Consider the following 56,503-nt stretch of genomic DNA (forward strand, 5'->3'; position numbering starts at 1 on the left):
TGGGCGCGAAAGCCTCGCTCGCCATCCTCGGCACGCTGGGGGCGGAAGGCGTCAGCCGTGCCATTGCGCTTGGCGATGCCAATGCGATCAAGGCGGCCAAGGGCATCGGCCCCAAGACCGCGCAGCGCGTGGTGATCGAGTTGAAGGACAAGGCGCCCTCGGTCATGGCGCTTGCCGGGCGTGGTGCTGCCGCCGCACCCGCGATGCCGGATGCGGACGACATGGTGATCGAACCCGCCGAACCCGCGACGGCGAAGCCCGCGCGCAAACCTGCCGCGCCCTCGGCGGCGCAGGCCTCTGCCGCGGCGCAGTCCGAGGCCCTGTCGGCGCTCTCCAATCTGGGCTATGCCCCGTCCGAGGCGGCCGCCGCCGTGGCGCAGGCCGCGCAGGAAAACGAGGGCGCCGACACCTCGGCCCTGATCCGCGCCGCACTGCGCCTGCTGGCGCCGAAGCAATGAGCGCAGGCCGCATAAGCGCCCGCAGGAGAGCAAGATGACCGAGTCCGACCCGACGCTGCGCCCCGAGAGGCTGCCCGAGGACGACGGACGCGCCCTGCGCCCGCAGGGTCTGGACGAGTTCATCGGTCAGGCCGAGGCGCGCGCCAACCTCAAGGTCTTCATCCAGTCCGCCAAGCAGCGCGGCGAGGCGATGGATCACACGCTCTTCCACGGGCCGCCGGGCCTCGGCAAGACGACGCTGGCGCAGATCATGGCGCGCGAACTGGGGGTGAACTTCCGCATGACCTCCGGCCCGGTGCTGGCCCGCGCGGGCGACCTGGCGGCGATCCTCACCAACCTCGAGGCGCGCGACGTCCTCTTCATCGACGAGATCCACCGGCTGAACCCGGCGGTGGAAGAGGTGCTCTACCCCGCGATGGAGGATTTCGAGCTCGACCTCGTCATTGGCGAGGGCCCCGCCGCGCGCACCGTCCGGATCGAGTTGCAGCCCTTCACGCTGGTGGGGGCGACCACGCGGCTTGGCCTGCTGACCACGCCGCTGCGCGACCGTTTCGGCATTCCGACGCGGCTTCAGTTCTACACGGTGGACGAGTTGCACGAGATCGTCACCCGCAACGCCCGCCTGCTGGGGGCGCCCGCGGATGAGCAGGGCGCCCATGAAATCGCCCGCCGCGCCCGGGGCACGCCCCGGATCGCGGGCCGCCTGCTGCGCCGGGTGGTGGATTTCGCCGTGGTCGAGGGCGACGGGCGGATCACCCGGGCCCTGGCCGACAATGCGCTGACCCGTCTGGGGGTTGATCAGCTGGGCCTCGACGGGGCCGACAGACGTTATCTGCGGATGATTGGCGAAGGCTATCAGGGCGGGCCGGTGGGGATCGAGACGCTGGCCGCCGCGCTGTCGGAGAGCCGCGACGCCCTGGAAGAGGTGATCGAGCCCTACCTGCTGCAACAGACGCTGATCCAGCGTACGCCCCGGGGCCGGATGCTGGCACAGCGCGGCTGGCAGCACCTTGGCCTCACGCCGCCGCGCCCGCCGGGGCAGGCGGATTTCTTCGACGGGTAGCCCATGGATATCGCTACGCTCTCCGCCCGCGCCGTCGCGGTAAACCGCCTCTATGTCGAGGCCTTCGGGGTGGAGCGTGACGGGCTCTTCCTCCTCGGCAAGCTCTCGGAAGAGGCGGGCGAGGTGGCGGGCGCCTATCTCAAGCTGCATGGCCGCGCCCGGGGCAGCGATGCGGCGCCCGACGCGCTGCGTGCCGATCTCGCCGCCGAGATGGCGGATTTGCTGGGTTTCCTGCTCTGCCTCGCGGCGGAGGAGGGGGTGGACCTCGCCACGGCTTTCGAGGAGAAGTGGGGCCGCTATCTGGAGGCCCCATGATCGACCCACGCCCGACCCCCGAAGAGGTCACCGCGCTTTTCACCGCCGCTGACGGCAGCTTCCGCTTTGCCCGCTGGGAGCGGCCCATCGTGCCCGTGATCATGGGCGTGGATGACGACAGCCTCCCGGTGCTCAAGGGCGCGATCGAGGCGGTGGTGGCCAGTGCCGGGCACAAGATGTCCGACATGGACCCGGAACTGGGCGTGAACCTGATGGTCTTCTTCCTGCGCGATTGGCAGGAACTGGCCGCGCTGCCCGACCTGCACCACCTGATCCCCGGCCTCGACGATCTGCTGGGGCGGCTGGAGGCGGCGGATGCCAAGCAGTACCGGCTCTTCCGCTTCGAGAAGAACGGCGCGATCCGGGCGGCCTTCGTCTTTGTCCGCCTGACCGGCGAGATGGCCGAGCAACCGGCCGAGACGCTGGCCCTCGACCAGGCGCTGCGCGCGCTGCTGCTCTGGTCCGAGACCGCCTTTGCCGAGCAGAGCCCGCTGGTTGCCGATCCGCAGGGCAACGCGCTGCTGCGGCCCGAGATCGCGGCGGTGCTGGCCTCGGCCTATGATCCGCTGCTGCCCTCCGCCTCCGAGGACCCGAGCCACGCCATGCGGCTGTCGGCGCGGGCGACGCTGAAGCTGGCCTCGGCGGAGTGGAGCGACGACTGAGGACGGCTGAGCGGCGTCGCGCGGGATCGGGCGGGGGGGCGTCTGACCGATATTCGCAGTGCCCTCTGAAGCCGGACGCTACGGCCAGGTGAGACATCGCCCCCTTTGATCGGGGAAACTCTAAACGATGGAAGTGGGAGGGGCGCTGCCCCCGTCGCGTGCCGCGACACCCCCGGAGTATTTTGGGAAAGATGAAGGCTGGGCTTATGGGGGCGGGTTGTTGCAAATCGCCCACCGGACGCGGGCGTCCTGCGCGGGGTGCTTGCGGTGGGCCGCGAGGGATGGTTCCTTGGCCGCAGAGCCGAGCTGAACCAGACGAGGACCCCGCCCATGGCCCATCTCTTCCCGCTGCGCGTCTACTACGAGGACACCGACCTCGCGGGGATCGTCTATTACGCCAACTACCTGAAATTCATCGAAAGAGCCCGGACCGAATGGGTTCGCACCCTTGGCGTGGACCAGACCGCGCTGAAGCGCGAGGAGGGCATCGTCTTTGCGGTCCGCCGGGTCGAGGCGGACTACCTCAGCCCTGCGCATTTCGACGATGAACTGGTGGTCGAGACGACGGCCGAACAGGTCTCGGGCGCGCGGATCGTCCTGCTGCAGGAGGTTAAGCGCGGGGGCGACGTGCTCTTTACCTCGCACGTCACGCTGGTTGCTCTGACAGAGACCGGTCACCCGACCCGTCTGCCGGCAAATATCCGCCTGTTACTGCACTAAACAGCCTGCTCCGGCCCCGGCGCGGGGCCGCCGTCACACGGCAATGTGTTGGCCTTTTGACCGGATATGCGCTAGTTTCGCCGCAAACAGAGCCATAAACGGCCAACGCATAACAGGCCGAAGCAAAGAGCAGGCGGATGGAAGCAGAAACTCTCGCGGCAGCGCAGAGCATGGATTTCTCCATGTGGGCGCTTTTCGCACGTGCGACCCTGACAGTGAAACTGGTGATGATCATGCTGATCGTTGCCTCGTTCTGGTCCTGGTCGATCATTATCCAGAAAATCATCTCCTACCGCGCGGCCCGGCGCGAGGCGGCGCGCTTCGATCGCGCCTTCTGGTCCGGGGAGCCGCTGGACGATCTCTATGACACGATCGGGGCCGATCCTTCGGGCCGGGCGCAGCGTATCTTCGCCGCCGGCATGACGGAGTGGCGCCGGTCCCATCGCGACGATGGCGGGCTGATCGCCGGGGCGCAGGCCCGGATCGACCGCGCCATGGACGTGGCCATCGCCCGCGAGGCCGAAGGGCTTCAGGCCGGTCTGCCGGTGCTGGCCACCGTCGGCTCCGTCACGCCCTTCGTGGGTCTCTTCGGCACGGTCTGGGGGATCATGCATGCCTTCATCGGCATCGCCGAGCAGCAGAATACCAACCTCGCCGTCGTGGCGCCGGGGATCGCCGAGGCGCTTCTCGCCACCGGTCTGGGCCTGCTGGCCGCCATCCCGGCGGTGATCTTCTACAACAAGATCAGCACCGACGCGGACCGGATCATCGGCGGCTACGAGGCCTTTGCCGACGAATTCTCGACCATCCTCTCGCGCCAGCTGGACGCCTGATCCATGGGCGCGGGTGTCATGGCAAAGGGCGGCGGCGGTGGCCGCCGGGGGCGGCGTCACGGGGGCCGTGCGCGCCCGATGGCCGAAATCAACGTCACGCCATTCGTGGACGTGATGCTGGTGCTCTTGATCATCTTCATGGTGGCCGCGCCCCTGATGGTGGTCGGCGTGCCGGTGGAACTGCCCAAGACCGCCGCCGAGGCGCTGCCCGGCGAGCAGGAAGAGCCGCTTTCCGTCACCGTGACCGCGCAGGGCACCGTGATGATCCAGACCACGGAAGTGCCGCGGGACGAGTTGATCGACCGGCTGCGTGCCATTGCGGCTGAACGCGCCTCGGATCGGGTCTACCTGCGGGCGGACGGGTCGGTGCCCTATGCCGAGATCATGCAGGTCATGGGCGCGATGAACCGTGGCGGTTTCAGCAACATCGGCCTCGTGACCGACAGCAACGGCCCGACGCTGGACAGCCCCACCGGGGCCACGGGTTCGAACTGACCTTTCCATGAACACGGGACAGATCATATCCGGCGTGGGCCACGTAGGGCTCATCGGCTGGCTGCTTTTTGGTGGCATCTCGCCCGCGCGTCCGCCCGAGGTGGTGACCGAGGTGTCGGTCGTTACATCGGAGGAATTCGCGCGGCTGTCCGGCGAGACGGCCCCCGAGACCGAGACCGAGGCCCCCACGCCCGAGGGCCCGGCGGAGCCTGCCGTCACGCCTGATCCCGAACCGACCCCGGAACCGGCGGCAGAGCCGGAGCCCGCGCCTGCGCCCGAACCGGAACCCGCGCCAGAACCGGAGCCGGAGCCTACACCGGAACCGGAACCGACCCCCGCGCCCGAGCCGGAGCCCGCCCCGCAGCCGGAACCGCCCCAGCCGGAACCGATGCAGGAGGCCGCGACGCCCGAACCGGCGCCGGAACCCGTCCCCGATCCCACGCCCCCGGCCGCGCCGCGGGTTGCCTCGCGTCCGCAGCCGCGTCCGCAGGTCGATGCCGCGCCCGCCGAGATCGTCCAGCGGGAAACCACGCCCGAGCCCGCCCCCGAGGCGGAGCCCGAACCCGTGCCCGAGCTGGAGGAAACCGCGCCGCCCGAGGCGACGACCGAGATCGTGACCGAGGCCGAGACACCGCAGAACGCCGCGCCGACTACTTCGCTGCGCCCCCAGACCCGTCCGCAGCGCCCTGCCGCGGCGCCGAAGCCCGAGCCGACCCAGACCGCCGAGGCGAAGCCTGAACCGAAGGCCGAGCCCAAGCCGGAGCCGAAACCGGCGCCCAAGCCAGAACCCAAGACCGAGACCAAGCCGCAGAGCAATTCCAACAGCTCCGCCGTGGATGACGCTCTCGCCAAGGCGCTTGCCGGCGGGTCCACGCCCGCCGAAACCCCCGCCGCCCCCCAGCGTCCCGCGGGCCCGCCCATGACGGCGAGCGAACGCGAGGCCCTGCGTGTGGCGGTTTCGTCGTGCTGGAACGTGGGCTCGCTCTCCTCCGAGGCGCTGGGCACCACCGTCGTCGTGTCGATGTCGATGAACGAGAACGGCACGCCGCAGGGCGAGACGATCCGCATGGTGTCGCACAGCGGGGGCGGCGATGCGGCCGCTCGGCAGGCATTCGAGGCCGCGAGGCGGGCAATCATCCGCTGCGGCGCCCAAGGATTTGACCTGCCGCGTGACAAGTACAGTTCGTGGCGTGACATTGAAATGACATTCAACCCGGAGAAGATGCGGTACAAATGAGCAAGATCACCGGACCCCTCACCGGCCTTCTGGCCGCCGCCAGCCTCGCGCTGATGACCCCCGCCGTGGCCACTGCGCAGTCGGGCCCCCTCAGGATCGAGATCACCGACGGCGTGATCGAGCCGATGCCCTACGCGGTGCCCGACTTCGTACCCGAAAGCGGCGCGGCGACCGAGATGGCGCAGCAGCTGGCCCGCGTCGTGGCGGAGGACCTCAGCGGCACGGGGCTGTTCCGGGAAATCCCGGCAAGCGCCCATATCTCGCGGATCACCAGCTTCTCCTCTCCGGTGCAATATGCCGACTGGAAGGCGATCAACGCGCAGGCGCTGATCACCGGCGCCGTGTCCGTGCAGGGCGACCGGGTGACCGTGAAGTTCCGCGTCTATGATGTCTTCTCGGGCAAGGAACTTGGATCGGGCCTGCAATTCGCGGGCACGACCGCCGGCTGGCGCCGCATGGCGCACAAGGTGGCCGATGCGGTCTATTCCCGGATCACGGGCGAGGGCGGCTATTTCGACAGCCGCGTCGTCTACGTGGCCGAGACCGGGCCCAAGGACGACCGCCGCAAGCGTCTGGCGATCATGGATTACGACGGCGCCAACGTGAAATACCTGACCGAGAGCGGCTCCATCGTGCTGGCGCCCCGGTTCTCGCCCACCGGCGACCGGGTGCTCTACACCAGCTACGAGACCGGCTTCCCGCGGATCTACGTGCTCGATGTGGCCAACGTGGGCCGGCGCGAGTTGCAGACCCAGGGCGGCAACATGGCCTTCTCGCCGCGCTTCGCGCCCGATGGGCGGACGGTGCTCTACTCGCTGGAAAGCGGCGGCAACACCGATATCTACGCCCTCGACAGCGCAACGGGGCAGAGCCGCCGCCTGACCGATGCGCCCTCGATCGAGACCGCGCCCAGCTTCTCGCCGGACGGCACGCGGGTGGTCTTCGAAAGCGACCGCTCCGGCAGCCAGCAGCTGTACGTCATGCCGGTCTCAGGCGGCGAGGCCACGCGCATCAGCTTCGGGCAGGGGCGCTATGGCACGCCGGTCTGGTCGCCGCGCGGGGACATGATCGCCTTCACCAAGCAGAGCAAGGGCCGGTTCCACATCGGCGTCATGCGCACCGACGGCTCCGAGGAACGGCTGCTCACGGCCTCGTTCCTTGACGAAAGCCCGACCTGGGCCCCGAATGGACGGGTGATCATGTTCACCCGGGAAACCCAGGGCGCGCAGGGCCAGTCCTCGCTCTATTCCGTCGATATCTCGGGCCGCAATCTCAAGCGCGTGCGGACCGAGGGCGGCGCCTCCGACCCGTCCTGGGGCCCGCTGCAACCGTAACGCCGCTTGCATTCCTTCGGGGCGACTGCTGTGCTAGAATCACCCCGAAAAGCATAAGAACGAGGCACGAGACGACATGAATTTCTCTACAAAAGCGGCACTTCTGCTGGCTGGCCTCTCGCTGGCCGCCTGTACCAACCCTGACCGGTTCGACAGTGCAGACGGCTATGGCAACGGCGCGGGCTACGGCGCCGGGGCAGGGGCCTATGGCGATGGTTCGGCCAGCGATCCCAGCTCGCCCGCCTACTTCCAGCAGACCGTGGGCGACCGCGTGCTCTTCGCTGTCGACCAGTCGACCATCTCTGCCGAGGCGCAGTATACCCTCGACGGTCAGGCCGACTGGCTGATGCGCAACACCGACTACGTGTCGGTGATCGAAGGCCACGCAGACGAACAGGGCACGCGGGAATACAACCTCGCGCTCGGTGCGCGCCGTGCCAATGCGGTGCGTGAATACCTGATCTCGAAAGGCGTCTCTGCCGCCCGGCTCAAGACTGTGAGCTACGGCAAGGAACGCCCGATCGAGATCTGTTCCGAGGAAGCCTGCTATGCCAAGAACCGTCGCGCGGTGACCACCATCGCCGCCGGGGCCATGGGCACCAGCTAAATCATCCAGTCAAGGAGATGTCGATGCGGCCTTTCGCCGGTCTGATCCTCGGGTTTGCCATCGTCCTGTCGCCGGCGCTGCCGGCGGCGGCACAGGACAGGAGCGAGACCCTCGCCGATATCCGTCAGGAAATGTCTGTCCTCTACGTGGAGGTGCAGAAGCTGAAGCGTGAGTTGTCCACCACCGGGGCGAGCGGTGCGCTCAACACCGGGGGCTCGGCGCTCAACCGCATCGACGCGATCGAGAGCGAGCTGCAGCGCCTGACCGGCAAGACCGAGGAGCTGGAGCACCGCATCGACCGCGTGGTGACCGATGGCACCAACCGCATCGGCGACCTCGAATTCCGTCTCGTGGAACTCGAAGGCGGCGATATCTCCAAGCTGGGGCAGACCTCGACGCTCGGCGGCGGTGCCATGCCGGACAGCGGGGGCGGGGCTGCGCCCGCGGTGCCGTCGAACGGCGTGCCCGTGTCGCAGGGGACCGAACTGGCGATTGGCGAAGAGGCGGATTTCCAGCGAGCGTCGGAGGCGCTCGCCAATGGTGACTTTCGCGGCGCCGCGGACCTCCTTGAGACCTTTGGCACGACCTACCCGGGCTCGCCCCTAGAGCCCGAAGCGCGGGTCAAGCGCGGCGAGGCGCTGGAGAAGCTGGGCCAGCCGACCGAGGCCGCGCGCTCCTTCCTCGCGGCCTATACGCTGGCGCCCGACGGGCCGCTGGCGCCCGGCGCGCTCTTCAACGTCGGCCGCCTGCTGGGCCAGCTGGGCAAGGCGCAGGACGCCTGTGTCACGCTGGGGCAGGTCAGCGTCCGCTATCCCGAGGCCGCGGCAGCAACCCGCGCGAACGCGGAGATGCAGTCGCTGGGCTGTTCGTGACGCAGCGCGAAGAGCTGCTGAAAGAAGTCGTCGGCGGGGCTTTCCTGCCGAAGACCCCGGACCGGATCGGCATCGCCGTTTCCGGGGGCGGGGATTCCATGGCGCTCATGGTGATGCTGGCAGAGCTTCAGGCCTGCCTCAGGGCCGAGCTCTTCGCCGTCACCGTGAACCATGGGCTGCGCCCCGAGGCGCGGCAGGAGGCGCTGCTGGTGGCCGAGACCGCCGCGGACCTTGGCATCAAGCATGACATCCTCACGTGGTCGGGCTGGGACGGGCAGGGCAACCTGCAGGACCGGGCCCGGCGTGCGCGCTATGACCTGCTGGCCGACTGGGCGCGGCGCAAGGGCATCCCCGTCATCGCATTGGCCCATACCGCCGACGATCAGGCCGAAACGGTGCTGATGCGGCTGGCAAGGGCCTCGGGCGCGGACGGGCTCTCGGCGATGGCGTCGCGGCGGCGTCTGGACGGCGTCACGCTGGTCCGCCCGATGCTGACGTTGCGTCGCTCCGACCTGCGGGATTTCCTGCGGGCACGCGGGCGGACCTGGGTCGAGGACCCGTCCAATTCCGACAGCCGCTATGAACGGGTCCGCATCCGCGAGGCGATGGCCCTGCTGGAACCGCTGGGGCTGACCGTGCCTGCGCTCTGCAACGTGGCCGACAACCTCTCGTCCATCCGCGAGACGCTGAACTGGTACACGTTCACCGAGGCCCGCGGGCTCGTCGGCTTCGAGGCGGGCGACCTGCTGATCGCGCGGGCCGGGTTCCGCCTGCTGCGCCCCGAGATCGCGCGCCGCCTGCTGCAACGGGCGCTCATGTGGGTGGGCGGTGCCGAATATCCGCCCCGCCGCACCGCCATGCAACTGCTGCAGGAGGCGATTTCGGCGGGCACCGGGATGACCTTGATGGGCTGCCGGATCACCGTGGGGACACGGGCGATCCGCATCTTTCGGGAGCACAATGCCGTCGCACACCTCACCGCGCCTGTGCGCGAGGTCTGGGATGGACGCTGGAAACTGGACGGACCGTGGCCAGATGCTGCCGAGATCGCAGTTTTGGGGGAGGCAGGGCTTGCCGATTGCCCCGCATGGCGCGACACTGGGCTGCCGCGCGCGTCGCTGCTCGCCTCTCCGGCCGTCTGGCGCCGGGGTGTGCTGATCGCAGCGCCGCTGGCGGGACGCGCCGAGGGCTGGACCGCCACCCTCGTGAGGGACACGGAGAGTTACTTTGCCGCGCTGCTCACGGATTGAACCTGACGGCGTGAAGCTTATTTAAACCGGATAGCCCCTGTGATACGAGCCGGGGGCAACCGGAATTTGGGGAGACCTTCCTTGGGCACTGCGAAAAACTTCGCCTTCTGGATCGTGCTGCTGATGCTGATCGTGGCGCTGTTCAATCTCTTCAGCGGGTCGGGCAGCACGATGCAGAGCCGCGAGATCAGCTACTCTGACTTCGTTTCGGCTGTGAACGACGATCGCGTCAGTTCGGCCACGATCGATGGCGAGCAGGTGCGTTACCGGGGGACGGACGGTCAAGACTACGTGACCATCAAGCCGCAGGACAGCGAAGTGACCCAGCTGCTCCTCGACAACAATGTCCCCGTGACCGCCAAGGCGCAGGAAGAAAGCGGCTTCCAGGCGTTCATCATCTCGCTGCTGCCGATCCTTCTGCTGATCGGCGTGTGGATCTATTTCATGAACCGGATGCAGGGCGGCGGCAAAGGCGGGGCCATGGGCTTCGGCAAGTCGCGCGCCAAGCTGCTGACCGAGAAGCACGGCCGCGTCACCTTCGACGATGTCGCCGGCATCGACGAGGCCAAGGAAGAGCTGGAGGAGATCGTCGAATTCCTCCGCAATCCGCAGAAATTCTCGCGTCTCGGCGGCAAGATCCCCAAAGGCGCGCTGCTGGTGGGCCCTCCGGGCACCGGTAAGACGCTGCTGGCGCGTGCGATTGCAGGCGAGGCGGGCGTGCCCTTCTTCACCATCTCGGGCTCCGACTTCGTCGAGATGTTCGTGGGTGTCGGTGCCTCCCGTGTCCGCGACATGTTCGAACAGGCCAAGAAGAACGCCCCCTGCATCGTCTTCATCGACGAGATCGACGCCGTGGGCCGTCACCGTGGCGCAGGCTATGGCGGGGGCAACGACGAGCGTGAGCAGACCCTCAACCAGCTGCTGGTGGAGATGGACGGCTTCGAGGCCAACGAGGGTGTGATCATCCTCGCGGCGACCAACCGTCGTGACGTTCTCGACCCCGCGCTGCTGCGCCCGGGCCGCTTCGACCGTCAAGTCACCGTGCCGAACCCCGACATCAAGGGCCGCGAGAAGATCCTCGGCGTCCATGCCCGCAAGACCCCGCTGGGCCCCGACGTCGATCTGCGCATCATCGCGCGCGGCACCCCGGGCTTCTCCGGTGCGGACCTGTCGAACCTCGTGAACGAGGCCGCGCTGATGGCCGCCCGTGTCGGCCGCCGCTTCGTGACCATGGTTGATTTCGAGAACGCCAAGGACAAGGTCATGATGGGGGCCGAGCGTCGCTCGATGGTCCTCACGCAGGACCAGAAGGAAAAGACCGCCTACCACGAGAGCGGCCACGCCGTCGTCGGCCTGACCCTGCCCAAGTGCGATCCGGTCTACAAGGCGACGATCATCCCCCGTGGCGGTGCCCTCGGCATGGTGGTCTCGCTGCCCGAGATCGACCGCCTGAACTGGCACAAATCCGAGTGCGAGCAAAAGCTGGCCATGACCATGGCGGGCAAGGCCGCCGAGATCATGAAGTACGGCCCTGACGAAGTGTCGAACGGCCCCGCCGGCGACATTCAGCAGGCCTCCAGCCTCGCCCGTGCGATGGTGCTGCGCTGGGGCATGTCGGACAAGGTCGGAAACGTGGACTACGAACAGGCCCACGAAGGCTACATGGGCAACGGTGCCGGCGGCTTCTCCGTCTCGGCCCATACCAAGGAGCTGATCGAGGAAGAGGTGAAGCGCCTCATCGACGAGGCCTACGAGTGGGCCTACAAGATCCTCGAAGAGCAGAAGGACGAGTGGGAGCGCCTCGCGCAGGGCCTGCTGGAATACGAAACCCTGACCGGCGACGAGATCAAGCGCGTCATGAAGGGTGAGCCTCCGCAGAGCCCGGACGAGGATGACAGCTCCGACACCGGCAGCACCTCGGTCACGGCCATCCCCAAGACCAAGCCGCGCGGCAAGCCCGGCGGGATGGAGCCGGAACCCAGCGTCTGATGACCGACACTGCGAAAGATTGGAGTCCCGGGGCCTATGACAGGTTCCGGGACGTTCGTTTGAGGCCCGCGCTGGACCTGATCGCCCGGCTGGAGGCCCCCCGGGGCCCGGTGGTGGACCTCGGCTGCGGCTCCGGCGCCGCCGGTCCTGCCTTGCGGTCGCTTGCAGGAACAGCCCGCCTGATTGGCCTCGACAGTTCGCCCGCGATGCTGTCCAAGGCCGCCGCGACAGAGGCCTACGACCTGTTGGAAGAAGCCGACATCGCCCGCTGGCGGCCGGATGCCGCGCCCGCGCTGATCTTCTCCAATGCCGCGCTGCACTGGCTGGGGGATCATGCCACGCTGCTGCCGCGCCTTGCGGGGCTGCTGGCCCCGGGCGGCACGCTGGCGGTGCAGGTGCCGCATCAGAACAACGCGCCCTCGCACCGGATCTGGCATTCGCTGGTGGAAGAGCATTTCCCCGGTCGCTTCGATCCCGCCACGGCGCCGGGCATCGAACGCCCTGCGACCTATCACGCGATGCTCTCGCCGCTGGGGCAACTCGACCTCTGGGAAGTGGATTACTACCAGGTGCTGCCCAAGGCAGAGGAGGGCCACCCGGTGCGGCTCTTCACCCAGTCGACCTTTGCGCGGCCCGTGCTGGACAGCCTGCCAGAGGACGAGCAGGCCCAACTGATCGCGCTCTACGACGAGGTGATCGAGGCCGCCTATCCGCGCTCGGCCGATGGCTCTGTCCTGTTCCCCTTCCGGCGGCTCTTCTTCACCCTGCGACCTGCTGGCTGACGCTGGCAGGCTGGCCGTGATCCCTTGATGGGCGCAGGCCGGTCCGGGCGCGGCCGGGGGCTGCTGCACGACAGGCCCTAGACCCATCCGGAGCCGGACGGCCGCTCGTCCTAAGGCGGGGCAGGGGTTGACACTCCGCCCCCCGTGCCGGTTCATCGGGCCTCATTCCACGGACCGAGGACAGGATATGCCCGCGCTCAAACCCACCGATTTCACCGCCCGTATCGTCTGGCTCGGCCGTGTGCCCTCGCGCGAGGCGGCGCTCGACTCGCAGCCCGTGCAATCGCTGGCGCTGAGCTTCGCGGGGCCCGAGGGTGAGGATCACGGCGGGCTGACCCGCCCGTCCTGCAGCCGCGTCCTGTCGCAATATCCCCGCGATACGGAGATCAGGAACGTCCGGCAACTGTCGGTGATCTCTCAGGAAGAACTGGATGCCATCGCCACGGACATGGGCCTCGAAAGCCTCGATCCGGCGTGGCTGGGGGCGACGCTGGTGATCGCGGGCATCCCGGATTTCTCCCTCGTGCCGCCGTCCTCGCGGCTACAGGGCGCAAACGGGGCGACGATCACCCTTGATATGGAAAACCGTCCCTGTCAGCTTCCGGCCAAGGTCATCGCCGAACATCACCCCGAACAGGCCCGTCTCTTCAAACGGGCGGCAACGGGGCGGCGGGGCGTGACAGCATGGGTGGAGCGGGAAGGGACGTTTACTCTCGGAGAAGAGCTGCGCCTGCATGTGCCGGACCAGCCGGTCTGGCCACATATGCAGGCGGCGCGGGGGGCTCTCGTCTGACCTCAGCCGAGCAGAAGCGCGGCGCCGAGAAGGGTCAGGGCGAAAGATGCGTGGATAACGAGCGTTGCGGCTTTCATCTTGTGTCTCCCTTTGTCATCTGTCCCCCCCAACGCGCCAAAGCGACCACGGGTTCCATGAGTCTCCGATCCGGGAGGCCCCCATGGCCCGATTGCCCCCCTCGCGAGGCGTCAGAAGGACAGGAACATGACTGCGAAGACCGACATTGAAATCGCCCGCGCCGCCTCGAAGCAGCGCATTCAGGCCATCGGCGCCAAGCTCGACATTCCCGAGGAGGCGCTGCTGCCCTATGGCCACGACAAGGCCAAGATCGCGCAGGACTTCATCGCCGGGCTCGCCGATCGGCCCGATGGCAAGCTGATCCTCGTGACCGCCATCAACCCCACGCCCGCGGGTGAGGGCAAGACGACGACGACGGTCGGTCTGGGCGACGGGCTCAACGCCATTGGCAAGCGCGCGGCGATCTGCATCCGCGAGGCCAGCCTCGGCCCCTGCTTCGGCATGAAGGGCGGGGCGGCGGGCGGCGGCTATGCGCAAGTCGTGCCGATGGAGGAGATGAACCTCCACTTCACCGGCGATTTCCACGCCATCACCTCGGCCCACAACCTGCTGGCGGCCATGGTGGACAACCACGTCTACTGGGGCAACGAGCTGGAGATCGACACCCGTCGCATCACCTGGCGCCGGGTCATGGACATGAACGACCGCGCGCTGCGCGACGTGGTGACCTCGCTGGGCGGTGTCGCCAACGGCTATCCGCGCCAGAGCGGCTTTGACATCACCGTGGCCTCCGAGGTCATGGCGATCCTCTGCCTTGCGACCTCGCTGGACGATCTTCAGGCACGGCTGGGGCGGATCATCGTGGGCTACCGCCGCGACCGGACCCCGGTGACGGCGGCGGACGTGAAGGCGGACGGCGCGATGACGGTGCTGCTGAAGGACGCGATGCAGCCGAACCTCGTCCAGACGCTGGAGAACAACCCGGCCTTCGTCCACGGCGGGCCCTTCGCCAATATCGCCCATGGCTGCAACTCGGTCATCGCGACCCGCGCGGCGCTGAAGCTGGCCGATTACGTGGTGACCGAGGCAGGCTTCGGCGCCGACCTCGGGGCAGAGAAGTTCTTTGACATCAAGTGCCGCAAGGCGGGGCTGGAACCGGCGGCGGTGGTGCTGGTGGCCACGGTCCGGGCGCTGAAGATGAACGGCGGCGTGGCCCGCGCGGACCTCGGCGCCGAGGACGTGGCGGCGGTGCGTGCCGGATGTGCCAATCTGGGCCGGCATATCGAGAATCTGCAAGGCTACGGCGTGCCTGTCGTTGTAGGGATCAACCATTTCACCGGCGACACCGATGCGGAAGTTGAAGAAGTGAAAGCCTTCTGCGCCGAGCACGGCGTCGAGGCGCTGCTCTGCACCCATTGGGCCGAGGGCTCCAAGGGGATCAAGGCGCTGGCGGAGAAGGTGGCGGCGCTGGCTGATGGCGGCACCGCGCAGTTCGAGACGCTCTATCCCGATGCCATGCCGTTGGCCGAGAAGATCGAGACCGTGGCCAAGCGGATTTACCGCGCGGGCACCGTCCAGATGGGCGATGCGATCCGCAAGCAACTGGCGGAATGGGAAGAGGCCGGGCACGGCGACCTGCCGGTCTGCATGGCGAAGACGCAGTACAGCTTCTCGGCCGATCCGACCTTGCGCGGCGCGCCCGAGGGGCATGACCTGCCGGTGCGCGAGGTGCGCCTTTCGGCCGGGGCGGGCTTCGTGGTGGCGATCTGCGGAGAGATCATGACCATGCCCGGCCTGCCGTCGAAACCGGCCGCCGAAGCCATCCGCCTGAACGACATGGGCCAGATCGAGGGGCTCTTCTGATGCGCATGACCCGCAAGGCGCCGAGCGAGGTGCAGACGATGCCCGAACTGCGGGCGCAGATCGACGCATTGGACCGTGACCTGATCGCCCTGCTGGCCGAACGGCAGCGCCACATCGACCGGGCGGCGCAGCTCAAGCCCGCGCTCGGCTGGCCCGCACGGATCGACGAGCGGGTCGAGGATGTCGTGTCCAAGGTCGAGGCGACGGCGGCGGAACTGGGGTTCGACCCGGCGCTGGCCGGGGCGCTCTGGCGGCAGATGATCGACGAGGCCATCGCCCGCGAAGAGCGGCTGATGGCCGGGCGGGGCTGAAGACGGCCGCCGCCGGGGCCGTCAGCCCGCAGGGACCGGCGTGCAGGTGCCCTGCAGCAGGGCGATCAGCTTCTCCTGACCGCCGGTCACGGCCATGACCTCGGCTGAGACCACCACGAGGCGACGCCCGGCATGGACCACGCGGCCCCGGGCCACCAGCCTGTCGCCGATGCCGGGGCGCATGAGGTTGATCTTCATCTCGGAGGTCACGACCTCCATCGTGTCGTCCATGGTGGAGAGCGCGGCATAGCCCGCCGCGCTGTCGCCGATGGCGAAGGCGAGCGCAGCATGGGCAAAGCCGTGCTGCTGCTGCGATCCGGGCAGGATCGGGGCGGAGATCGCCACAGCACCCGGCGCGACGCTCGCCAGCTCCGCCCCCAGCGTTTTCATCATGTTCTGCCGGTCGAAACTGGCGCGGATACGGGCGGTGAGGGCGTCGTCGGTCATGGTCTCTTTCAGCGTCTTTCTCAGCGGGGCATGGGGATGGGGCGCGGCGTTTCGCCGGTGAGGATGGCGAGCGCCTCGGGGCGCATGAGGCCGGTGAGGGCCGCGTCCGAGCTGTGCAGCCCGCCGGTATAGGTGCCGTAGGCAGGCAGGATCAGCCGGTCGCTGTCGAGCAGGAAGGCCCGGCGCGTGACGGTCCGGCCCCCGGCGCTGATCCGGGCCTTGGGGTGGTAATGCCCCGACACCTCGCCCGAGGCCCCGGTCCGCGCGATGTGGCGGAAGGTCAGCGGCGGGGCGGGCAGGGCGTTCAGATGGCTGCCGCCCATGTCCACGGGGCCCGGATCGTGGTTGCCCTCGATCCAGACCCAGCGGCGCCCGGCCTGCAGGCGGGCGATCCAGGCGCGGGTCTTGTCGTCGAGGGCATGAGCGGCCTCGGTATCATCGAAGCTGTCGCCGAGGCAGACCACGGTTGTGGCCTGGGTGAGCGCCAGGTCCCGGTCGAGGCGGGCCAGCGTGTCGATTGTCTCGTAGGGGGGCAGGGTGCCGCCACCGCGCCGCGCCGTGCGTTCGGACTTGCCGAGGTGCAGGTCGGAGACGCAGAGCAGCCGCCGGTCCGGCCAGTGCAGGGCGCCGGAGCCAAGCGCCACGAGGCGCGCGCCGGCGAGGGTGAAAGCGTAGTGGCTCATGCGCCCTTGTTGGCGGGCGCCGGGGGATTTGGCAAGCGGGTCGGGGCGGTGCGGAGAGGGGGGCGCGTGACACGGGCGGGGTGGGGGGGCGTCTGCCCCCCTTGGCCCTGACGGGCCAATTCCCCCCGAGGATATTTGGGAAACGGAAAGGGGGCGGGTCAGCTGGGAGGGGAGAGGCCTGCTTTTTCCATCAGGCGGCGGGTTTCCTCCTCTTCGAGGCGGTCGCGGCCGGCGCCGTCGATGGGGATGCGGCCCATTTCGAGGAAGAGGGGGGCCGCGAAGGGGGAGACCCGGGAGAGGGCGACATGGTCGATCCGGCCCGCGGTGCGGGCGGCGAGGTCTTCGAGCCGGGCGAAGTCGATCAGACCGCGCATGGCCTCGGTCCTGGTGATCCGCAGGAGCAGGTGGTCGGGGTCGTATTTTGCCAGCGTGTCGTAGAGGATGTCGGAGGAGAAGGTCGCCTGTCGGCCGGTCTTGCGGGCCTGCGGCGTGTTGCGCTGGATCAGCCCCGCGATCTGGGCGCTGTCGCGGAAGGTGCGTTTCATCACCGCGTTGGTGGTGAGCCACTGGTCGAGCCCTTCGCGCAGCCGGGCGAGATCGAAGAGCGGCGCGGGATCGGGCGTGGCCTCCAGCCCCCAGATCAGCGTGGCGTAGTCCGTGGCGACGAAGCCGAGGGGGGCGAGGCCCATCTCCTCCATCCGCTTGGTGAGCAGGAGGCCGAGGGTCTGCTGCGCGTTGCGGCCCGCGAAGCCATAGGCCACGAGATGCTCGCGCCCGTCATGGTGGAAGGTCTCGATCAGGAGGCGGCCCGGTTCCGGCAGGCGCGACACCGCGCGCTGGAGGGTGAGCCATTCGGCGGTATGGGCGGGCAGGTTGGGCCAGCTCTCCTGCTGGAGGAGACGCAGGATGCGTTGCGAAAGCTGGGTCGAGGTGGCGAACTTGGTGCCCGCGAAGGTTGCGACCTTGGGCTTGCGGGCGGCGTTGCGGGTGACCTCGACGGTGGTTTCGCGCAGGCCCTCGTAGCGCACGATCCGCCCGCCGATCAGGAAGGTATCGCCGGGCGAGAGGGAGGCGGCGAAGCCTTCCTCGATCTCACCCAGCGGGCGGCCATGGGTGGACTTGAGCCGGACCTTCAGCAGGTCATGGTCGATGATCGTGCCGATGTTCATGCGGATCAGTTGGGCCGCGCGGGGATCGCGCAGTTGCCAATCGCCGTCGGGGCGTTGTTGCAGGCGCTGCCACTGGTCATAGACGCGCAGGGCGTAGCCGCCGGTGGCGCAGAACGCGAGGCATGCGTCGAAGCTGTCGCGGGACAGGGCGGCATAGGGCCCGGCGGTGATGACCTCGTGGTAGAGCGTCCCGGCGTCGAAGGGCCCGGCGCAGGCACGGATCAGGATATGCTGGCAGAGCACGTCGAGGGGCCCGGGGCCGCGCGGTTCGCCATCGAGGTCGTGGTCCTGCACCGCCTCGAGCGCCGCCTCGCATTCCACCACCTCGAAGCGGTTGGCGGGCACCAGCAGCGCCTTGGAGGGGGCGTTGTAGCGGTGGTTCGCCCGCCCGATCCGCTGGACGAGGCGCTTGACGTTCTTGGGCGCGCCGATCTGGATCACGAGGTCCACGTCGCCCCAGTCGATCCCGAGGTCGAGCGAGCCGGTGCAGACCACCGCGCGCAGCCGCCCGTGGGCCATGGCGCGTTCCACCCTTTCGCGCTGTGTGCGGTCGAGGGAGCCGTGGTGGATGCCGATCGGCAGGCCCTCCTCGTTGGCGAGCCAGAGGTTGTGGAAGAAGATCTCGGCCTGGGCGCGGGTGTTGTGGAAGACCAGCGTGGTGCGGTGCTGGCGGATCTGGGCCAGTACCTCGGGGATCGCATAGGCCGCGCCGCCGCCGGACCAGGGCGGGGGGGCCTCGACCTGCAGCATGCGGATGTCGGGATCGGGGCCGGGATCGGCAGTGAGGATCTCGCAGGGGTCCGGATGGCGGGCGAGGAGACGCGCCACAGAGGCCGGGTCTTCCACCGTGGCAGAGAGGCCGACGCGCCGCAGGTCGGGGCAGAGCGCCTGAAGCCGCGAGAGCGCGAGGAAGAGCTGATCGCCGCGCTTGCTTTCGGCGAGGGCGTGGATCTCGTCGATGACGACCCGTTGCAGGCCCGCGAAGATGCGCGGCGCATCCTCGTAGGAGGTGAGCAGCGCGAGGCTCTCGGGCGTGGTCAGCAGGATATGCGGCGGATCGGCCCGCTGGCGTTTCTTGCGGCTGGAGGGCGTGTCGCCGGTGCGGTCCTCCACGCGGATCGGCAGGCCGGCCTCCTCGATCGGGGTCGAGAGGTTGCGGCGGATGTCGGCGGCAAGCGCCTTGAGCGGCGAGATATAGAGCGTGTGGAGGCCCTTGTGGCGGCCGTCGGAAAGCTCGGCCAGCGTGGGCAGGAAGCCGGCCAGCGTCTTGCCGCCGCCGGTGGGGGCGATGAGCAAGAGGGCGGGGTCCGCCGCGCGGGCCAGCATGTCGCGCTGGTGCGGGTGCATCTGCCAGCCCCGTTGGGCGAACCAGCCGGAGAGCGCCTGCGGCAGCAGGGGATCGGAAGAGGCGTCAGGCAGCGGCGCGTCGGACATGGGAGAAGATTTAGGGACGATACCGCAGAGGTCCAGTGCGCTCTCCGCCCTCTCCGGCAGCCATGACCGGCGCGCGCCATGGGCCCCCGCCGGAGGTCCGGTGGGGGTGCCGCTTTTCGGTGCAGTCGTGGGGGCAGGTTACTTCAGCTTGCGGGCCAGATCGCGGGCGAGGGCCTCGATCTCGGGGTGCAGACGTTCGGCCGAGGCGTCGCCCGAATCGTCCACCCAGGCAAAGAACCGGTCCATCAGGGGCAGGAAGGTGTCGATCTCCTCCTGCGACCAGCCGGTGAGGAACTGGCCCATGATCAGGAACTTGATCGTGCGCACCGCATCCACGATGGCGCGGCCCTTGGGCGTCAGGGCGACGATGGTGCGCCGGGCGTCCTGCTGGCTGACCCCGCGTTCGGCATAGCCCAGCGAGATCACCTCGCTCACCAGACGGGAGGCGCGGGACGGGTCGATGTTGAGCCGGGTCGCCACGGTGGAGACCATGGTTTCCTGCCCCGCCTCGTGGCCGAATTCGTTGCGTGGCCCGGCGATGGCAAAGAGCACGTCCATCTTCGGCAGGTCCAGTTCCAGCCCCAGTTCGCGCAGCGCCATGCGGCCCAGTTCGCGTTTCTGTACCTGACGGCGCCACCGCTGCACGATGGCGTCGATGGCCAGGGCGCGGTCCGTCACCTCGGGGGAAATGCCCGCCTCGGCGAGGAAGCGCTTCATCTGGGTTTCTGCCGTCTCTATCGTCCCATCCTCCGGTGACCGGGTGTTGTTGCGGAACGCGCCAGGGCGGCCCCGATGGCGGCATTGAAGCCGCGTTATGTCCCTGTTGCAATTACGGGGCGTGCCACGCAACACAATTTTCCGAAAGCGTGTAATTGACATGCATTTGTGTTTGTCACATATATACCCCAATTACATCTACCTGAGATCGACGCTGCCGCGGGACCCGAGGGGTCTGCGACCGGCGCCGTCGGCGTCCGAAGGAAGCAATATGTCGGAAAGCCTCCCCAATACGGAGCCCGGCTGGGACGAGATCCCGCGGCTGAAGATCATCATCGCCGCCGTGGCCTGTTGTCTTTTCCTCGCCTCGATGGGCAATACGATCGTCACCACCGCCATGCCGCTGATCGTCAGCGATCTGGGCGGGCTGGAGCATATCAGCTGGGTCGTGACGGCCTATCTGCTGGCCACAACCATGGCCGCCCCCGTCGCGGGCAAACTGGGCGACATGTTCGGACGCAAGATCGTCCTGCAGATCGCCATCGGTGTCTTCATCATCGGCGGCATGATCTGCGGCCTGTCTCAGAGCATGTCGATGCTGGTTGGCGGGCGGCTGGTGCAGGGCCTCGGGGGCGGTGCGCTGCTCGTGGTCTCCATGGCCGTGGTGGCCGACATCCTGCCGCCGCGCAAACGCTCTTCGGTGCAGGGCGCCTTCGGCGCGGTCTTCGGCATCTCCACCGTGATCGGCCCGCTGGTGGGCGGCTTCGTGGTCGAGGTGCTGAACTGGCACTGGATCTTCTTCCTGCCGGTGCCGGTGGCCATGCTGGCGGCCACCGTCCTGACCATCGCGCTGGAAAGCCCCGAGCAGAAGCCGCACACCATCGACTTCGCGGGCGCGGGCCTGCTGGCCGTGCTGCTGAGCTCGATCATCGTGGTGGCCAATATCGGCGGCACGATGGTGCCCTGGGCCTCGACGCCGGTTTACCTGCTGATGGGGACGATCCCCGTGGCGCTGGTGTTCTTCATTCTGGTCGAGCGCCGCGCGGCAGAGCCGGTGCTGCCGATGATGCTGTTCCGGATCAACAACTTCGTCGTCTCCAACGTGGTGGGCTTCTGCGTGGGCGTCTGCATGTTCGGCACCATCGCCTTCCTGCCGATGCTGCTGCAGGTCGTGAAGGGCCTCGACCCGGTGGAATCCGGTCTCTACCAGATCCCGATGATGCTGGCGCTCTTCGGGACCGGTTTCACCACGGGGCGGTTCATCACGGCGACCGGGCGCTACAAGATCCTGCCGACGATTTCGACCGGGGTGCTGTGCGTGGGCACGCTGCTGATGACCACCGTCACGCGCGAGACCCCGAACTGGCTGATCGTGATCTACGTGATGCTGATCGGCGTGGGCATCGGGCCTGTGATGACCGTCAACATCACGGCGATCCAGAACTCGATCCCGCGGTCCTTCATGGGCGTGGGCACGGCGAGCGCGAACATGTTCCGCCAGATCGGCGGCTCGCTGGGGACCTCAGTCTACGGCGCGATCTTCGCGGCGGGCCTCGTGACGCACCTGCACGGGATGCTGCCCGCAGGCTTCAGCGGCGCGGTGACGACCCAGACCATTGCGGCGCTGCCCGTGGAGATGCAGGGCGCGGCCCTCGATGCCTTCGCGGCAGCGTTACGTCCGACCTATCTCGTCTCGGCAATCGCGGCGGGGATCGCCTTCCTCGTGTCGCTGCGGATGATCGAGAACCCGCTGGCCGATACGCTGGCCCCGGTGGAGCCTGTGCGCCGGCAGACCCCGGCGGAATAAGGCTTCGCGTGACGTGAAGAGCGGCCCCGGCAGTGTCCGGGGCTGTTTTCGTTTTGGGGAGATGGCGAGACGTCCGCCTATGCGCGTCTCCCCACCAGTGGCGTCTTCTAACGCTCCCGCATATCTTCACCGGTGGTGTTTGCCGCCTGCGCGGGACAAGGCCGCAGGCCGCCGCGCATCGCCGGCGCGCCCCCACGCGGCGGCGATTTGGTGAGGCTGGGCGGTGCCTGGATGGGACACGATATGCTTGGCTGAAATAAACTGCTCGCCAGAGAGGTTCGGATCGCCTCCGCGCGCGCCGTCGATGCGCGGCTCGGCGTTCATGGGTGAGCGGGTAGGCGAGGCAGAGACGTTGGAGGCATTCAGAGGCGCGGCTCGAAACCCGGGAGGCATCGCCTTCGCGATGGAAGGCGCCCCCTTAGACCGCCAAGGGTTTCGGGACGGGTGGCCCGGCTGCGAGCAGCAGGAACCGGGCCACCCTGACCGGGACTGGCAGGTCCCGGCGCCCTGTCCGCAGCGCGCGATACACGCGGCTTTCTGCGGCGTGCGGCCCTCGGGCCGCACGGGTCCTCATTTGACGATCTTCTCGTCCTTGACGAACATGTTGGCCCAGGCCCGGTCGATCAGTTCCGGCGACATCTGGTAGGGGATGCCTTCGAATTTGCAGATCGAGATCATCTGGTCGATCAGGAAGACCGGCTGGTAATTGGCGAAGGTGTTGTTGATCGTCGGGTACTTGTTCTTCAGCAGGTGGACAAGCGCCGGCTCCGACAGGGGCATCTTCTTCTTCCGCGCCACGAGGGCGAAGATCTTGAGGAAGTTCTCCTGGTTCGGGCCGTCGATCTTGATCTTGAAGAAGATCCGCCGCAGCGCGGCCTGGTCGAAGATCTCGTTCGGGTGGAAGTTGGTCGAGAAGACCACCAGCGTGTCGAAGGGCACCTCGAACTTCTCGCCCGACTGCAGGGCGAGGATGTCGCGGTTTTCCTCCAGCGGCACGATCCAGCGGTTCACCAGTTTCTGCGGCGGCTCTGCCTGACGGCCAAGGTCGTCGACGATGAAGACGCCGCCGGTGGCCTTGAGCTGCAGCGGCGCCTGATAGGTGCGCGCGGTGGGGTTGTAGACGAGGTCCAGCATGTCCAGCGACAGCTCGCCCCCGGTGATCACCGTGGGACGCTCGCAACGGACATAGCGGCTGTCGAACCGGTTGGCAGACCGGCGCAGCTGGGTCGGATCGTCTTCCTGCTCCTCGGCGGCGGTGTGCACGATGGGGTCGTAGACAGTGATGACCTGACCGGAATATTCGATCGCGCGGGGCACGTAGATCCGATCCCCGATGGCATCGCGTATCCCGTTCGAGATCGAGCTTTTCCCGTTGCCGGGCGGGCCGTACATCAGGATCGACCGGCCCGCGCTGACGGCCGGGCCGAGCGAGGAAATCAGATCGGGCGGCAGCACGAGGTCGCCCATGGCGGCGGTCAGACGGTCCCGGGTGATCTGGATGTTGCGGATCGACTGCCGTTTGACCTGTTCGGCATAGATCTCCAGCGGTACGGGCATCGGCCCGTAATATTCCGACTGGGCAAGCGCATCGAGCGCCCGGGCGCGACCGTTGTCGGTCAGCTGATAGCCCATTTCGCCCGAGAGTTCGGCACCGCGCTGGCCCGTCGCCTCGATCAGCGCCTGTTCGCGGGCGAGGTCGATCAGTTCCTGCGTCACGCCCGCGGGCAGGCACAGGGCCCGCGCCACGCGGGGCACGGTCTCCACGTTCTTCCGGAACATGGTCTTCAGAAGCACGTCGCGCATCATCACGATGGGCAGGTGCATCTCTTCAAGGGTCCGCGGGGGAGGCGGAGCAAGGACGCCCGATGAGGGAGCTTGCATATTCATCGTCTTCTGCCTGTACCTAGCGTTCTACCACTATCCGCCTTGGGCGGTGCTTTGTTACCCTGTGACCGTCCGACGTTGCGGTCCAGTCCACCCTTTACACACTGGCGCCGCGCTGCAGCTTTCTCGTGCATTGTCCACATAGCGCCGTTAGGTTCGCTTAAAACTTACGAGGGCAGTATGAACAGGGCAGCGCCACGTTTTTTTTGGGGCATTTTACTCGCATATATCCTGCTGCAATCGGTTCTTCTGTGGCTGCGCGGCGGTTTCTACATGTCGTTGCACGAAGGCGACATGCTGCACCTCGCGGACATTGTTCTGCGCATGCATATGGGGCAGGTGCCGCATCTCGACTTCACCACGCCGCTTGGGGGATGGGGCTTCCAGCCCATGGTTTTCCTTGCGGATATGGGGTTTCCGCTCGGCAAGGCGATGGTCTGGTCCCAGATTCTGGTCGCGCTGATCCTGCTGCCCGCGATCGGTTGGGTGGCGCTCAGCCGCTTTGGTCCCGCGCTCGCACTGGCCTTCGGGCTGGGCGAGGTGATGCTGATCACCGGGCTGATCCATGGCGAAACCGCGGCAGCGGTCAGCCTCTCCATGCACTACAATCGCTGGGCCTGGGCCATCGGGTTCCTCGTGGCGGTCATGGTGCTGCTGCCGCCGCGGGCCGGGGAGGATGCGCGTTCGGTCCGGATCGACGGTGTGCTGATCGGCCTGGCGATGGCGGCGCTTGCCATGATCAAGGTGACCTATTGCTTGGCGCTTGCCGTGCCTGCGCTGATCATGCTGCCGGTGCTGGGGCGGGTGCGGGTCCTTCTCTGGGCGCTCGGCGTCTCCTTCGCCGTGCTGGCCGTCGTCGCCGTGGTGGAGGGCCCCGCCTACTGGATCGGCTATGCCAACGACCTGCTGGGCACGACCCAATCGGCGCGCAAGTATCCCGGGCCGCCCTTCGCGGGCGTGGTCTTCTCGCCTGCCTATACGGCGGGGACGGCGGCGGCAGTGGCGGCAGTGATCCTGCTCGCGCGGCAGGCTCAGACGCGGAACATGGCGCGCGGGGCCTTTCTCTTCGTGGCGGGGTTCATCGTCATCACCTGGCAGAACTTCGGCACCGATCCCTATTGGCTTGCCTTCCTGGCCCTGTTCCTCGCGGCGCTGATCGAACGTGAGGCCGTGCCGGGGAAGGGGGCCTTGGCCGGGGTTGCGCTTGTCGCGCTCACGCTCTTCACGCCGGTGCTTCTGAACCTCGCCTGGTCGCCCCTGCGCCACGTGCTGGCCGATGCCGGGGACTACCGCCCGCTGAGCGAAACCCATGGGGAGGTCGCCGGGATCTACCTGCTGCGCGAGCGGAGCGAGGCCGCCAAGGCAGAGCGGGTGCTGATCGAGACCGGCGAGCCGGAGGTGACGGAGTTCGAGGGACGGAGCCTTCCGGCCTGCGCCTACAAGGGCTCCATCGTGACGCTGACCGAAACCGAGCTGAAGCAGCTGGCAGACATGGGGCTGACAGGGGGCCCGCAGCCTCTGGTGGCGGACCTCGTGTCGCCGCACTGGATCGTCTCGGACTTCACGCCGCTGCCCGGAGGGGCGCCCTGGACCTATGTCGGCGCGCCGGGGCTAGCGGCGGCCGGGCACCTGATGGTGCCGCTCTGCGCGATCGACGGCCGGGTGCAAGCCCGCGTGCTGGAGGCGGTGGAGGAGAGCGGCCGCACGCTGTCGCTGGTGGGCGAAACGCAGCTGTTCCTGCTCTACCGGATCGAGTGATGCCGCCGGGCCCTCAGGTGCCGTAGAGGGCGCCGAGGGCAAGGTAGATCACCAGCGCGGGCCCGAGGGACAGGCCCATCGGGTAGTCCCGCGCCCGGGTCCAGCTTTCCCAGTTCGGGGCGAGGCGGCGCAGCGCGGTCCGCTTGGCGATCCGATGGGTGACAAAGCCGGTGGCCAGCGTCACCGCAAGGATCATCAGCGCCAGACGGATGTCGCCGGGGGCGATGAAGGGGGCGGCGGCGGCGATGAACTTGGCATCGCCCGCCCCGAAGAGCCCAAGGGCATTGGCCAGCATGCCCGCCAGCAGCACCACCACCAGCGCCAGCAGACGCCAGCCATAGGTGCCGAAGGGCAGCACGAAGGGGCCGATCACCACGAAGACCGCGGCCAACAGAAGCACGGTGCGGTTCGAGATCCGCATCGCGGCAAGGTCGGTCCAGACCACATGCGCGCAAAGCGGAAGGACGAAGGGCAGAAAGACGGCGGCAGCGACGCTGGAGATCTCCATGACGTCGGTCAGCCTGCGCCGGTGCCTTCCAGCGCGCGCAGCGAACGCACGGCGGCTTCGAAATACTGCGGGTGGGTCTCGATCGCCTCGCGCAGCAGCGCCTTGCCGGTCTCGACATCGCCCTGCTTGATCGCGGTCAGCCCCATGGTGTGCAGCAGCTCGGCCCGTTCCACCTGCGTCATCTGCAGCACGGGCAGGCTGTAATCGCGCTGTGCCCCGCGCGCCATGACAAGGTTGTTCTTGGCGGTGAAGAGGGTGGGGTCCTGCTTGACCGCTTCGCCGAAGAGCTGTTCCGCGCCCGAGTAATCGCCGCGGGTCAGCTTGGAGAAGCCCCAGTTGTTCAGCACACCCGCAGGCGTCGTGGTCAGGCCAACGGCGGTTTCATAGAAACTGTCAGCCTTCTGCCATTCCTTGTTGCTGTCGGCGATCATCGCCTCCAGCCGGTAGCGCTTGTAGGTCTCGAAGGTGGGCGGGATCGTGTCGAGCACGGCATCCGCCTCTTCCCACTTGTTGGCCCGGATCAGCGCATCGGCATAATTCACCCGGTCCTCGTTGGTGGCGTCCTTGTGCTGGGTGATCCGGGCCCAGACCGGCACCGCCTCCACCGGGCGCTTGGCCCGCACGAGAGAGCTGCCGAGGCCCCGCATCAGGTCGATCCGCTCGGGGTTCTCCGCCAGCGTGCGCTGGAAATAGGAGACCGCCTCGTTCGGGTCACCGACGGTCAACATGATGTCGCTGAGGTTGCTTTCGTCCACGACGTTCACGTTGCGGAACGCACGTTCGACCTCTGCTTCGCTGGTCCGCGAGCAAGCGGCGGTCAGGGACACGCCTGCAAGGCAGACGCTCAGAATCAGGGAGTGGCGCATTTGCTGCGTCCTTTTACTGCCTCGGGCCTCGATATCAGGGTGTCGCGCGGCTGATCAGGAATTCGCTGCTGCCCGTGCGCACCACATTATAGTTGGTGTCGTTTTGTTCAGGACTATACGAGTTTTCCTCCTGCAAGGCGAGCGCCAAGCGAAGATTGTCCCGGATTGCGTCACTTTCGCCATTGTCGAGCGCATAGGCCCGGCGCAGCACGAGGGCGGCCTCGGGGATGGCGCCCTTGGAGATCAGGACAACGCCAAGGTTGTTCCAGACCTGCGGCGGGGCTTCGCCGTGCTGGGTGACGCGGCGCAGCTGCTGTTCGGCCTGTCCCAGCCGCCCCAGCCCGAGGTTCGCCGCGCCCAGACCGGCCAGCACCTCGTCGGTCATGCCCTGTTCGCCGGCCGCACGGGTGAAGGCCTCCAGCGCCAGCTCGTTCTCGCCCGCCTCCAGCAGGCGGTTGCCGACGATGAGGCCATCCACGGCCTCGCCACGTGCAGAAAGCCCGGGGGCGAAGGGGCCATTGTCGCTGCGCGCCAGACCCTGTTCGCCGCACCCGGGCAGAAAGGCCGTAAGGCCCAGAAGGAGAAGGGGAAATGCCCGCCAGAGTGGCGGGCGCATCCTGTCAGTTGCCAACACCTATTGCACCCATGTTCATGATGCCGACAACGGACGGCCCCACTAGGATGATCAGAAGTGGCGGGACGGTCAACATCATCGTGGCCAGCGTCATCTTGGTCGGCAGTTTGTTGGCCTTCTCCTCGGCGCGCATCACGCGCTTGTCGCGCATCTCGGAGGCGTAGACCCGCAGGGCGTCCGCGATCGAGGTCCCGAAGGTGGCGGATTGCACCAGCACCGTCACGAAGGAGGAGATGTCCATCACGCCGCAGCGTTCGGCCATGTCGTTGAGCACCTGGCTCTTGTCCTTGCCGGCCTTGATCTCGTGGCTGACCAGTTCGAATTCATCGGCCAACGGCGGGAAGGAGGTGCGGATTTCCTTGGCCACGCGGATGATCGACTGGTCCATCGACTGCCCGGCTTCGACGCAGACGAGCAGCATGTCGAGCGCATCGGGGAAACCGTCCTGGATCATCTGCTGGCGCTCGGCCTGACGCTTGGTGATCCAGTATTTCGGCAGCAGGTACCCGACGGCGCCGGGGCCCATGACCCACATGATCGTCTGCGCGGTGCTCGGCTCCTGCTTGGAAATCACGAGCATGAAGTAGACCACGCCGATCAGCAGGCCCAGCAGGCCGAGGGCGAATTGCGCGAAGTGGAAGAAGCGCACGGCATCCTTGGAGCGGTAGCCGGCCTGCAGCAGCTTCATGCGCATGGCCGAGTATTCTTCCTCGTTCTTCGGTTCGAGGAAGGAGGAATACTTCTCCAGCTTGTCGTTGCGCGAGGTGTTGCGCAGGCGGTCCTTCTTGTCGGACTTCTGCGCGTCGTTCTCGGCCTTGAGCTTGTCCAGCGGATCGGCCTGCTTTTTCATCAGCACGGCGAGCGCGGCCAGCACCAGCACCACACCGATGACACCGGCGCCGGCAATCACGGGGCCCATCGGCCCCATCGCCTGGGTGAGCAGTTGCACGAAGTTGGTCATGGTCGTGTCCTCAGACCTTGATATCGACGAGCTTGCGCATGACGAAGAGGTTCAGCGTCAGCAGCGTCCCCACCGCGATACAGGCGGGAATGAAATAGGGGTGGTCGTAGACCTCGTCGTAGTAATGCGGGTCCATGACGTTGATCGCGACAAGGGCGAGCAGCGGGAAGGCGGACAGGAACTTGCCCGACCATTGCGCCTCGGCGGTGATGGCCTTCACCCGGCGGAACAGGCGGAAGCGGGCGCGGATCACCGAGGCGAGGCCGGCCAGGATCTCGGCCAGGTTACCGCCCGACTGCTGCTGGATGGTCACGGCGACGGCGAGGAAGCGAAGGTCCTGCAGGTCGATGCGTTCGGCCATGTCCTTGAGCGCCTCGCCCATGTCGCGGCCATAGGCGCTTTCATCCGCGATGACGCCGAATTCAGAGGCCAGAGGGTCCGAAATCTCCTTGGAAACGATGGAGATAGCGGAAGAGAAGGGGTGGCCCACGCGCAGCGAGCGAACCATCAGTTCCACCGCGTCGGGCAGCTGTTCCTCGATCATCGAGGTGCGCTTGTTGGCCTTGCGGGACACCCAGACATAGACGCCGCCGACGCCGATCCCGATGGAGAGCGCGATGCGCAGCGGCACGGCGGTTTCCGTGCCCACCGAGAGACCGGCAAAGGCCACGACCGAAAGGCCGGCCATCACGAGGATCAGCTGTTGCGGGGTGAAGGCGATGGCGGCCTTCTGGGCCTTGGCGGCCAGCAGCGAGTAGAGCGGGATCTGCTTCGCGCTCATGTGCTGTTCCATCTCCTTGCGGAGTTTCTCCAGCACCTGTTCGCGGCCTGCGCCCTTCTCCATCATCTCGAGCCGGCGGTTCACGCGGCTGTTGAGGCTGATCGACTTGCCGAAGACGGTCAAGTAGACGCCCTCGACGAGGATGATCACCCCGACGAAGATCATGATGTAGATGATCGGTTCGATGGACAGCATGGTCGTTACTCCGCCGCGACGGGTTCGAAGATGGCAGCCGGCAGGTCATAGCCCCACATCCGGAAGCGTTCCGAGTAGTGGCTGCGCACGCCGGTGGCCGTGAAATGGCCGATGATCTTGTTTTCCGGGGTCAGGCCAACGCGCTGGAAGCGGAACACTTCCTGCATCGAGATGACTTCGCCTTCCATGCCGGTGATCTCGGTGATCGAGGTCATGCGGCGCGAGCCGTCCTGCAGACGCGAGGCTTGCACGATGATGTGCACGGCCGAGGAAATCTGCGAGCGCATCGCCTTCAGCGGCATCTCGATTCCGGCCATGGCGATCATGTTCTCCAGACGCGAGACACCGTCGCGGGCCGAGTTGGCGTGGATCGTGGTCATCGAGCCGTCGTGGCCGGTGTTCATGGCCTGCAGCATGTCGATGACTTCCTCGCCGCGCGTCTCGCCGACGATGATGCGGTCGGGGCGCATCCGCAGGGCGTTCTTGAGGCAGTCGCGCGGGGTGACCGCGCCCTTGCCCTCGACGTTGGGCGGACGGCTTTCCATCCGGCCCACGTGGACCTGCTGAAGCTGAAGTTCCGCCGTATCCTCGATGGTCAGGATACGTTCGGAGTTGTCGATGAAGGAGGACAGCGCGTTGAGCGTCGTCGTCTTACCGGAACCGGTACCGCCGGAGACGATGACGTTCAGGCGGCAGGCCACGGCGGCCTGCAGGTAGGCGGCCATTTCCTCGGAGAAGGCGCCGAAGCGCACGAGGTCGTCGATGCCCAGCTTGTCCTTCTTGAACTTCCGGATCGAGACCAGCGAGCCGTCCACCGCGATCGGCGGGACCATGGCGTTGAAACGCGACCCGTCCGCAAGACGGGCGTCGACATAGGGGTTCGATTCATCGACGCGCCGGCCCACGGCCGACACGATCTTGTCGATGATCCGCAGCAGGTGACGCTCGTCCTTGAAGGTCACGTCGGACAGTTGCAGCTTGCCTTCGCGTTCCACGAAGATCTGGTGCGGGCCGTTCACGAGGATGTCGGAAACGGTGTCATCTTTCAGGAGGCTTTCCAGCGGGCCCAGGCCCTTCACCTCGTCGTAGAGTTCCTGCACCAGCGTGGTGCGTTCCTCGCGGTTGAGGACGACGCCCTTCTCCTGCAGCACCTCGGTCGAGATCGCGGCGATCTCGGCGCGCAGGTCCTGCTCGGAGGCGGTGTCGAGCGCGGCAAGGTTGAGGTTGTCCAGCAGGGCGCGGTGCAACTCCAGCTTGATCTCGCCAAGCCGTTCCTTGCGCTTGCGGCCCTTGTCGGCGGCCTGTGCCTCTGCGGGCTTGGGCGCGTTGGGCATCGGCTTGCGCATCACCGCGACCTTCTCGGCCGAGGGGGCAGGGGCAGGGGCGGCCGGCGCAGGGGCCGGGGCAGCAGCCGCTGCGGCGGGTGCCGGTTTCTTCATCGCAACGGGGCGCATGGCCTGCTTGGCCTGCTCGGTCCCGCTCGTCGGCTTCTTGTACTTCGAGAACATGCGCTTCTACCCCGTCTTTTGTTCCCAGTTCTTCCCGGTCTGCTCGTCTCGGCCTGGCCGGGTGCCGTTCTTCGTCAGGCGGCCTCGGATTCTGCGTTTCCGATCGCGTGCAGGGAATGCGCCAGCTTGGCGATTTCCTTGCGCAGCGGGTTCTTCGCCGTGGAGAGGGCAAGCGGCAGACCATGGTCACAGGCCTGCACCACCTGCCGCCCGCCATCGGGCAGCTGAAGCTCGATCGAAATGTCGAGGCTCTCGCCAAGGCGCTTGACCCGGGCCTTGCCCTGAAGATCGGTGAACTTCGGGGCGCGATTGAGGCAATACCGCAGTTTTTCCACGGGAAGGTCCTCGGCCTGGAAGGCCCGCTTCACCCGCTGGGTGTTCTGCGCCGACCGCATGTCCAGCTCCATCGTGGCGAAGTAGACCTGCGCCGCGTTCAGCGCGGCCTCGGACCAGTTCACCATGGTGGTGGGCATGTCGATCACGACGTAGTCGAAGTGCGACCGCGCCATGTCGATGATGCGGTTGATGTCCTCGGAGCTCAGGATGTCGAGCGGCAGCACCTCGGAGGGCGCCGTCAGCACGTGCAGCTTGTCCTCGAAGGTCAGCAGCGCCTGCATGAAGGCCTCGTCGTCCATCACCTCGGTGTCGGACAGCAGCTCGTAGACCGCATCGCGGCGCGGCAGGTCGAGATAGGTCGCGACCGACCCGAACTGCAGGTCGAAGTCCAGCAGGCAGACCTTGGGCTGGGTTTCCTTGGGCTTGGCCACGGTGGCCAGTTCCCAGGCGAGGTTCACGGCCAGCGTCGTCGCGCCGGTGCCCCCGGCCAGGCCATGGGTCACGAGGACGACACCGTTGCGGTTGCCCTTGCGGGTCTTGCGCAGCGGCACGACTTCCTCGGCCACCGGCTCGGGCTCGGCCTGAAGGCGGGCAATGGCGGCGGCCAGCTCACCCTCGGGGAGGGGATAGGGGACGAATTCATCGGCCCCCTGGCGCAGCAGCTGGTGCAGGGCAGAGGGGCTGACATCCTCGGCGATGAGGATGACCTTGATCCCGTGGTTGCGGGCCTGGGTGATCACCTCTCCGAGGAGGACGAGGTTTTCCTCGTCGTCGGAGTCGATGGCCATCGCCACGAATTCGAGAGTTTGTGCTTCGGGTTGGGTAAAGAACATCAGGGCCTCGGCAAAGCCGAGGTCGCCCCATTTCTCGCCAAGGGCTGCTTCCATGTCCTCGATCAACAGATCGAAGCTGTCCGGTTCCCGACGGATCGTACAGGCCAGCAAGGGGCTCGGATCCGGTTGTACAGGTGCGCTCGCCGTCATTGCCTCAGTTCCCTACTATTCGGCTGCAACCTCTTGGGATCGTTCGGTGATCCTGCGGGGTCGGACTGCCAGCGATTCTGTGTCGCCGAGTCGTCCGGATACAGCTCGTCTCAGTAGAAACTGACACCCAACTTGGGCGACATTGGGGCCGAATAATCGTAATTGTTGGTCTTTTGGGGACGATATCGGGTCACGCCGGGGGCGTGACCCCGGGGATCACTCGCCGCCGGTCGACTCGTTGAGACCGGTGCCGGTCAACGTCGATTGGGCCTGGGCCGAGGTGATGTAGTCGCGATAGATGATCTGGGCGTATTTGCCGTCCAGAACCAGCGGGTTGGATGCGACGAACCCGCGGACTTCGGTCACGGTGCGGCGGTTCTGACGCTCGCGACCCTGGGTGACGATCAGCGGCTGTGTTTCGCCGTAGGAAACGACAGCCTCCAGCCGCGACCGGCTGATGCCCTGTGCGATCAGGTAGTTCACCGCCGCGTTCGCCCGCGCCAGACCCAGCCGCTTGTTGTAGGCGGAGGAGCCGACGAGGTCGGTATGGCCGTAGACGCGGAAGCGCACTTCGGGGAATTGCCGGATCCAGCTCGCCTGCTGGCGCAGGGTGGCCTGTGCCTCGGCGTCGAGAACGGCGGAGTTGAAGGCGAAGTTGATGGTCGTCTTCACCTCTTCGTTGAAGCGGTTCGCGAGGCCCTGAACGTAGGGCTGATCCCCGTTCATCACCTGCGTGTTGTTCATCGTGGCATTGCCGAAGCCGCCACTGTCGATGATCGACCCCGCTTCGCTGTTGAAGGCGGTGTAGCTGTCCACGCACGCGGTGAGCGACAGCAGCGCGGCTGCCGAGAGAATGGTCTTCATGTGGGCCCCAACCGCCATTGTCATTCCATCACGTAGCCATAGGAGCCGTTGAAGTCCTGCTTGGCAACCTCTCCGGCCGCGCCGCGCAGTTTCTTTCCGTTCCCGGCGACCTTGCCGAACAGGAACAGGTCCTTCTCGGAGGGGGGCGTCACGCGGTCCGTCGGCAGGGCGAGGGCCTCGCCGCGGGTCGGGGTCACGAGGTGCGCGGTGACGATGATCACCAGTTCCGATTGTTCACGTTGGTAATCCGCACTGCGGAAGAGCGCGCCCAGGACGGGGATGTCGCCCAGCCACGGAACCTGGCTGTTGTTGTCGATGAAGTCGTCCTTCAGCAGGCCGGCGATGGCAAAGCTGTCGCCGTCGCGCAGTTCGACCGTGCTGGAGGTCTCGCGCCGCGAGAAGGCGTCGATGCGGAAGCCGTCGATCTCGTAGCCGTTGGTCGAATCGATCGCAGAGACCGCGGCCTTCAGCTCGAGGTTGATGATGTTGTCGTCCACCACGCGGGGGATGAAGTTCAGCTCGACACCGAAGGGTTTGAACTCGACCGCGACGGCGCCGTTGTCCTGCGCCACGGGCACGGGATATTCGCCACCCGCCAGGAACTTGGCCTCCTGCCCGGACAGGGCGGTGAGGTTCGGCTCGGCCAGGGTGCGGGCCACGCCCTTGGTTTCCAGCGCTTCCAGCAGGACGCCCACTTCGACGGCGCCCGCGTTGAAGCCCAGAAGCATCGCGCCTGCGTTGTCGTTCGACGAGGGCAGGGTGCCGCCAAGGCTGTTGGTCTGCGAGGTGGAATTGGTGTTGCCGCCGGTGCCACCCGACAGCCCGAGGTCCCCGCCGAGGGCGTTGCCGCTGAAGGCGAGCGAGGAGGACAGCGATTTCGACACGCTGCGCTGCATCTCGGCGAAGCGGACCTTCAGCATGACCTGCTGCACGCCGCCCACGGCCATCAGGTTCGACACCCGTTCCGGCGCATAGCGTTCGGCCAGATCGAGGGCGCGCTGCAGTTTCTGCGAGGAGGAGACAGTGCCCGACAGCACGATGCCGTCGTTGGCGGTGCGCACTTCGATCTTCTCGTTGGGAAGGATCTGGCGCAGGCGCTCCTTGAATTCGGTGATGTCGGCGGCCACGACCACGTCCACGTTGGTGATCAGCCGCCCGTTCTGGTCGAGCAGCGTCAGCGTCGTGGTGCCGGGGGCCTTGCCGAGGACATAGATCGTCCGGTCCGAGAGGGACGAGATATCCGCAATCGAGGGGTTGGCGATGCTGAGTTCCGCGAAGGGCGTGTCACTCTCGACCACCACCGCGCGGTTCATGGCGACGGAAAGACGGCTGGACGTGCCCTGCTGGACCACGCGCAGCGTCTCGGCCGCGGCGGGGAGCGTTGCAACGCCAAGCGTCAGCCCGACAAGGGCCGCCGTAAGGAAAGTGCATTTTCTCATGTGACCTGCCTCTCCGATCACGCCTCGATGACGGGTCTTGACGCCCGGTCTTTTGCGGCATCCTGCGGCATGTTGGCTTTTATTGCAAGAATCAATGCCTTTGGCAGTGAAACTCATGTGGATAACACGCAACAGGCCGGGCGTTGGCCCGGCCTGTGAGAGGTAACTCTGCGCAAAGCTGCCTCAGTTGGTGCAGGCGATCTCGGTTTCGATCACTTCGGCGCCGCGACGCGTCTTGATGGTGCAGCGCTCCTTGGGCGCGGCCTGGACAGTCTCGACGGGCGCTTCCTCCTCGACGAGGCCCAGCAGGCGGCGCTGGTCCACCTCGATGGACTTGGCGATCGTGTCGTCTCCGGCCCCCACGAGGGCGAGCGAGAGGCGGCCGGTCGATTGGGCCTGGGCGAGGGCGGCCACCTGATCGGGCGTGACGGCCACGGTGACGGTGCGGGCGATGGTCGCCTCGGCGCTATCGCCATTGGCGGTCTGGTCCACGGCGATCAGCTTGACCGCGCTTTCGATAAGTTTGGTGAATTCACCACGGTCGATGCCGCCGACAGAGCCGAGGCGCCCGGTCCAGTAGACGTCAACCTTGTCGCCCGGGCGCAGGAAGCCCGACACGCCGGAGGAGACGTCCACCTTGATCGCGAAGGCGCGCATCCCGCGCTCCAGCCGCGAGGTCAGGCCTGCGTCTTCACCGGGGGCGGTGACTTTCAGCGCCATCACGGCTTCGTTGCGCTCCATCGAGCGGAGCACGAAGCGGGGCGGGGTGTTTTCGCTGCCGAAGAGGTTCGACCCGTCGGTGAACACCCCCTCGGGGAGGGCGGCCTTGGGCCAGGCGACGAGGCGAACGTCGTCCTTGGCCAGAACCTGACCGTATTGCAGCTGTTTGTCGGCCACGTAGACATCTACCGTTTCCACGGCGACCGGGCGGGAGGCCCGTTCCCGGGCCAACTGGTCCTGGTAGGCGTTCACGTAGCCCTGGACCATGTAGACGGCGAAGCCAGCAAGCGCGACGCCGGCCAGCAGGACCAATCCGAATACCATGCGCATTTCTTACCTCATTTCTTCTGCTCACCCGTCTTTGCCGGACATGGTGTCATGCGGGCCGCGGGTTGTTCATTGTCCCAGTCTGCCGGCGAATTGTGTCCATACTCGGGACAGTTCGCGGTATCGCGGGGGCGTTTCCGAGTTCGTGCCGCGCGGGATAAGGGGCGCCTACCGAACCGCGTCTGCGGCTCTCTCTTGTGGCGAAGGCCCCGGGCGCGTGGCGACGGGATCAGAAGGTCCAGTCGGTCATGGTCGACACGAGGTCGTCCGTGACACCGGTCGTGGCATTGGTCATGCCCTGGATGGCAACGACCACGAGGGCGATGGCCATGGCGCAAAGAACGACCCAGTCGGCCGTGATGGCGCCGTCTTCGTCGGGCAGGAAATCGGAAAAGGGTCGCGTGTTCATCTGTGTCACATCTTTCCGACAAAGGTTGGCTTCTTCTGAAGCATTCACAAAAGGCCGCGTCGTTGCGGACGCGGCCTTTCGTATTCCTGCGATCAGGCGGGAAGGCCTTATTCGCCGCCGGCGGTGATCGAACCCATGTAGGTCGAAACTTCGCCGGTCAGCTGCGTGGTGCCGCCTTTGATCGACGAGTAGGCTGCGACGCCCAGGCCAACGACGGCTGCGGTGAGCACAACCCAGTCAACGGTGACTGCGCCGGATTCGTCTTCGCGGAAGTTTTTGATGAACTTGATCATGGTGAGTCCCTCCAAAGGATCAGATTGCTTGCTTGTGATGTTCCGCTTCGGTGTGTTGGCAGCCCGCTCTCTCTTTCACGCTGCCGCCTCTGCGGTACGGGGACATATAGCCTCGGGAATGGGGCAGGATTTGGGCGCGAAAAGTTCAAAAAAGGAAAAGATTTAGGGCTAATCGAGAGGATTGTTTATCGCACTGATTTTGCAGTGAAAATTAATTGGATACCTGCTGAAGGCATGAATTTCCCTGTCCGCACCCCTTAAATTGTTGCGCATCGGACACGGCCGCTTTCTGCGGACTGGCCGGATTCTGGCAGGTCTGCCATATTACGACCGCAGAGCAGTCCACAATTCCGGGCACAGAACACGGATGCGGCATACAGGAATCCCCCTCACGGGCGCCTTGGCGCTCGTTCTGGCGCTTTCAGCAGCCCCGCTCGGGGCCGAATCGCCGACTCCTTACCCCGATTTCACCTTCAAACGCGTGAAACCCCCGAGTCAGGGGGGCCAGAAGCGGATCACGGTGCAGATCGACCCCGCGGAACAGGCCCGCACCCTGCAGGCGATGTCGGATCGGTCCGCCGCGGCGGTCGAGAAGGCCGCGCAGCGCGACGAGCCCGGCGTGACGCCCCAGACGCCCAAGGCTGCACCGGGGCCGCAGGGCCGCTACACGTGGTTCTGGGACAATGTCTCGCCCGAGATGGCCGCCAGCGGCCCGGGACGGCTGGAACCGGCCCTGACCGCGCTGAGCAAGCCGCCTGCGGGCAGCGGCGTCTCCGCCCCGCGACTCGATACGCTGATGGCCATCGCCCGGGCGCAGGGGCGCGATATCCTGATGACGACCGCGGGCACCCAGGTGTCGCCGGCGCTGGTACTGGCCGTGATCGCCGTGGAAAGCGCCGGGCGGGCCGATGCGGTCAGCGGGGCAGGGGCGGCCGGCCTGATGCAGTTGATGCCCGCCACGGCGGAACGCTTCGGCGTCACGGACCGGCTGGTGCCGGCGCAGAGCATCCGGGGCGGCGTGGCCTTCCTCAACATGCTGATGCAGGAGTTCAAGGGCGACCCGATTCTCGTGCTCGCGGGCTATAACGCTGGCGAGGGCGCGGTGCGCACCTATCAGGGCGTGCCGCCCTACGCCGAAACGCGCGACTATGTGCCCAAGGTGCTGGAGGCCTACCGCGTGGCCCGGGGCCTGTGCATGACGCCGCCCATGCTGATCAGCGACGGCTGCGTCTTCCGCCTGCCCAAGGCCTGAGATACCGCCGCGGGGGTGCCCGGAAAATTCGAATTTTCCGGACCGGATTTTTCGAAAAATCCGGGCGCCGCGCGGGGCGGGGCGCGTCTTCCATCACGCTGACCGGCGCGCGGTGCGTTGGCGCGGTGCATTCAAGAATTTTCAAAAATTCTTGGCAAAATTCTTCGAAGAATTTTGGGGGCTCTGCCCCCTTGGCCCCGGGCGGGGCCAATTCCCCCGGAGTATTTGGGGAAAGATGAACCGCGGGGCCGCGTGTGGGGCGGCCCTGCGGGGTGTCTCGTGGATCAGACGATGGTCGCCTCGGTGGCGGCGCGCAGTTCGTCCTCGCTGACGCCCTCGGCCAGTTCGACGATCTTCAGGCCACCCTCGACCACGTCCAGCACGCCGAGGTTGGTGATGATGCGGTTCACCACGCCCTTGCCGGTGAGCGGCAGGGTGCAGTCCTTCAGCACCTTCGATTCGCCGTGCTTGTTCTGGTGGTCCATCACGACGATGACCTTGCCGACACCGGCCACGAGGTCCATGGCGCCGCCCATGCCCTTCACCAGCTTGCCGGGAATCATCCAGTTCGCGAGGTCGCCGTTCTCGGCCACTTCCATCGCGCCGAGGATCGCCGCCGCGATCTTGCCGCCGCGGATCATCCCGAAGGAGGTCGCGCTGTCGAAATAGGCGGTGCGGGGCAGCTCGGTAATCGTCTGCTTGCCGGCGTTGATCAGGTCGGCGTCTTCCTCGCCCTCGAAGGGGAAGGGGCCCATGCCGAGCATGCCGTTTTCCGACTGCAGCGTGATGTCCTTGTCGCCCACGTAGTTCGCCACCAGCGTCGGGATCCCGATGCCGAGGTTCACGTACATGCCGTCTTCAAGCTCTTCCGCCGCGCGGGCGGCCATCTGGTTGCGGTCCCAGGGCATTACGCCTCCTCCTTCTTGCGCGTGGTGCGCTGCTCGATGCGTTTCTCGTGTTCGCCCTGGATGATGCGATGCACGTAGACGCCGGGCAGGTGGATCAGATCGGGGTCGAGCGAGCCGGTCGGCACGATTTCTTCGACTTCGACCACGCAGACCTTGCCGCACATGGCGGCGGGCGGGTTGAAGTTGCGCGCGGTCTTGCGAAACACGAGGTTGCCGGTCTCGTCGGCCTTCCAAGCCTTCACGATCGACAGGTCGGCGAAGATGCCTTCTTCGAGGATGTAGTCCTCGCCGTTGAAGGTCTTCACTTCCTTGCCCTCGGCGATCACCGTGCCGACGCCGGTCTTGGTGTAGAAGCCCGGGATGCCGCAGCCGCCGGCGCGCATCCGCTCGGCCAGCGTGCCCTGCGGGTTGAACTCCAGCTCAAGCTCACCGCCGAGGTACTGGCGCATGAACTCCTTGTTCTCGCCCACGTAGGACGACATCATCTTGGTGATCTGCTTGGTGTCGAGCAGTTTGCCGAGGCCGAAACCGTCGACGCCACAGTTGTTCGAGGCAACGGTGAGATCCTTCACGCCACTCTCGACGATGGCGTCGATCAGCAGTTCAGGGATGCCGCAGAGACCGAAACCACCGGCGGCGATGAGCATGCCGTCGGTCAGCAGGCCATCCAGCGCCTCGGCGGCAGAGCCGTAGACTTTCTTCATGGGGTCCTCCTTTGTTGCCAGATCTGTCGCGGATTGCCGGGCCTGTGTCAACGGAATGCCGCAGTGCGGAACCTAGCACAGCGGGCGAAGGAGGCCAGAGGCGCACGGGCGCGGGGTGCATCAGGCTGGCCGTTTGGGCCGCATCCCCTCGGACGTTGACGCCAGTGACACCGGTTACGCATGAAAAAGGGGGGCTGTCTGCCCCCCTGCCGCCCCGGGGGGGCGGCGCCCCCCGAGGATATTTTCAAGCGAAAGATGGATCAGGCGTCGTCGGACGAGGACGCTGACGCTTTCTTCGCCGGGGCCTTCTTGGTCGTGGTCTTTTTGGCCGTGGTTTTCTTGGTGGCCGTCTTGGCTGTCGCCTTGGGGGCAGCCTTCTTCTTGGGCGCCTTCTTGCCCGACTTGGCGGCCTTTTCCTCGATCAGCGCCATGGCGGCTTCCATGGTCAGCGTCTCGGGGTCGGTCTCCTTGGGCAGGGTCGCGTTGATCTTGTCCCATTTCACGTAAGGGCCGTAGCGGCCTTCCATGATCGAGACCGGACCGCCCGCATCAGGATGCTCGCCCAGTTCCTTCAGCGTCTTCGCAGCCCCGCGACGGGCGCCGCGGGCGGCGACCTTCTCGGCCAGCAGCTGCACGGCGCGGTTCATGCCCACCGACCAGACGTCCTCGAGGGTTTCGAGGTTCGCGTTGGTGCCGCCCCGGTCCGAGGTGGTCTCCGCGTGCTTGATGTAGGGGCCGTAGCGGCCGATGTTCGCCCAGACGTTCACGCCGTCCTCGGGGTGCGGGCCGATCAGGCGCGGCAGCGAGAGCAGGCGCACGGCCTCCTCCAGCGTCACGTCTTCGGGCGCCCATTCCTTCGGCACCGACTGGCGCGGCGGCTTCTTGTTGTCTTCCGTCATTTCACCGCGCTGGCAGTAAGGGCCGAAGCGGCCCTTCATGACGTAGATCTTGTCGCCCTCGTCCTCGCCCAGCAGTTTGCCCTCCGGGGGGATGGCGCTGGCCTCGGCCTCGGCATCAGGCGGGCCGAAGGGGCGGGTGTAGCGGCACTCGGGGTATTCGGAGCAGCCGATGAAGGCCCCGCCGGAGCGCGCGGTGCGCATCGAGAGCCGCCCCTTGCCGCAGTTCGGGCAGAGCCGCGGATCGGTTCCGTCCTCGGTCGGCGGGAAGAGATGCGGCTCCAGCACCTCGTTGATCTTCTCCAGCACGTCGGTGATGCGCAGCTCGGAGGTCTCGGCGATGGCCGCCGAGAAATCCCGCCAGAAGCGCGAGAGCACTTCCTTGTAGTCGCGATCGCCCGCGGAGACGTCGTCGAGTTCCTCTTCGAGGTCGGCGGTGAAGTCGTATTCCACGTACTTGCGGAAGTAGTTCTCGAGGAAGGCGATCACCAGCCGGCCCTTGTCCTCGGGGATCAGGCGGTTCTTGTCCTTGAGCACATAGCCGCGGTCCTGGATCGTGGTGACGATCGAAGCATAGGTCGAGGGACGGCCGATGCCGAGCTCTTCCATCCGCTTGACCAGCGTTGCCTCGGTGTAGCGCGGCGGCGGCTGGGTGAAATGCTGCTCCGGGTTGATCGTGCGCTTGTCGGCCTTCTCGCCCTCGCTGATCTGGGGCAGGCGCTTGTCGTCATCGTCCACGACGGCGTCGTCGCGGCCCTCTTCGTAGACCTTCAGGAAGCCGTCGAAGAGCACCACCTGCCCGGTGGCCCGCAGGCCCACCTGGCCGTCGCGGCTGCCCACCTCGACGGTGGTCCGCTCAAGGCGCGCGCCTTCCATCTGGCAGGCCAGCGTGCGTTTCCAGATCAGGTCATAGAGCTTGCGTTGGTCCGCATCCGAGATGCGCAGGCTTTCCACGTCCGCCGCCATGTCGGTGGGGCGGATACATTCGTGGGCTTCCTGCGCGTTCTTGGCCTTGTTCTTGTAGACCCGCGGGCTGGCCGGCACGTATTCCTTGCCGTAGCGGTCGCCGATGGCGTCGCGGCAGGCGGCCACGGCCTCAGGCGCCATGTCGATGCCGTCGGTCCGCATGTAGGTGATGTGACCGGCCTCGTAGAGACGCTGTGCCGCGCTCATGGTCTGGCGGGCGCCCATGCCGAACTTGCGGCTCGCCTCCTGCTGGAGGGTCGAGGTCATGAAGGGCGGCGAGGGGTTGCGCGAGCCGGGCTTGGCCTCGACCGAGGTCACGGTCAGGTCGCGCGAGGTGATCGCCTGCACGGCCAGTTCGGCCTGGGTCTGGTTCTCGATGTCGAACTTGTCGAGCTTCTTGCCCGCGAGCACCGTCAGCCGGGCCTCGTATTCCTGACCGCGCGGCGTGGCGAGCAGCGCCTTGACCGACCAGTATTCCCGGGCGCGGAAGGCCTCGATCTCCATCTCGCGCTCGACGATGAGGCGCAGGCAGACCGATTGCACGCGGCCGGCCGACTTGGCGCCGGGCAGCTTGCGCCAGAGCACCGGCGAGAGGTTGAAGCCCACGAGGTAGTCGAGCGCCCGGCGGGCGAGGTAGGCCTCCACCAGCGGCGCGTCCACCTGACGCGGGTTCTTCATCGCCTCGGTGACGGCGGTCTTGGTGATCGCGTTGAAGACGACGCGGGAGACGGGGGTGTCCTTCTTGATGGCCTTGCGGTTGCGCAGGGCCTCCTCGAGGTGCCAGCTGATCGCCTCGCCTTCGCGATCGGGGTCGGTCGCGAGGATCAGGGCGTTGTCGTCTTTCAGCGCATCCGCGATCGCCTTGACGTGTTTCTTGCTGTCGCTCGCGATCTCCCACTTCATGTCGAAATCGTGCTCGGGATCCACCGAGCCGTCTTTCGGCGGCAGGTCCCGGACGTGGCCGTAGGAGGCGAGGACGGTGTAATCGGACCCCAGGTATTTGTTGATTGTCTTGGCCTTGGCAGGGGATTCGACAACGACAACGGGCATGAAAAGTCCTTTCGACTCTGGTCGAGCATATTGGCGGCGGACCATGTGGGGTCTGTCAGGGCAATGTCAATGCACGGCTCGTTGAGCGCCGTCAACGGTCCGCTGCGGCCGCGTTGCCGCAGAGGTGGGGCCCGGGTGCGGGTTTTGCAAGGCGTGGATGCTGCGGCGCGGCAGGCGGAGGGGCTTGTCCGGAGAGGTGCCTTTGGGCTGCCGGATGAGCCGGCGCATCCAGCTGCGGAGGCGCAGGAGGGCCTGCCAAGGGTGGTGCGGGAGGGCCCGTCCCGTGGCGATACGGGGCGGGCCTGCGGGGGCGATAAGGGGCGGCTTGCCGGGGCGACACGGGGCGGCTTACCGGGGGCGATGCGGGACGGTTTAAGAGGCCGATGCCGGACGGTCTGCCGGGGGCTGCGGACCTCAGTTGCGGGGCGGATCGGGGACCAGGGTCAAAAGACCGCCGGGGCGCCGCTCGATCCGGTCCGCCAATTCGAGGTCGAGCAGGGCCGGGGCGACCTGGGCCGCCGGCGCGGCGAGGTCGCGGATCAGCTGGTCCTCCTGCAGGGGCGCGCAGGAGAGCCGGGCGAGGATCGCCGCGTGGAGCCGCGCCTGCGCAAGCGCCGCCGCCTCCGGGGTGGGCGGGGCCTGCCGCTGGTCGCTGTGTGCACTGTCACCGGGCGGGGCGTGTCCCCTTGTGCAGACATCATGTTCGCCCGGCTGGTCTTGGCCCTTAGAGGTCGGGTTCTCGGCGTCGTCGTCGATCACCATGCCGTCTGCCGCATCGTCCCCGGCCTGTGCAGCCTCCGTACATGTCGGACCAGTGGGATGGCCCCCTTCCGCAGGCGGGCCGATGGCGCCGGAGCTCGCGCCCCGGGCATCGCCTTCGGGCCGCCCCCGCGGGGCGCCCCTTGCCGCCTGCGTCACCGGGGTGCCCCGCGTGAGGGCGCGGGTCATGTCGCGGGCGCGCTCCAGCGCGGTGGGTTTCGGCGGTGGGGCGGACGGCACCAGGGCCAGCTCACGCTGTGCGGCGGGCAGGGGCGGCAGGGCCTCCAGCACGTCCTCGGCGCTGCGCACGAGGCGGGCGCCGTCGCGCAGCAGCAGGTTGCAGCCGGCGGCGCGGGCGTCGAAGGGGTGTCCGGGCACGGCCATGACCTCACGCCCCTGGTCGAGCGCGTTGCGCGCGGTGATCAGGCTGCCGGATTTCGCCGCCGCCTCCACCACCACTACGACCTCGGCCATGCCGGAGATCAGGCGGTTGCGGCGCGGGAAGTCGCGGGCCTGTGCCACGTGGCCGAGCGGGCGTTCCGACACCCGCGCGCCGTTCAGCAACAGCCGGTCGGCGAGATCGGCATTCTCGGCCGGGTAGGGGATATCGGCCCCGCCCGCCAGAACCGCGACGGTGCCGGTGGCCAGCGTGGCGCGGTGCGCCGCCGTGTCCACTCCGCGGGCGAGGCCGGAGACGATCACATAGCCCGCCGCGGCGAGGTCGGTGGCCAGCCTCTCGGCCATGCGGGTGGCGAGGGAGGAGGCGTTGCGGGCGCCCACGAGGGCGATCATCGGGCGCGAGAGAACCCGCGGCTCACCAACCATCCACAGGAGGGGCGGCGGTTCGTCGAGGTCCATCAGCCGTTTGGGAAAGAGCGCGTCACCGGGGGTCAGCATCCGGGCGCGGGCGCCTTTGGCCCGGCGCAATTCCTCCCGCGCGACAGCTTCGGGGCAGGGGCGGTAGGAGGGCACGCCGGCGCTGGCTGCAAGACCGGGCAGGGCCTCCAGCGCGGCCTGAGCGCTGCCATGCTCGGCCATGAGCCTGTAGAAGGTGGAGGGCCCCACCCGGCGAGAGCGCAAGAGACGAAGCCACGCCAGACGGTCCTCTTCCGTGGTGGGTGGGAGTGGGGGGTGAGTGGAAGGTTGTGGTGTCCCGTCCATGATGACTCCGCCTCTTGCGGAATCAGATCTACCCCAGGCGCCGTTAACTATCCGTGAATCGCAGGGTTAACGACGCCTTCACGCCTCTGCCGCCTCAGCTGCCGGAGCCGCCCACGGTCAGCCCGCCGATCAGAACGGTCGGCTGGCCCACGCCCACGGGCACCCACTGGCCCTGCTTGCCGCAGTTGCCCATGCCGGGGTCGAGTGCCATGTCGTTGCCGAGCGCGCGGATGTGCTGCAGCGCGGTCGCCCCGTCGCCGATCAGCGTGGCGCCGGTCACAGCCCCCACGCGCTTGCCGTTCTTCACCCGGTAGGCCTCGGTGCAGGAGAAGACGAATTTGCCGTTGGTGATGTCCACCTGGCCGCCGCCGAATCCCACGGCATGGATGCCGTCCTTCAGGTCGGCCACGATCGCCTCGGGGTCGGCATCGCCGCCTTCCATGATCGTGTTGGTCATCCGGGGCATCGGCGCATGGGCATAGCTTTCGCGCCGCCCGTTGCCCGTCGCCTCGACCCCCATCAGGCGGGCGTTCTGGCGGTCCTGCATGTAGCCCACGAGGATACCGTCCTCGATCAGCACGTTGCGGGCCGAGGGCGTGCCCTCGTCGTCCACGGTGATCGAGCCGCGCCGGTCGGGGATCGTGCCGTCATCCACCACGGTGACGCCGGGGGCGGCGACGCGCTGGCCCATGAGCCCGGCAAAGGCCGAGGTGCCCTTGCGGTTGAAATCGCCCTCCAGCCCGTGGCCCACGGCCTCGTGCAGCAGGATGCCGGGCCAGCCCGGGCCAAGCACGATGTCCATGACGCCCGCGGGCGCGGCCTCGGCCGTCAGGTTCACGCAGGCGATGCGCAGGGCCTCCTTGGCCTTGGCCTTCCAGTCCACGGGATCGAGAAGCCCGTCGAGGCCGACGCGCCCGCCACCGCCTGCGCTGCCGCTTTCACGCCGGCCGTTCTCCTCGACGATGACCGAGACGTTGAGCCGGGTCATCGGGCGCACGTCCTCCACTAGCGTGCCGTCGGGGCGCAGGATGAAGACCTCCTGACAGGAGGCGCCGATCGAGGCGGTCACCTGCACCACCCGGGGATCGAGCGCGCGGAGGTAATCGTCGATCTCGCGCAGGGTCTCGACCTTCACGGGGAAGGGCTGCGCGCTGATCGGGTCGAGATCGGCATAGAGCTTGCGGTTGGTGGGGCGGGGGCCCTCTGCCAGCGTGCCGCCACCGTCGCCCACGGCCAGCCGCGCGGTGGCGACGGCGCGTTTCAGGGCGCTCTCGCTGATCTCGGTCGCGTGGGAATAGCCCGCGACCTCGCCCTTCACGGCGCGCAGGCCAAAGCCCTCGGCCGCGTCATAGGAGGCGGTGCGGATGCGCCCGTCATCGAGCGACAGCATCTCGGAGCGGCGCCGTTCGAGGAAAAGCTCGCCGTCGTCGGCCCCCGCAGTGGCCTCGCGCAGCAGGCGCAGGGCGGCGTCCTTGTCCAGCATGGTCTCGAAGGGACGGAAGGCGGTGTCGGACATGCGGAAATCTCCATTAGGGGTGCGACGTTGATGCGGCTTCCAACACACTGAAATTTGATCTAAGTCAAAGTGAGCGTCTGTTTGCCGCAAGTGCCGTGATTGTCGTGGAGGCGAGAATATGGTCTTAAGCACAGACAAACAACGGGAGGAGGACGGGGGAAACCCGGCTTCCGTTTTAAAATGACAGTGAAAGCCAAACGATCAGGGTGACCCATGCGTAAGATCTTTAGCCTCACGGCGCTTATGGCAACCTTCCTTGCCGCCCCGACCCTCGCCCAGGATGGGCTCGAGACCGTGGGCAAGCCGCACAGCGGCGGGATGGGTTTCCAGACCGCAGCCACGGAACTGGCCCGCGACCTGCAGTGGCTGGATCACATGATCCTCTACATCATCACCGCCATCGTGATCTTCGTCTGCATCCTGCTGGGCCTGGTGATCGTGCGCTACAACAGCAAGGCCAACCCGACCCCGGCCAAGTTCACCCACAATTCGCCGCTGGAAATCGCCTGGACCCTCGGTCCGGTGATGATCCTCGTCTTCATCGGGGCCTTCTCGCTGCCGGTTCTGTTCAAGCAACAGGAAATCCCCGAGGGTGACATCCACATCAAGGTGACCGGCTACCAGTGGTACTGGGGCTACGAGTACACCGACCACGATTTCGGTTTCGAGAGCTTCCTGCTCCAGAAGGAACAGCTGGCCGAATACGGCTACAACGACGACGAATACCTGCTGGCCACCGACACCGCCGTGGTCGTGCCCGTGGGCAAGGTCATCGTCATGGACGTGACCGGCGCCGACGTGATCCACAGCTGGACCATCCCTGCATTCGGGGTGAAGCAGGACGCCGTTCCCGGCCGCCTCGCGCAATTGTGGTTCAAAGCCGAGAAGGAAGGCGTGTACTTCGGCCAGTGCTCCGAGCTCTGCGGCAAGGACCACGCCTACATGCCGATCACCGTGAAGGTGGTCAGCGAGGAGGCCTACGAAGAGTGGCTCACCGGCGCGAAGGAAGAATACGCGGGCGTGCCCCGCAGCTATCAGGTCGCCTCGAACTGAGGGACCTGCGGGCTGCGGCCCGTCCCGGCGGACGCAGGCCCGCCCATCATAGTGTGACCGGGCCCCGCCGCGTCGGGGCCTGACGTGAAGACGGGGGCGCCTGTGCCCCTGAGGAAAGACGGAATGACCGACGCCAGCATCAATCCACAAGCCAGCGAGGGCGAAGCCCGGTTCGGCGACTTTGTCGCCCTTCTGAAACCGCGCGTCATGTCGCTGGTCGTGTTCACCGCCGCCGTGGGCCTGCTGGCGGCACCGGTGCCCGTGCACCCGTTCATCGCCTTCTTCGCCGTGCTCTGCATCGCGATCGGGGGCGGGGCCTCGGGCGCGCTGAACATGTGGTACGACGCCGACATCGACGCGGTGATGAAACGCACCGCCAAGCGCCCGATCCCCGCAGGCAAGGTGACGCCGGGCGATGCGCTCGCCATCGGGCTGACGCTCTCGGGCTTCTCCTGCGTGATGCTGGGGCTGGCGGCGAACTGGGTCGCGGCGGGGCTGCTGGCCTTCACCATCTTCTTCTACGTGGTCATCTACACGATGTGGCTGAAGCGCTGGACGCCGCAGAACATCGTCATCGGCGGTGCCGCCGGGGCCTTCCCCCCGATGATCGGCTGGGCCGTGGCCACCGGGGGCGTCAGCGTCGAATCCGTGCTGATGTTCCTGCTGACCTTCATGTGGACGCCGCCGCACTTCTGGGCGCTCGCGCTCTTCGTGAAGTCGGATTACGACAAGGCCGGCGTGCCGATGCTGACCGTGACCCATGGCCGCCGCTCGGCGCGCCGTCACATCCTGGGCTACACCATCCTGCTGGCCGCCGTGGCCGTGGGCATCGGCTTCACCTCCGTGGGCGGGCCGGTCTACCTGGCGGTGGCCGTGGTGCTGAACGCGCTCTTCCTCAAGGGCGCCGTGGACATCCTGCGCCGCGACGAAGCCGCCTCCGAGGCGGATGGCTACAAGTCCGAAAAGAGCTTCTTCAAGCTCTCCCTGCTGTACCTCTTCCTCCATTTCGGCGCGATACTTGCCGAGGCCGCCTTGCGGCCATGGGGTCTGGGAGGCTGGTGAAGATGTTCAGGGAGGAGCATGAACTTCACAAACGCCGCTGGGGCCGAAATCTCGGCCTTGGCATCGTTCTGGCGATCTTCGTCGCGCTGGTCTTCGGACTGACCGTGGTGAAGGTGTCCCTAGAGGACTTCCGCACGCCTGCGGAATCGGGAGGAGAAAAATGAAACGTCTGAGCGGACCACAGAAGACCGTCGCCCTGACCCTTGGCACCGTGATCTTCATGGGTGCCATGGCCTGGGCCTCGGTACCCTTCTATTCGTGGTTCTGCCGTGTCACCGGCTTTGGCGGTGTGACCGGCGTGGCGGAAGCCGGCTCTGACGTGATCCTCGACGAAACCATCAAGATCCGCTTCGACGCCTCGACCGACAAGGACATGCCATGGTCCTTCAAGCCGATGCAGAAGCAGATGGAGATGCGGATCGGCGAGACGGGGATGGCCTTCTACGAGGCCTACAACCCCACGGACCGTGTCATCGCGGGAACGGCGTCCTACAACGTCGCCCCCTACGAGGCCGGCGGCTTCTTCTCCAAGATCGAGTGCTTCTGCTTCACCGAACAGGTGTTGCAACCGGGGGAGCGGGTGGAAATGCCCGTCACCTTCTACGTGGATCCGGAGATCGTCGAGGACCGGGACGCCAAGTTCGTCCATGTCATCACGCTCTCCTACACGTTCTACGAGACCGACCTGCCGACCACCGAAGAGCAGGCGGCGCTTGACCAACCGAAGTCGACTGACGTCAACTGATGACCAAAGGCTCCAACGAGGGACACACCGATGGCGCATGAAAAGAACCACGATTACCACATCCTGCAACCCTCCCTGTATCCCTTCCTGGGATCGGTGGGTGCCTTCGTCATGCTGTTTGGCGCAACGCTCTGGATGCATGACAGCGGCCCCTGGATCTTCATCCTCGGCCTGCTGATGGTGCTCTACACCATGTACGGCTGGTGGGCAGAGACGATTGCCGAGAACAAGGCCGGCGACCACACCCCGGTGGTGCGGATCGGCCTGCGCTACGGCTTCATCCTCTTCATCATGTCCGAGGTGATGTTCTTCGTCGCGTGGTTCTGGACCTTCTTCAAGCACGCGCTCTACCCGATGGGCCCGCAGTCGCCCGCCGTGGACGGCGTCTGGCCGCCTGCCGGGATCGAGACCTTCGACCCTTGGCACCTGCCGCTGATCAACACGCTGATCCTGCTCTGCTCGGGCGCGGCCTGCACCTGGGCGCACCACGCACTGGTGCACGAGGACAACCGCAAGGACGTCAAGAACGGCCTGATCATCGCGGTGCTGCTGGGCCTGCTCTTCACCTTCTTCCAGGCCTATGAATACAGCCACGCCGCCTTCGGCTTCTCGGGCAACATCTATGGCGCCTCCTTCTTCATGGCGACTGGCTTCCACGGCTTCCACGTGATCATCGGGACGATCTTCCTCTTCATCTGCCTGCTGCGGGTGATGAAGGGCGATTTCACCGCCGAGAACCACTTCGGCTTCGAGGCCGCCGCCTGGTACTGGCACTTCGTCGACGTGGTCTGGCTGTTCCTGTTCCTCTCGATCTACATCTGGGGCCAGTAAGCGCCGCAGGGGCAGGGTCCGGGTTGAACCGGACCGGCCAAACGGACTAAAGCAACGCGGGCGGGAAACCGTCCGCGTTCTTCGTTTCCGGGGGCACAATGCGCCGTATCCTTCTGCCGCTGATCTTCGGCCTTCTGGGCACCGCCGTTCTGGCGTCGCTCGGTGTCTGGCAGCTGCAGCGGCTGGCCTGGAAAGAGAGCGTGCTCTCCGAGATCGAGGCCGCCATCGACGCCGACCCGGTGCCATTGCCCGACACCCCCGATCCCGAGCGGGACCGCTACCTGCCGGTCTGGGCCGAGGGCCATCTGACCGGGCCCACCCTGCGCGTGCTGGTCAGCCAGAAGGAGAAGGGCGCGGGCTACCGCCTGATCACCGCCTTCGAGAGTGGCAAGCGCCGGGTGCTGATCGACCGGGGCTTCCTGCCTGTCGACCGCCCCGTGCCCGAGACGCCAGTCCGCGAGCTGACGGTGATCGGCAACCTGCTCTGGCCGGACGAGGTGGATGGCTACACCCCCGATCCCGACCGCGAGACGGGCCTGTGGTTCGCCCGCGACCTGCCGGCGCTGGCCGCCGAACTGGGGACCGAGCCGCTGCTGATCGTCCTGCGCGACGAGACCTTCGACGATGCCGGTGTCAGCCCGCTGCCCGTCAGTTCGGCTGGCATTCCCAACGATCACCTCGGCTATGCCGTGCAATGGTTCGGCATGGCCCTGATCTGGCTGGTCATGACCGGCATTCTGATCTACCGAAACCTGCGACCCCGTGAAGACCCCCGCAAAGGCACCACAGCCGGGGCCAAGAAAGGTGAGACGACGTGAAATACATCTCGACCCGTGGGCAGGCGCCCGTCCTGACCTTCGAAGAGGCGATGCTGACCGGGCTGGCCCGTGACGGCGGCCTCTACGTGCCGGAAACCGTGCCCCAGATGAGTGCCGAGGAGATCGCGGCGCTGGCCGGTCTCTCCTACGAGGAGACCGCCTTCCGCGTCATGCGTCCCTTTATCGGCGACACCTTCACCGACGAAGAATTCCGCGAGATCATCGCCAAGGCCTATGCCGGCTTCGGCCACGAGGCCCGTGCGCCGCTGGTCCAGCTGGCGCCGAACCACTTCCTGCTGGAGCTGTTCCACGGGCCGACGCTGGCCTTCAAGGACTTCGCCATGCAGCTCATCGGGCAGCTGTTCCAGGCAGCCCTTGGCCGCTCGGGCAAGCGGGTGACCATCGTCGGCGCGACCTCGGGCGATACCGGCTCGGCCGCGATCGAGGCCTTCAAGGGGCTCGACAATGTCGACGTCTTCATCCTCTACCCCCACGGCCGGGTGTCCGAGGTGCAGCGCCGCCAGATGACCACCCCGTCCGAGGCCAACGTCCATGCCATCGCCATCGACGGCCATTTCGACGATGCGCAGGCGCGGCTCAAGGACATGTTCAACGACTTCGACTTCCGCGACGAGGTCCGGCTGGCGGGCGTGAACTCGATCAACTGGGCGCGGGTGCTGGCGCAGGTCGTCTACTACTTCTCCTCCGCCGTCTCCCTCGGCGCGCCCGCGCGCAAGGTCTCCTTCACCGTGCCGACCGGCAACTTCGGCGACATCTTTGCAGGCTACATCGCCAAGAAGATGGGCCTGCCGATCGAGCAGCTGGTGGTGGCCACCAACCAGAACGACATCCTGCACCGCTGCCTGACCACCGGCGCCTACACGCCCGATGGGGTGATCCCCTCGATCTCGCCCTCGATGGACATCCAGGTCTCCTCGAACTTCGAACGCGCGCTCTTCGACGCCTACGGCCGCGACGGCGCCGCCGTGTCGCAGCTGATGGACGAGCTGAAGGCCGGGGGCTTCACGGTGTCGCAGGGCGCGCGCGAAGCGCTTGCCGAAAGCTTTACCTCAGGCCGCGCCTCGGAAGAGGAAACCTCGGCCACGATCAAGTCGGTCTTCGCTAAGGATGCAGAGCTTCTGTGCCCGCACAGCGCCGTCGGCGTGAAGGTGGCCGAAGAGACCCGCGATGCCGCCGTGCCGATGATCACGCTGGCCACCGCGCATCCCGCGAAGTTCCCCGACGCGGTCGAAGCGGCCACCGGCGAACGCCCGGGTCTTCCCCCGCGCATGGCGGATCTGTATGACCGGTCTGAACGGGTCACGCGGCTGCCCAATGATCTGGCCGCCCTCGAAACCTTCATTCGTGAGAAAATCGCCAAGTGACGACACAGGTTCATACGCTTTCCAACGGCTTCCGCATCGTGACGGAGCAGATGCCCGGCCTGCAATCGGCAGCCGTGGGTGTCTGGGTCGCGGCCGGGGGCCGGAACGAACGGCTTGAACAGAACGGCATCGCCCACTTCCTCGAACACATGGCCTTCAAGGGGACCAAGACCCGGTCCGCCCTGCAGATCGCCGAACAGATCGAGGACGTGGGCGGCTACATCAACGCCTATACCTCGCGCGAGGTGACCGCCTATTACGCCCGCGTGCTGAAGGACGACGTGGCGCTGGCCATGGACGTGCTGGCGGACATCCTGCAGAACTCGACCTTCGAGGAGGCCGAGATCGAGAGCGAGCGCGGCGTGATCCTCTCCGAGATCGGGCAGGCGCTGGACACGCCCGATGACGTGATCTTCGACTGGCTGCAGGAGAAGGCCTACCCGGATCAGCCCATCGGCCGCACCATCCTCGGGCCGGCAGAGCGTATCCGCGCCTTCACCCGTGCCGACCTTGCGGGCTTCGTGGCCGAGCACTACGGGCCCGAGCAGATGATCCTCTCCGCCTGCGGGGCGGTGGATCACGACGAGATCGTCAAGCTGGCCGAGCGGCTCTTTGGCGGTATGGCGCGCCAGCCGCAGCAGGCCGCCAATCCCGCCCGTTTCCACGGTGGCGAGACCCGGACCGAGAAGCAGCTGGAGCAGGCGCATTTCGCGCTCGCCTTCGAAAGCCCCGATTACCGCGATCCGCTGAGCTACACCGCGCAGATCTATGCATCGGCCCTTGGCGGCGGCATGTCCTCGCGGCTGTTCCAGGAGATCCGGGAAAAGCGTGGCCTCTGCTACACGATCTTTGCCCAGGCCGGGGCCTATTCCGACACCGGCATGACGACGATCTACGCCGGCACCTCGGGCGATCAGCTCAAGGGTCTGGCCGAGATCACGCTGGACGAGATGAAGCGCGCCGCCTCCGACATGTCCGAGGAAGAGCTGGCCCGCGCCCGCGCCCAGATGAAGGCCGGCCTCCTGATGGGCCTTGAAGGCTGTTCCTCGCGCGCCGAACGTCTGGCCCGCATGGTGCAGATCTGGGGCCGCGTGCCGCCGCTGACCGAGGTGGTCGAGAAGATCGACGCCGTGACGCTGGCCGACGTGCGCAGCTTTGCCGAGAAGATGGCGGTGCAGAGCCCGGCGGCGCTTGCGCTCTACGGTCCGGTCTCGGCCGCACCGACCCTCGAGGCCCTGCAGGAGCGTCGCGCGGCCTGATGCTCGTCCCACGGCGCAAGTTGAAGATCGAGACCGAGCGGATGACGCTTCGGCCGCCGATCCATGCCGACTTCCGCTCCTGGACCGAGCTGCGCCGCGAGAGCCGTGATTTCCTGTCGCCGTGGGAGCCGAGCTGGGCCGAGGATCACCTCTCGCGCCGGGCCTTCGCGAACCGGGTCTACTGGGCGCAGCGCTCCGTGGCGCAGGGCACCGCGCTGCCGCTGTTCCTGATCCGGCGCGAGGACGAGATGCTGCTGGGCGCGATCACGCTGGACAACATCCGGCGCGGGCCTGCCCAGACCGGCACGCTGGGCTATTGGACCGGCGAACGCTTCGCCCGGCGCGGCTACATGCGCGAGGCGATCTCGGCGGTGGTGCACCATGCCTTCCACCGGATGGACCTGAGCCGCATCGAGGCCGCCTGCCTGCCGGAGAATGCGCCCTCGCGCGGGCTGCTGGAGAGCTGCGGGTTCAAGTACGAGGGCGTGGCGCAGAGCTATCTCCAGATCAACGGCCGCTGGCGAACCCACGTGCTCTACTCGGCGCTGCGGATGGACCGGCGCGGGCGCACCGACGCGGGGTAGGGCAGGCGTCGCGGTGTAGGCCGGGTGGTCTGCGTGGGCTTGATGCTCGTTGGATCGTGAGTGCCGCGGTGGCACTCCTTACTGCATCGCGTCAGCAATCCGGCCTCCTAAAGGACGGCGCACTCGTTACCTTGGCCGCGATCCCAACCTCACCGTATCAAACCGCCCGGCCTAAGGCCGGGCAGCGCCGACCCGCCCCCCTGGGGCGGCGCTACTGCGCCACCCCGCGGGACGGCGCTGCCCTTCGCGTGAGACCGCAGCGTTGATCCTCGCGAGGAACTGGCAACAGCCTCCTCAGTCCTCAGTCCTCAGTCCTCAGTCCTCAGTCCTCAGTCCTCAGTCCTCAGTCCTCAGTCCTCAGTCCTCAGTCCTCAGTCCTCAGTCCTCAACCCCGCACCAAACCCAAGCCCCGCCTGCCTCTCCCAAGGCATCCACGGCTTTGTGAACGCAGCACCTTCCGTTACGACACCCACGCCCCGCCAGCCCCATGCTAGGCTGCCCGCAGGAGGTCGCCCCATGTCCCATGCCCCCCAGTCACCGATCCTGACCGCGCCCCGGACGCTGCTCACCCTGCCGCTGCTCGCGCTCCTCCCCGACACCGCGCCCGCGCAGGAGCGCCGGCCCTCCCATTGCATCGCCATCGCCGACGCCACGCCGGGCCTCCAGTACCTCCGGCAAGCCTCCTTCCGCGAACCGGTCGCGGAGTACTCGGTCCGGCTGACCTACGTCAGCCACTCCTCCTACCTGCTCCAGACCCCGGGCGGGCTTTCGGCGATCACCGATTACGCGGGCTACCACGGCAACGTCGATTTCATCCCCGACGTGGTCACCATGAACCACGCCCATTCCAGCCATTTCACCTCCGCCCCCGATCCCGCGATCCCCCATGTGCTGCGCGGCTGGTCCGAGACCCGGGGCGAGGCGGTCGACCACCACCTCGACCTCGGCGAGATGCTGATCCGCAATGTCTCCACCGACATCCGCAGCTGGGACGGCGCCGAGGAAAACGGCAATTCCATCTTCGTCTTCGAGGTCGAGGGCCTCTGCATCGGCCACCTCGGCCACCTGCACCACGAACCCAACGACGAACAATATGCGGCACTCGGGCGGCTCGACGTGCTGATGGTGCCGGTGGATGGCGGGCTGACGCTGGACACCGCCTCCATGGTGCGGGTGGTGGAGCGGCTGCGCTCCTCCATCGTGCTGCCGATGCACTGGTTCTCGGACCGCTCCCTCGGCAGCTTCCTCGACGGTGTCTCGGATGTCTTCGCGGTGGTGAACGAGGGCGAGAACGCGCTGGAGATCTCTCTGCGCGATCTGCCGGCGCGGCCCACGGTGCACGTGTTGCGCCCGGCCTACCTGCGCGAGGCGGAGTAGCGTTTTCCACTGGCGCCCGGGCCGCGCGGTGCTACAGATCCGGCCATGACCGATCAGCCCGCCGCCCCCGCTCTCGCTCCCGATGTCCTCGACCAGCTGCGCGCCGCGCTGCCCGGCAAGGTGTTCCGCCCGCTGCTGCCCGGCTATCTCGCCTGCCTGCGCGGCTACGGCGACAGCACCGGCGTGGCGCAGGTCCTCTCGCCCGAGAGCGCCGAACAGGTCTCGGCAATCCTGAAGATCGCCAATGCCCATGGCGTCCCGGTGATCCCCCACGGCGGCGGCACCGGGCTGGTCAGCGGCCATACCTACAGCGGCGAGACGCCCGCGATCCTCGTCTCGCTGGAGCGGATGACCGCCATCCGCCTGCTGAACGCGGACGAGAACGTGATGATCGTCGAGGCCGGCGCGATCCTCGAGGACATCCACACGGCGGCCGAGGAGGTCGGGCGCATCTTCCCGCTGGCCATCGCCGCCAAGGGCTCGGCCCGGATCGGCGGCAACCTCTCGACCAACGCGGGCGGGGTGAACGTGCTGCGCTACGGCAATACCCGCGACCTCTGCCTCGGGCTGGAGGTGGTGCTACCGGACGGGCGGATCTGGAACGGGCTGTCGCGGCTGCGCAAGGACAACACCGGCTATGACCTTCGCGACCTCTTCATCGGGGCCGAGGGCACGCTGGGGATCATCACCGCCGCCTCGCTCAAGCTCTTCCCGAAACCGGCAGGCGAGGGCGTGGCCTACATGGTCGTCGACAGCCCCGCCACGGCGATCAAGCTGCTCTCCATGGCGCGCGACCACATGGGCGAGGCGATCTCGGCCTTCGAGCTGATCAACGGCACCGGCCTGCGCTTCATGAAGGCAGGGCTGCCCGACATCCGCCAGCCCTTCGATACGCCGCCCGACTGGTGCGTGCTGATCGAAGTGGGGCTGGCCCGCGGCCTCGTGCCCTCCGAGGCGCTCGAGGGGCTCTTTGCCGAGGCTTTCGAGGCCGGTCTCGTCTCCGACGGGCTCGTGGCGCAAAGCGCAGGGCAGGCGGCGGAGTTCTGGAACGTGCGCGAACATATCCCGGTGGCGAACCGCACCGTGGGGGCGATCTGTTCCAACGACATCTCGCTGCCGATCGACCTGATCCCCGACTTCCTGCCGCGCGCGCAGGAGGCCGTGAACCGGATCGCCCCCTTCCGCATCAACGCCTTCGGCCACCTCGGCGACGGCAACCTGCATTTCAACGTCTTCGCTCCCGAGGGCCATACGAAGGCCGAGTTCGTGCACCTGCGCGAAGAGATTCAGACCGCGGTGCACGACGTGCTCCACGAGATGGGCGGCTCCTTCTCTGCCGAACACGGCGTGGGCCGGCTGAAGGTGCGCGATCTGGAACGCTACGGCGATCCAGTGAAACTGGAGATGATGCGCGGGATCAAGGACCTCTTCGATCCCAGGGGGATCATGAACCCCGGCGCCGTCCTGGCCCGCAGATAGGGCGCGGTCCCCGTCAGAATTGAGGCCTCCGGCGGGGATATTTGCGAAACGGAAAGCATCCGGCGGCCCTTCCCGGGGCGTCCTTCATTTCTGTTTCCCAAATATCCCGGGGTCCGGGGCAGAGCCCCGGTTACGCCCCCTCGTAGGCGCAAAGCGCCGTGACCGCATAGCCCAGTTTTTCCAGCCGGGCGCGCCCGCCGAGGTCGGGCAGGTCGACCACGAAGGCGCAGCCGGTGATCACGCCGCCCAGTTTCTCCACCAGCGTGATGCCGGCCTCGGCCGTGCCGCCGGTGGCGAGGAGGTCATCGACGATCAGCACCCGTTCGCCTGCGGTGATCGCGTCGTCGTGGATTTCGACGATGGCCTCGCCGTA

Annotated in this window: 54 protein-coding genes and 1 pseudogene (2 of these 55 only partly in view); 31 read left to right on the forward strand and 24 right to left on the reverse strand. The window is 67.0% G+C overall.

Annotated elements, in window-relative coordinates:
* The 17 genes from ruvA to LCM32_RS03750 form a co-directional block, all read left to right on the forward strand.
* Window positions 1-458, forward strand: partial view of a Holliday junction branch migration protein RuvA gene (gene ruvA / locus LCM32_RS03670; RefSeq protein WP_224819690.1) — the 3' portion only. Its footprint begins 241 nt before the window's first position; the window shows 458 of its 699 coding nt (coding positions 242-699); the start codon falls outside the window, past its left edge; its stop codon occupies window positions 456-458.
* A 34-nt stretch (window positions 459-492) separates the two neighbouring features.
* The gene (ruvB, locus tag LCM32_RS03675) at window positions 493-1,521 is read left to right on the forward strand and encodes a Holliday junction branch migration DNA helicase RuvB (protein ID WP_224819691.1); all 1,029 of its coding nucleotides are present in this window, start codon (window positions 493-495) and stop codon (window positions 1,519-1,521) included.
* Window positions 1,522-1,524: 3 nt separating this feature from the next.
* Entirely contained in the window at window positions 1,525-1,836 is a 312-nt protein-coding gene (locus LCM32_RS03680) for a MazG nucleotide pyrophosphohydrolase domain-containing protein (protein ID WP_224819692.1), read from the forward strand.
* The gene (locus LCM32_RS03685; RefSeq protein ID WP_224819693.1) at window positions 1,833-2,498 is read left to right on the forward strand and encodes a hypothetical protein; all 666 of its coding nucleotides are present in this window, start codon (window positions 1,833-1,835) and stop codon (window positions 2,496-2,498) included. The genes LCM32_RS03680 and LCM32_RS03685 overlap by 4 nt, the downstream gene beginning before the upstream one ends.
* 330 nt (window positions 2,499-2,828) lie before the next feature.
* Complete coding sequence (gene ybgC, locus LCM32_RS03690) at window positions 2,829-3,218, forward strand: tol-pal system-associated acyl-CoA thioesterase (RefSeq protein WP_224819694.1); 390 nt, start codon at window positions 2,829-2,831, stop codon at window positions 3,216-3,218.
* Between the two features lie 137 nt (window positions 3,219-3,355).
* On the forward strand, window positions 3,356-4,051 hold the full coding sequence (tolQ, locus tag LCM32_RS03695; protein ID WP_224819695.1) for a protein TolQ: 696 nt from the start codon (window positions 3,356-3,358) through the stop codon (window positions 4,049-4,051).
* Between the two features lie 3 nt (window positions 4,052-4,054).
* Entirely contained in the window at window positions 4,055-4,546 is a 492-nt protein-coding gene (tolR, locus tag LCM32_RS03700; protein ID WP_224819696.1) for a protein TolR, read from the forward strand.
* 7 nt (window positions 4,547-4,553) lie between these two features.
* Window positions 4,554-5,783 carry a hypothetical protein gene (locus LCM32_RS03705; protein WP_224819697.1) on the forward strand — a complete coding sequence of 410 codons (1,230 nt, stop codon included), beginning with the start codon at window positions 4,554-4,556 and terminating at the stop codon, window positions 5,781-5,783.
* A 53-nt stretch (window positions 5,784-5,836) separates the two neighbouring features.
* Window positions 5,837-7,117, forward strand: coding sequence for a Tol-Pal system beta propeller repeat protein TolB (gene tolB / locus LCM32_RS03710; protein WP_412070659.1), 1,281 nt, complete (start codon window positions 5,837-5,839; stop codon window positions 7,115-7,117).
* A gap of 76 nt (window positions 7,118-7,193) precedes the next feature.
* Window positions 7,194-7,724 carry a peptidoglycan-associated lipoprotein Pal gene (gene pal, locus LCM32_RS03715; protein WP_224819699.1) on the forward strand — a complete coding sequence of 177 codons (531 nt, stop codon included), beginning with the start codon at window positions 7,194-7,196 and terminating at the stop codon, window positions 7,722-7,724.
* A gap of 23 nt (window positions 7,725-7,747) precedes the next feature.
* A complete protein-coding gene (ybgF, locus tag LCM32_RS03720) occupies window positions 7,748-8,596 on the forward strand; it encodes a tol-pal system protein YbgF (protein ID WP_224819700.1) in 849 nt (282 codons plus the stop codon).
* Window positions 8,593-9,846: a tRNA lysidine(34) synthetase TilS gene (gene tilS, locus LCM32_RS03725; protein WP_224819701.1), complete on the forward strand. Its 1,254-nt coding sequence runs from the start codon at window positions 8,593-8,595 to the stop codon at window positions 9,844-9,846. The genes ybgF and tilS overlap by 4 nt, the downstream gene beginning before the upstream one ends.
* An 81-nt stretch (window positions 9,847-9,927) precedes the next feature.
* A complete protein-coding gene (gene ftsH, locus LCM32_RS03730) occupies window positions 9,928-11,835 on the forward strand; it encodes an ATP-dependent zinc metalloprotease FtsH (protein WP_224819702.1) in 1,908 nt (635 codons plus the stop codon).
* 59 nt (window positions 11,836-11,894) lie between these two features.
* Entirely contained in the window at window positions 11,895-12,617 is a 723-nt protein-coding gene (locus tag LCM32_RS03735; protein WP_263618056.1) for a methyltransferase domain-containing protein, read from the forward strand.
* A gap of 187 nt (window positions 12,618-12,804) precedes the next feature.
* On the forward strand, window positions 12,805-13,410 hold the full coding sequence (locus tag LCM32_RS03740) for an MOSC domain-containing protein (RefSeq protein WP_224819704.1): 606 nt from the start codon (window positions 12,805-12,807) through the stop codon (window positions 13,408-13,410).
* A gap of 204 nt (window positions 13,411-13,614) precedes the next feature.
* On the forward strand, window positions 13,615-15,291 hold the full coding sequence (locus tag LCM32_RS03745; protein WP_224819705.1) for a formate--tetrahydrofolate ligase: 1,677 nt from the start codon (window positions 13,615-13,617) through the stop codon (window positions 15,289-15,291).
* Complete coding sequence (locus LCM32_RS03750) at window positions 15,291-15,602, forward strand: chorismate mutase (RefSeq protein WP_412070654.1); 312 nt, start codon at window positions 15,291-15,293, stop codon at window positions 15,600-15,602. Before LCM32_RS03745 ends, LCM32_RS03750 begins: the two co-directional genes overlap by 1 nt.
* Window positions 15,603-15,623: 21 nt before the next feature.
* Here LCM32_RS03750 and LCM32_RS03755 read toward each other — a convergent pair whose 3' ends face one another.
* The 4 genes from LCM32_RS03755 to LCM32_RS03770 form a co-directional block, all read right to left on the reverse strand.
* On the reverse strand, window positions 15,624-16,049 hold the full coding sequence (locus LCM32_RS03755) for a PaaI family thioesterase (protein ID WP_224819706.1): 426 nt from the start codon (window positions 16,047-16,049) through the stop codon (window positions 15,624-15,626).
* Between the two features lie 20 nt (window positions 16,050-16,069).
* Entirely contained in the window at window positions 16,070-16,732 is a 663-nt protein-coding gene (gene pdeM / locus LCM32_RS03760) for a ligase-associated DNA damage response endonuclease PdeM (RefSeq protein ID WP_224819707.1), read from the reverse strand.
* A gap of 158 nt (window positions 16,733-16,890) precedes the next feature.
* On the reverse strand, window positions 16,891-19,335 hold the full coding sequence (locus LCM32_RS03765; RefSeq protein WP_224819708.1) for a ligase-associated DNA damage response DEXH box helicase: 2,445 nt from the start codon (window positions 19,333-19,335) through the stop codon (window positions 16,891-16,893).
* Window positions 19,336-19,473: 138 nt separating this feature from the next.
* Window positions 19,474-20,052 carry a MarR family winged helix-turn-helix transcriptional regulator gene (locus LCM32_RS03770; RefSeq protein ID WP_224819709.1) on the reverse strand — a complete coding sequence of 193 codons (579 nt, stop codon included), beginning with the start codon at window positions 20,050-20,052 and terminating at the stop codon, window positions 19,474-19,476.
* Between the two features lie 271 nt (window positions 20,053-20,323).
* On the opposite strand from LCM32_RS03770, the gene LCM32_RS03775 reads away from it, so the two are divergent.
* The gene (locus LCM32_RS03775; RefSeq protein WP_224819710.1) at window positions 20,324-21,859 is read left to right on the forward strand and encodes an MDR family MFS transporter; all 1,536 of its coding nucleotides are present in this window, start codon (window positions 20,324-20,326) and stop codon (window positions 21,857-21,859) included.
* Window positions 21,860-22,429: 570 nt separating this feature from the next.
* On the opposite strand, the gene LCM32_RS03780 is transcribed toward LCM32_RS03775, so the two are convergent.
* On the reverse strand, window positions 22,430-23,746 hold the full coding sequence (locus tag LCM32_RS03780) for an ATPase (RefSeq protein ID WP_224819711.1): 1,317 nt from the start codon (window positions 23,744-23,746) through the stop codon (window positions 22,430-22,432).
* 270 nt (window positions 23,747-24,016) lie between these two features.
* On the opposite strand from LCM32_RS03780, the gene LCM32_RS03785 reads away from it, so the two are divergent.
* The gene (locus LCM32_RS03785) at window positions 24,017-25,501 is read left to right on the forward strand and encodes a hypothetical protein (protein WP_224819712.1); all 1,485 of its coding nucleotides are present in this window, start codon (window positions 24,017-24,019) and stop codon (window positions 25,499-25,501) included.
* 13 nt (window positions 25,502-25,514) lie between these two features.
* Here the strand turns inward: LCM32_RS03785 and LCM32_RS03790 are convergent, their stop codons facing one another.
* The 12 genes from LCM32_RS03790 to LCM32_RS03845 form a co-directional block, all read right to left on the reverse strand.
* A complete protein-coding gene (locus tag LCM32_RS03790; protein WP_224819713.1) occupies window positions 25,515-26,009 on the reverse strand; it encodes a prepilin peptidase in 495 nt (164 codons plus the stop codon).
* An 8-nt stretch (window positions 26,010-26,017) separates the two neighbouring features.
* Window positions 26,018-26,875 carry a tetratricopeptide repeat protein gene (locus LCM32_RS03795; RefSeq protein WP_224819714.1) on the reverse strand — a complete coding sequence of 286 codons (858 nt, stop codon included), beginning with the start codon at window positions 26,873-26,875 and terminating at the stop codon, window positions 26,018-26,020.
* A 34-nt stretch (window positions 26,876-26,909) separates the two neighbouring features.
* Window positions 26,910-27,491 (reverse strand): tetratricopeptide repeat protein, encoded by a 582-nt coding sequence (locus tag LCM32_RS03800; protein ID WP_224819715.1) that lies wholly within the window; start codon window positions 27,489-27,491, stop codon window positions 26,910-26,912.
* 4 nt (window positions 27,492-27,495) lie between these two features.
* On the reverse strand, window positions 27,496-28,470 hold the full coding sequence (locus tag LCM32_RS03805) for a type II secretion system F family protein (protein WP_224819716.1): 975 nt from the start codon (window positions 28,468-28,470) through the stop codon (window positions 27,496-27,498).
* Window positions 28,471-28,480: 10 nt separating this feature from the next.
* Window positions 28,481-29,446: a type II secretion system F family protein gene (locus tag LCM32_RS03810; protein WP_224819717.1), complete on the reverse strand. Its 966-nt coding sequence runs from the start codon at window positions 29,444-29,446 to the stop codon at window positions 28,481-28,483.
* 5 nt (window positions 29,447-29,451) lie between these two features.
* Entirely contained in the window at window positions 29,452-30,954 is a 1,503-nt protein-coding gene (locus LCM32_RS03815) for a CpaF family protein (protein ID WP_224819718.1), read from the reverse strand.
* A 74-nt stretch (window positions 30,955-31,028) separates the two neighbouring features.
* The gene (locus LCM32_RS03820; protein WP_224819719.1) at window positions 31,029-32,273 is read right to left on the reverse strand and encodes an AAA family ATPase; all 1,245 of its coding nucleotides are present in this window, start codon (window positions 32,271-32,273) and stop codon (window positions 31,029-31,031) included.
* Between the two features lie 216 nt (window positions 32,274-32,489).
* Complete coding sequence (locus LCM32_RS03825; protein ID WP_224819720.1) at window positions 32,490-33,137, reverse strand: OmpA family protein; 648 nt, start codon at window positions 33,135-33,137, stop codon at window positions 32,490-32,492.
* Window positions 33,138-33,157: 20 nt separating this feature from the next.
* The gene (locus LCM32_RS03830) at window positions 33,158-34,576 is read right to left on the reverse strand and encodes a type II and III secretion system protein family protein (protein WP_224819721.1); all 1,419 of its coding nucleotides are present in this window, start codon (window positions 34,574-34,576) and stop codon (window positions 33,158-33,160) included.
* Between the two features lie 183 nt (window positions 34,577-34,759).
* The gene (cpaB, locus tag LCM32_RS03835) at window positions 34,760-35,626 is read right to left on the reverse strand and encodes a Flp pilus assembly protein CpaB (RefSeq protein WP_224819722.1); all 867 of its coding nucleotides are present in this window, start codon (window positions 35,624-35,626) and stop codon (window positions 34,760-34,762) included.
* Between the two features lie 226 nt (window positions 35,627-35,852).
* On the reverse strand, window positions 35,853-36,032 hold the full coding sequence (locus LCM32_RS03840) for a hypothetical protein (RefSeq protein WP_224819723.1): 180 nt from the start codon (window positions 36,030-36,032) through the stop codon (window positions 35,853-35,855).
* 107 nt (window positions 36,033-36,139) lie between these two features.
* Window positions 36,140-36,325 carry a hypothetical protein gene (locus LCM32_RS03845; protein WP_224819724.1) on the reverse strand — a complete coding sequence of 62 codons (186 nt, stop codon included), beginning with the start codon at window positions 36,323-36,325 and terminating at the stop codon, window positions 36,140-36,142.
* 367 nt (window positions 36,326-36,692) lie between these two features.
* On the opposite strand from LCM32_RS03845, the gene LCM32_RS03850 reads away from it, so the two are divergent.
* Window positions 36,693-37,577 carry a lytic transglycosylase domain-containing protein gene (locus LCM32_RS03850; RefSeq protein WP_224819725.1) on the forward strand — a complete coding sequence of 295 codons (885 nt, stop codon included), beginning with the start codon at window positions 36,693-36,695 and terminating at the stop codon, window positions 37,575-37,577.
* 284 nt (window positions 37,578-37,861) lie between these two features.
* Here the strand turns inward: LCM32_RS03850 and LCM32_RS03855 are convergent, their stop codons facing one another.
* From LCM32_RS03855 to tldD, 6 genes and pseudogenes are all read right to left on the reverse strand, one after another.
* Complete coding sequence (locus LCM32_RS03855) at window positions 37,862-38,485, reverse strand: 3-oxoacid CoA-transferase subunit B (RefSeq protein ID WP_224819726.1); 624 nt, start codon at window positions 38,483-38,485, stop codon at window positions 37,862-37,864.
* Complete coding sequence (locus tag LCM32_RS03860; RefSeq protein WP_224819727.1) at window positions 38,485-39,189, reverse strand: CoA transferase subunit A; 705 nt, start codon at window positions 39,187-39,189, stop codon at window positions 38,485-38,487. The genes LCM32_RS03855 and LCM32_RS03860 overlap by 1 nt, the downstream gene beginning before the upstream one ends.
* A gap of 260 nt (window positions 39,190-39,449) precedes the next feature.
* On the reverse strand, window positions 39,450-42,101 hold the full coding sequence (topA, locus tag LCM32_RS03865) for a type I DNA topoisomerase (protein WP_224819728.1): 2,652 nt from the start codon (window positions 42,099-42,101) through the stop codon (window positions 39,450-39,452).
* 414 nt (window positions 42,102-42,515) lie between these two features.
* Window positions 42,516-43,049: a hypothetical protein gene (locus LCM32_RS03870; RefSeq protein ID WP_318246176.1), complete on the reverse strand. Its 534-nt coding sequence runs from the start codon at window positions 43,047-43,049 to the stop codon at window positions 42,516-42,518.
* A 12-nt stretch (window positions 43,050-43,061) separates the two neighbouring features.
* Window positions 43,062-44,021: pseudogene (dprA, locus tag LCM32_RS03875) on the reverse strand (DNA-processing protein DprA); the annotation flags it as partial.
* A gap of 94 nt (window positions 44,022-44,115) precedes the next feature.
* Window positions 44,116-45,537: a metalloprotease TldD gene (gene tldD, locus LCM32_RS03880; RefSeq protein WP_224819729.1), complete on the reverse strand. Its 1,422-nt coding sequence runs from the start codon at window positions 45,535-45,537 to the stop codon at window positions 44,116-44,118.
* 213 nt (window positions 45,538-45,750) lie between these two features.
* Between tldD and coxB the strand changes: the two genes are divergently transcribed.
* The 11 genes from coxB (at window position 45,751) to LCM32_RS03935 (ending at window position 56,130) form a co-directional block, all read left to right on the forward strand.
* Entirely contained in the window at window positions 45,751-46,590 is an 840-nt protein-coding gene (gene coxB / locus LCM32_RS03885; protein ID WP_224819730.1) for a cytochrome c oxidase subunit II, read from the forward strand.
* A 123-nt stretch (window positions 46,591-46,713) separates the two neighbouring features.
* Window positions 46,714-47,652, forward strand: coding sequence for a heme o synthase (cyoE, locus tag LCM32_RS03890; protein WP_222489310.1), 939 nt, complete (start codon window positions 46,714-46,716; stop codon window positions 47,650-47,652).
* 2 nt (window positions 47,653-47,654) lie between these two features.
* Window positions 47,655-47,816 (forward strand): hypothetical protein, encoded by a 162-nt coding sequence (locus LCM32_RS03895; RefSeq protein WP_224819731.1) that lies wholly within the window; start codon window positions 47,655-47,657, stop codon window positions 47,814-47,816.
* Window positions 47,813-48,397: a cytochrome c oxidase assembly protein gene (locus tag LCM32_RS03900; protein WP_224819732.1), complete on the forward strand. Its 585-nt coding sequence runs from the start codon at window positions 47,813-47,815 to the stop codon at window positions 48,395-48,397. Before LCM32_RS03895 ends, LCM32_RS03900 begins: the two co-directional genes overlap by 4 nt.
* Before the next feature lie 30 nt (window positions 48,398-48,427).
* Complete coding sequence (locus LCM32_RS03905) at window positions 48,428-49,228, forward strand: cytochrome c oxidase subunit 3 (protein WP_224819733.1); 801 nt, start codon at window positions 48,428-48,430, stop codon at window positions 49,226-49,228.
* 98 nt (window positions 49,229-49,326) lie between these two features.
* On the forward strand, window positions 49,327-50,046 hold the full coding sequence (locus tag LCM32_RS03910; protein ID WP_224819734.1) for an SURF1 family protein: 720 nt from the start codon (window positions 49,327-49,329) through the stop codon (window positions 50,044-50,046).
* Entirely contained in the window at window positions 50,043-51,431 is a 1,389-nt protein-coding gene (gene thrC / locus LCM32_RS03915; protein WP_224819735.1) for a threonine synthase, read from the forward strand. Before LCM32_RS03910 ends, thrC begins: the two co-directional genes overlap by 4 nt.
* Window positions 51,428-52,690, forward strand: coding sequence for a M16 family metallopeptidase (locus LCM32_RS03920; RefSeq protein ID WP_224819736.1), 1,263 nt, complete (start codon window positions 51,428-51,430; stop codon window positions 52,688-52,690). Before thrC ends, LCM32_RS03920 begins: the two co-directional genes overlap by 4 nt.
* Window positions 52,690-53,274, forward strand: coding sequence for a GNAT family N-acetyltransferase (locus tag LCM32_RS03925; protein ID WP_224819737.1), 585 nt, complete (start codon window positions 52,690-52,692; stop codon window positions 53,272-53,274). Before LCM32_RS03920 ends, LCM32_RS03925 begins: the two co-directional genes overlap by 1 nt.
* 516 nt (window positions 53,275-53,790) lie before the next feature.
* Window positions 53,791-54,651, forward strand: a complete 861-nt coding sequence (locus LCM32_RS03930) for an MBL fold metallo-hydrolase (protein ID WP_224819738.1) — start codon at window positions 53,791-53,793, stop codon at window positions 54,649-54,651.
* A gap of 45 nt (window positions 54,652-54,696) precedes the next feature.
* Window positions 54,697-56,130 (forward strand): FAD-binding oxidoreductase, encoded by a 1,434-nt coding sequence (locus tag LCM32_RS03935; protein WP_224819739.1) that lies wholly within the window; start codon window positions 54,697-54,699, stop codon window positions 56,128-56,130.
* 130 nt (window positions 56,131-56,260) lie between these two features.
* On the opposite strand, the gene LCM32_RS03940 is transcribed toward LCM32_RS03935, so the two are convergent.
* Window positions 56,261-56,503 carry the 3' end of an adenine phosphoribosyltransferase gene (locus LCM32_RS03940; RefSeq protein ID WP_224819740.1) on the reverse strand. Its footprint extends 288 nt past the window's final position, so only the last 243 of its 531 coding nucleotides appear in the window; the start codon falls outside the window, past its right edge — the gene reads right to left on this strand; the stop codon is at window positions 56,261-56,263.

Source organism: Pseudooceanicola nanhaiensis, from assembly GCF_020171315.1.
Taxonomy (GTDB): domain Bacteria; phylum Pseudomonadota; class Alphaproteobacteria; order Rhodobacterales; family Rhodobacteraceae; genus Pseudooceanicola; species Pseudooceanicola nanhaiensis_A.

Coding starts and splice junctions, on each gene's coding strand:
- ruvB (WP_224819691.1), top strand. CDS start 493: ATGACCGAGTCCGACCCGACGCTGCGCCCCGAGAGGCTGCCCGAGGAC.
- LCM32_RS03680 (WP_224819692.1), top strand. CDS start 1,525: ATGGATATCGCTACGCTCTCCGCCCGCGCCGTCGCGGTAAACCGCCTC.
- LCM32_RS03685 (WP_224819693.1), top strand. CDS start 1,833: ATGATCGACCCACGCCCGACCCCCGAAGAGGTCACCGCGCTTTTCACC.
- ybgC (WP_224819694.1), top strand. CDS start 2,829: ATGGCCCATCTCTTCCCGCTGCGCGTCTACTACGAGGACACCGACCTC.
- tolQ (WP_224819695.1), top strand. CDS start 3,356: ATGGAAGCAGAAACTCTCGCGGCAGCGCAGAGCATGGATTTCTCCATG.
- tolR (WP_224819696.1), top strand. CDS start 4,055: ATGGGCGCGGGTGTCATGGCAAAGGGCGGCGGCGGTGGCCGCCGGGGG.
- LCM32_RS03705 (WP_224819697.1), top strand. CDS start 4,554: ATGAACACGGGACAGATCATATCCGGCGTGGGCCACGTAGGGCTCATC.
- tolB (WP_412070659.1), top strand. CDS start 5,837: ATGACCCCCGCCGTGGCCACTGCGCAGTCGGGCCCCCTCAGGATCGAG.
- pal (WP_224819699.1), top strand. CDS start 7,194: ATGAATTTCTCTACAAAAGCGGCACTTCTGCTGGCTGGCCTCTCGCTG.
- ybgF (WP_224819700.1), top strand. CDS start 7,748: ATGCGGCCTTTCGCCGGTCTGATCCTCGGGTTTGCCATCGTCCTGTCG.
- LCM32_RS03740 (WP_224819704.1), top strand. CDS start 12,805: ATGCCCGCGCTCAAACCCACCGATTTCACCGCCCGTATCGTCTGGCTC.
- LCM32_RS03745 (WP_224819705.1), top strand. CDS start 13,615: ATGACTGCGAAGACCGACATTGAAATCGCCCGCGCCGCCTCGAAGCAG.
- LCM32_RS03750 (WP_412070654.1), top strand. CDS start 15,291: ATGCGCATGACCCGCAAGGCGCCGAGCGAGGTGCAGACGATGCCCGAA.
- LCM32_RS03755 (WP_224819706.1), bottom strand. CDS start 16,049: ATGACCGACGACGCCCTCACCGCCCGTATCCGCGCCAGTTTCGACCGG.
- pdeM (WP_224819707.1), bottom strand. CDS start 16,732: ATGAGCCACTACGCTTTCACCCTCGCCGGCGCGCGCCTCGTGGCGCTT.
- LCM32_RS03765 (WP_224819708.1), bottom strand. CDS start 19,335: ATGTCCGACGCGCCGCTGCCTGACGCCTCTTCCGATCCCCTGCTGCCG.
- LCM32_RS03770 (WP_224819709.1), bottom strand. CDS start 20,052: ATGAAGCGCTTCCTCGCCGAGGCGGGCATTTCCCCCGAGGTGACGGAC.
- LCM32_RS03775 (WP_224819710.1), top strand. CDS start 20,324: ATGTCGGAAAGCCTCCCCAATACGGAGCCCGGCTGGGACGAGATCCCG.
- LCM32_RS03780 (WP_224819711.1), bottom strand. CDS start 23,746: ATGAATATGCAAGCTCCCTCATCGGGCGTCCTTGCTCCGCCTCCCCCG.
- LCM32_RS03785 (WP_224819712.1), top strand. CDS start 24,017: ATGTCGTTGCACGAAGGCGACATGCTGCACCTCGCGGACATTGTTCTG.
- LCM32_RS03790 (WP_224819713.1), bottom strand. CDS start 26,009: ATGGAGATCTCCAGCGTCGCTGCCGCCGTCTTTCTGCCCTTCGTCCTT.
- LCM32_RS03795 (WP_224819714.1), bottom strand. CDS start 26,875: ATGCGCCACTCCCTGATTCTGAGCGTCTGCCTTGCAGGCGTGTCCCTG.
- LCM32_RS03800 (WP_224819715.1), bottom strand. CDS start 27,491: ATGCGCCCGCCACTCTGGCGGGCATTTCCCCTTCTCCTTCTGGGCCTT.
- LCM32_RS03805 (WP_224819716.1), bottom strand. CDS start 28,470: ATGACCAACTTCGTGCAACTGCTCACCCAGGCGATGGGGCCGATGGGC.
- LCM32_RS03810 (WP_224819717.1), bottom strand. CDS start 29,446: ATGCTGTCCATCGAACCGATCATCTACATCATGATCTTCGTCGGGGTG.
- LCM32_RS03815 (WP_224819718.1), bottom strand. CDS start 30,954: ATGTTCTCGAAGTACAAGAAGCCGACGAGCGGGACCGAGCAGGCCAAG.
- LCM32_RS03820 (WP_224819719.1), bottom strand. CDS start 32,273: ATGACGGCGAGCGCACCTGTACAACCGGATCCGAGCCCCTTGCTGGCC.
- LCM32_RS03825 (WP_224819720.1), bottom strand. CDS start 33,137: ATGAAGACCATTCTCTCGGCAGCCGCGCTGCTGTCGCTCACCGCGTGC.
- LCM32_RS03830 (WP_224819721.1), bottom strand. CDS start 34,576: ATGAGAAAATGCACTTTCCTTACGGCGGCCCTTGTCGGGCTGACGCTT.
- cpaB (WP_224819722.1), bottom strand. CDS start 35,626: ATGCGCATGGTATTCGGATTGGTCCTGCTGGCCGGCGTCGCGCTTGCT.
- LCM32_RS03840 (WP_224819723.1), bottom strand. CDS start 36,032: ATGAACACGCGACCCTTTTCCGATTTCCTGCCCGACGAAGACGGCGCC.
- LCM32_RS03845 (WP_224819724.1), bottom strand. CDS start 36,325: ATGATCAAGTTCATCAAAAACTTCCGCGAAGACGAATCCGGCGCAGTC.
- LCM32_RS03850 (WP_224819725.1), top strand. CDS start 36,693: ATGCGGCATACAGGAATCCCCCTCACGGGCGCCTTGGCGCTCGTTCTG.
- LCM32_RS03855 (WP_224819726.1), bottom strand. CDS start 38,485: ATGCCCTGGGACCGCAACCAGATGGCCGCCCGCGCGGCGGAAGAGCTT.
- LCM32_RS03860 (WP_224819727.1), bottom strand. CDS start 39,189: ATGAAGAAAGTCTACGGCTCTGCCGCCGAGGCGCTGGATGGCCTGCTG.
- topA (WP_224819728.1), bottom strand. CDS start 42,101: ATGCCCGTTGTCGTTGTCGAATCCCCTGCCAAGGCCAAGACAATCAAC.
- LCM32_RS03870 (WP_318246176.1), bottom strand. CDS start 43,049: ATGACCCGCGCCCTCACGCGGGGCACCCCGGTGACGCAGGCGGCAAGG.
- tldD (WP_224819729.1), bottom strand. CDS start 45,537: ATGTCCGACACCGCCTTCCGTCCCTTCGAGACCATGCTGGACAAGGAC.
- coxB (WP_224819730.1), top strand. CDS start 45,751: ATGCGTAAGATCTTTAGCCTCACGGCGCTTATGGCAACCTTCCTTGCC.
- cyoE (WP_222489310.1), top strand. CDS start 46,714: ATGACCGACGCCAGCATCAATCCACAAGCCAGCGAGGGCGAAGCCCGG.
- LCM32_RS03895 (WP_224819731.1), top strand. CDS start 47,655: ATGTTCAGGGAGGAGCATGAACTTCACAAACGCCGCTGGGGCCGAAAT.
- LCM32_RS03900 (WP_224819732.1), top strand. CDS start 47,813: ATGAAACGTCTGAGCGGACCACAGAAGACCGTCGCCCTGACCCTTGGC.
- LCM32_RS03905 (WP_224819733.1), top strand. CDS start 48,428: ATGGCGCATGAAAAGAACCACGATTACCACATCCTGCAACCCTCCCTG.
- LCM32_RS03910 (WP_224819734.1), top strand. CDS start 49,327: ATGCGCCGTATCCTTCTGCCGCTGATCTTCGGCCTTCTGGGCACCGCC.
- LCM32_RS03925 (WP_224819737.1), top strand. CDS start 52,690: ATGCTCGTCCCACGGCGCAAGTTGAAGATCGAGACCGAGCGGATGACG.
- LCM32_RS03930 (WP_224819738.1), top strand. CDS start 53,791: ATGTCCCATGCCCCCCAGTCACCGATCCTGACCGCGCCCCGGACGCTG.
- LCM32_RS03935 (WP_224819739.1), top strand. CDS start 54,697: ATGACCGATCAGCCCGCCGCCCCCGCTCTCGCTCCCGATGTCCTCGAC.